This window comes from Enterobacter cloacae complex sp. IR5458 (assembly GCF_049238025.1).
Classification (GTDB): Bacteria; Pseudomonadota; Gammaproteobacteria; order Enterobacterales; family Enterobacteriaceae; genus Enterobacter; species Enterobacter kobei.
In genome coordinates, this window is sequence record NZ_JBMKIF010000021.1 from 1 (window position 1) to 57,671 (window position 57,671).

General features: G+C 53.1%; 49 protein-coding genes and 1 pseudogene (1 of these 50 running past the window's edge). 32 read left to right on the plus strand and 18 right to left on the minus strand.

Annotation, left to right across the window (positions count from 1 at the left end):
* From ACOTYN_RS16800 to hhe, 4 genes and pseudogenes are all read left to right on the plus strand, one after another.
* A pseudogene (locus tag ACOTYN_RS16800) lies at positions 1-122 on the plus strand (IS3 family transposase); the annotation flags it as partial.
* 24 nt (positions 123-146) lie between these two features.
* On the plus strand, positions 147-1,598 hold the full coding sequence (locus ACOTYN_RS16805; RefSeq protein ID WP_080473489.1) for a DUF262 domain-containing protein: 1,452 nt from the start codon (positions 147-149) through the stop codon (positions 1,596-1,598).
* Positions 1,591-3,633, plus strand: a complete 2,043-nt coding sequence (locus ACOTYN_RS16810) for a DUF262 domain-containing protein (RefSeq protein WP_113787984.1) — start codon at positions 1,591-1,593, stop codon at positions 3,631-3,633. The genes ACOTYN_RS16805 and ACOTYN_RS16810 overlap by 8 nt, the downstream gene beginning before the upstream one ends.
* 186 nt (positions 3,634-3,819) lie before the next feature.
* Positions 3,820-9,555: a DUF4011 domain-containing anti-phage protein Hhe gene (hhe, locus tag ACOTYN_RS16815; RefSeq protein WP_332956816.1), complete on the plus strand. Its 5,736-nt coding sequence runs from the start codon at positions 3,820-3,822 to the stop codon at positions 9,553-9,555.
* 938 nt (positions 9,556-10,493) lie between these two features.
* Here hhe and ACOTYN_RS16820 read toward each other — a convergent pair.
* The 7 genes from ACOTYN_RS16820 to ACOTYN_RS16850 all read right to left on the minus strand — a co-directional run bounded on the left by ACOTYN_RS16820 (position 10,494) and on the right by ACOTYN_RS16850 (position 16,304).
* Positions 10,494-10,721: a hypothetical protein gene (locus ACOTYN_RS16820; RefSeq protein ID WP_023337452.1), complete on the minus strand. Its 228-nt coding sequence runs from the start codon at positions 10,719-10,721 to the stop codon at positions 10,494-10,496.
* Positions 10,722-10,847: 126 nt separating this feature from the next.
* Positions 10,848-11,066: a cold shock domain-containing protein gene (locus ACOTYN_RS16825; protein ID WP_023337451.1), complete on the minus strand. Its 219-nt coding sequence runs from the start codon at positions 11,064-11,066 to the stop codon at positions 10,848-10,850.
* 231 nt (positions 11,067-11,297) lie between these two features.
* Positions 11,298-12,014: an ABC transporter ATP-binding protein gene (locus ACOTYN_RS16830; protein WP_332956820.1), complete on the minus strand. Its 717-nt coding sequence runs from the start codon at positions 12,012-12,014 to the stop codon at positions 11,298-11,300.
* Positions 12,011-12,886, minus strand: a complete 876-nt coding sequence (locus ACOTYN_RS16835; RefSeq protein WP_332956822.1) for an ATP-binding cassette domain-containing protein — start codon at positions 12,884-12,886, stop codon at positions 12,011-12,013. Before ACOTYN_RS16835 ends, ACOTYN_RS16830 begins: the two co-directional genes overlap by 4 nt.
* The gene (livM, locus tag ACOTYN_RS16840; protein WP_045135359.1) at positions 12,883-14,157 is read right to left on the minus strand and encodes a high-affinity branched-chain amino acid ABC transporter permease LivM; all 1,275 of its coding nucleotides are present in this window, start codon (positions 14,155-14,157) and stop codon (positions 12,883-12,885) included. Before livM ends, ACOTYN_RS16835 begins: the two co-directional genes overlap by 4 nt.
* Before the next feature lie 11 nt (positions 14,158-14,168).
* Positions 14,169-15,083, minus strand: a complete 915-nt coding sequence (locus ACOTYN_RS16845; RefSeq protein WP_014884371.1) for an ABC transporter permease subunit — start codon at positions 15,081-15,083, stop codon at positions 14,169-14,171.
* Positions 15,084-15,182: 99 nt separating this feature from the next.
* Positions 15,183-16,304 carry a branched-chain amino acid ABC transporter substrate-binding protein gene (locus ACOTYN_RS16850; RefSeq protein WP_332956823.1) on the minus strand — a complete coding sequence of 374 codons (1,122 nt, stop codon included), beginning with the start codon at positions 16,302-16,304 and terminating at the stop codon, positions 15,183-15,185.
* 413 nt (positions 16,305-16,717) lie between these two features.
* Between ACOTYN_RS16850 and ACOTYN_RS16855 the strand changes: the two genes are divergently transcribed.
* On the plus strand, positions 16,718-17,386 hold the full coding sequence (locus ACOTYN_RS16855; RefSeq protein ID WP_014884369.1) for a YecA family protein: 669 nt from the start codon (positions 16,718-16,720) through the stop codon (positions 17,384-17,386).
* Positions 17,387-17,419: 33 nt separating this feature from the next.
* On the opposite strand, the gene tyrP is transcribed toward ACOTYN_RS16855, so the two are convergent.
* Positions 17,420-18,631 carry a tyrosine transporter TyrP gene (gene tyrP, locus ACOTYN_RS16860; RefSeq protein WP_332956825.1) on the minus strand — a complete coding sequence of 404 codons (1,212 nt, stop codon included), beginning with the start codon at positions 18,629-18,631 and terminating at the stop codon, positions 17,420-17,422.
* Between the two features lie 231 nt (positions 18,632-18,862).
* Between tyrP and ACOTYN_RS16865 the strand changes: the two genes are divergently transcribed.
* Complete coding sequence (locus ACOTYN_RS16865) at positions 18,863-19,204, plus strand: hypothetical protein (RefSeq protein ID WP_032636168.1); 342 nt, start codon at positions 18,863-18,865, stop codon at positions 19,202-19,204.
* Between the two features lie 36 nt (positions 19,205-19,240).
* Here ACOTYN_RS16865 and ftnA read toward each other — a convergent pair whose 3' ends face one another.
* Positions 19,241-19,738, minus strand: coding sequence for a non-heme ferritin (gene ftnA, locus ACOTYN_RS16870; protein WP_014884366.1), 498 nt, complete (start codon positions 19,736-19,738; stop codon positions 19,241-19,243).
* Between the two features lie 197 nt (positions 19,739-19,935).
* Positions 19,936-20,274, minus strand: a complete 339-nt coding sequence (gene yecR / locus ACOTYN_RS16875; protein WP_014884365.1) for a YecR family lipoprotein — start codon at positions 20,272-20,274, stop codon at positions 19,936-19,938.
* A gap of 237 nt (positions 20,275-20,511) precedes the next feature.
* Here yecR and azuC point away from each other — a divergent pair, with 237 nt between their 5' ends.
* The gene (azuC, locus tag ACOTYN_RS16880; RefSeq protein ID WP_014884364.1) at positions 20,512-20,595 is read left to right on the plus strand and encodes a stress response protein AzuC; all 84 of its coding nucleotides are present in this window, start codon (positions 20,512-20,514) and stop codon (positions 20,593-20,595) included.
* 109 nt (positions 20,596-20,704) lie between these two features.
* Positions 20,705-20,956, plus strand: coding sequence for a DUF2766 family protein (locus ACOTYN_RS16885; protein WP_014884363.1), 252 nt, complete (start codon positions 20,705-20,707; stop codon positions 20,954-20,956).
* A gap of 42 nt (positions 20,957-20,998) precedes the next feature.
* On the opposite strand, the gene ACOTYN_RS16890 is transcribed toward ACOTYN_RS16885, so the two are convergent.
* Positions 20,999-22,342, minus strand: coding sequence for an anaerobic C4-dicarboxylate transporter (locus tag ACOTYN_RS16890; protein ID WP_014884362.1), 1,344 nt, complete (start codon positions 22,340-22,342; stop codon positions 20,999-21,001).
* 154 nt (positions 22,343-22,496) lie between these two features.
* Positions 22,497-23,000, minus strand: coding sequence for a non-heme ferritin-like protein (locus tag ACOTYN_RS16895; RefSeq protein ID WP_332956827.1), 504 nt, complete (start codon positions 22,998-23,000; stop codon positions 22,497-22,499).
* Positions 23,001-23,789: 789 nt separating this feature from the next.
* On the opposite strand from ACOTYN_RS16895, the gene araF reads away from it, so the two are divergent.
* The 5 genes from araF (at position 23,790) to otsA (ending at position 29,739) form a co-directional block, all read left to right on the plus strand.
* Positions 23,790-24,779 carry an arabinose ABC transporter substrate-binding protein AraF gene (gene araF, locus ACOTYN_RS16900; protein WP_008500409.1) on the plus strand — a complete coding sequence of 330 codons (990 nt, stop codon included), beginning with the start codon at positions 23,790-23,792 and terminating at the stop codon, positions 24,777-24,779.
* Between the two features lie 71 nt (positions 24,780-24,850).
* Positions 24,851-26,365, plus strand: coding sequence for an L-arabinose ABC transporter ATP-binding protein AraG (gene araG, locus ACOTYN_RS16905; RefSeq protein WP_014884359.1), 1,515 nt, complete (start codon positions 24,851-24,853; stop codon positions 26,363-26,365).
* A 14-nt stretch (positions 26,366-26,379) separates the two neighbouring features.
* Entirely contained in the window at positions 26,380-27,360 is a 981-nt protein-coding gene (gene araH, locus ACOTYN_RS16910; protein ID WP_014884358.1) for an arabinose ABC transporter permease AraH, read from the plus strand.
* 176 nt (positions 27,361-27,536) lie between these two features.
* On the plus strand, positions 27,537-28,340 hold the full coding sequence (gene otsB / locus ACOTYN_RS16915) for a trehalose-phosphatase (RefSeq protein WP_071922104.1): 804 nt from the start codon (positions 27,537-27,539) through the stop codon (positions 28,338-28,340).
* The gene (gene otsA / locus ACOTYN_RS16920; protein WP_014884356.1) at positions 28,315-29,739 is read left to right on the plus strand and encodes an alpha,alpha-trehalose-phosphate synthase; all 1,425 of its coding nucleotides are present in this window, start codon (positions 28,315-28,317) and stop codon (positions 29,737-29,739) included. The genes otsB and otsA overlap by 26 nt, the downstream gene beginning before the upstream one ends.
* A gap of 17 nt (positions 29,740-29,756) precedes the next feature.
* Here the strand turns inward: otsA and uspC are convergent, their stop codons facing one another.
* On the minus strand, positions 29,757-30,185 hold the full coding sequence (gene uspC, locus ACOTYN_RS16925; protein ID WP_071922105.1) for a universal stress protein UspC: 429 nt from the start codon (positions 30,183-30,185) through the stop codon (positions 29,757-29,759).
* Between the two features lie 794 nt (positions 30,186-30,979).
* Here uspC and flhD point away from each other — a divergent pair.
* From flhD to cheW, 6 genes are all read left to right on the plus strand, one after another.
* Positions 30,980-31,330: a flagellar transcriptional regulator FlhD gene (flhD, locus tag ACOTYN_RS16930; RefSeq protein WP_332956831.1), complete on the plus strand. Its 351-nt coding sequence runs from the start codon at positions 30,980-30,982 to the stop codon at positions 31,328-31,330.
* Positions 31,331-31,332: 2 nt separating this feature from the next.
* Positions 31,333-31,911 (plus strand): flagellar transcriptional regulator FlhC, encoded by a 579-nt coding sequence (flhC, locus tag ACOTYN_RS16935; protein ID WP_014884354.1) that lies wholly within the window; start codon positions 31,333-31,335, stop codon positions 31,909-31,911.
* A gap of 123 nt (positions 31,912-32,034) precedes the next feature.
* Entirely contained in the window at positions 32,035-32,922 is an 888-nt protein-coding gene (motA, locus tag ACOTYN_RS16940; protein ID WP_008500417.1) for a flagellar motor stator protein MotA, read from the plus strand.
* Positions 32,919-33,848, plus strand: coding sequence for a flagellar motor protein MotB (motB, locus tag ACOTYN_RS16945; protein ID WP_014884353.1), 930 nt, complete (start codon positions 32,919-32,921; stop codon positions 33,846-33,848). Before motA ends, motB begins: the two co-directional genes overlap by 4 nt.
* Positions 33,849-33,852: 4 nt before the next feature.
* The gene (gene cheA, locus ACOTYN_RS16950; RefSeq protein WP_071922106.1) at positions 33,853-35,889 is read left to right on the plus strand and encodes a chemotaxis protein CheA; all 2,037 of its coding nucleotides are present in this window, start codon (positions 33,853-33,855) and stop codon (positions 35,887-35,889) included.
* Between the two features lie 19 nt (positions 35,890-35,908).
* Positions 35,909-36,412: a chemotaxis protein CheW gene (cheW, locus tag ACOTYN_RS16955; protein ID WP_014884351.1), complete on the plus strand. Its 504-nt coding sequence runs from the start codon at positions 35,909-35,911 to the stop codon at positions 36,410-36,412.
* A gap of 103 nt (positions 36,413-36,515) precedes the next feature.
* Here the strand turns inward: cheW and ACOTYN_RS16960 are convergent, their stop codons facing one another.
* Complete coding sequence (locus ACOTYN_RS16960) at positions 36,516-37,775, minus strand: dicarboxylate/amino acid:cation symporter (RefSeq protein WP_014884350.1); 1,260 nt, start codon at positions 37,773-37,775, stop codon at positions 36,516-36,518.
* Positions 37,776-38,204: 429 nt separating this feature from the next.
* On the opposite strand from ACOTYN_RS16960, the gene ACOTYN_RS16965 reads away from it, so the two are divergent.
* From ACOTYN_RS16965 to cheZ, 11 genes are all read left to right on the plus strand, one after another.
* Positions 38,205-38,777 carry a Csu type fimbrial protein gene (locus ACOTYN_RS16965; protein ID WP_014884349.1) on the plus strand — a complete coding sequence of 191 codons (573 nt, stop codon included), beginning with the start codon at positions 38,205-38,207 and terminating at the stop codon, positions 38,775-38,777.
* Positions 38,778-38,789: 12 nt separating this feature from the next.
* On the plus strand, positions 38,790-39,338 hold the full coding sequence (locus ACOTYN_RS16970; protein ID WP_032629056.1) for a Csu type fimbrial protein: 549 nt from the start codon (positions 38,790-38,792) through the stop codon (positions 39,336-39,338).
* A 16-nt stretch (positions 39,339-39,354) separates the two neighbouring features.
* Positions 39,355-40,113: a fimbrial biogenesis chaperone gene (locus ACOTYN_RS16975; RefSeq protein WP_014884347.1), complete on the plus strand. Its 759-nt coding sequence runs from the start codon at positions 39,355-39,357 to the stop codon at positions 40,111-40,113.
* A complete protein-coding gene (locus ACOTYN_RS16980; RefSeq protein WP_332956835.1) occupies positions 40,089-42,473 on the plus strand; it encodes a fimbria/pilus outer membrane usher protein in 2,385 nt (794 codons plus the stop codon). Before ACOTYN_RS16975 ends, ACOTYN_RS16980 begins: the two co-directional genes overlap by 25 nt.
* Positions 42,470-43,432, plus strand: coding sequence for a Csu type fimbrial protein (locus ACOTYN_RS16985; RefSeq protein ID WP_071922108.1), 963 nt, complete (start codon positions 42,470-42,472; stop codon positions 43,430-43,432). The genes ACOTYN_RS16980 and ACOTYN_RS16985 overlap by 4 nt, the downstream gene beginning before the upstream one ends.
* 83 nt (positions 43,433-43,515) lie before the next feature.
* On the plus strand, positions 43,516-45,183 hold the full coding sequence (tar, locus tag ACOTYN_RS16990) for a methyl-accepting chemotaxis protein II (protein WP_063433500.1): 1,668 nt from the start codon (positions 43,516-43,518) through the stop codon (positions 45,181-45,183).
* A gap of 44 nt (positions 45,184-45,227) precedes the next feature.
* Positions 45,228-46,829, plus strand: a complete 1,602-nt coding sequence (tap, locus tag ACOTYN_RS16995; protein WP_014884343.1) for a methyl-accepting chemotaxis protein IV — start codon at positions 45,228-45,230, stop codon at positions 46,827-46,829.
* 19 nt (positions 46,830-46,848) lie between these two features.
* A complete protein-coding gene (gene cheR / locus ACOTYN_RS17000; protein WP_332956838.1) occupies positions 46,849-47,715 on the plus strand; it encodes a protein-glutamate O-methyltransferase CheR in 867 nt (288 codons plus the stop codon).
* Positions 47,712-48,761: a protein-glutamate methylesterase/protein-glutamine glutaminase gene (locus tag ACOTYN_RS17005; RefSeq protein WP_014884341.1), complete on the plus strand. Its 1,050-nt coding sequence runs from the start codon at positions 47,712-47,714 to the stop codon at positions 48,759-48,761. Before cheR ends, ACOTYN_RS17005 begins: the two co-directional genes overlap by 4 nt.
* Before the next feature lie 17 nt (positions 48,762-48,778).
* Positions 48,779-49,168, plus strand: a complete 390-nt coding sequence (cheY, locus tag ACOTYN_RS17010) for a chemotaxis response regulator CheY (RefSeq protein WP_000763862.1) — start codon at positions 48,779-48,781, stop codon at positions 49,166-49,168.
* A 10-nt stretch (positions 49,169-49,178) separates the two neighbouring features.
* On the plus strand, positions 49,179-49,823 hold the full coding sequence (gene cheZ / locus ACOTYN_RS17015) for a protein phosphatase CheZ (protein WP_014884340.1): 645 nt from the start codon (positions 49,179-49,181) through the stop codon (positions 49,821-49,823).
* Positions 49,824-49,869: 46 nt separating this feature from the next.
* Here cheZ and ACOTYN_RS17020 read toward each other — a convergent pair whose 3' ends face one another.
* The 4 genes from ACOTYN_RS17020 to ACOTYN_RS17035 form a co-directional block, all read right to left on the minus strand.
* Positions 49,870-51,033: a fimbrial protein gene (locus ACOTYN_RS17020; RefSeq protein ID WP_014884339.1), complete on the minus strand. Its 1,164-nt coding sequence runs from the start codon at positions 51,031-51,033 to the stop codon at positions 49,870-49,872.
* Positions 51,023-53,497: a fimbria/pilus outer membrane usher protein gene (locus ACOTYN_RS17025; protein ID WP_332956840.1), complete on the minus strand. Its 2,475-nt coding sequence runs from the start codon at positions 53,495-53,497 to the stop codon at positions 51,023-51,025. The genes ACOTYN_RS17020 and ACOTYN_RS17025 overlap by 11 nt, the downstream gene beginning before the upstream one ends.
* 89 nt (positions 53,498-53,586) lie before the next feature.
* The gene (locus ACOTYN_RS17030; protein WP_023330733.1) at positions 53,587-54,279 is read right to left on the minus strand and encodes a fimbrial biogenesis chaperone; all 693 of its coding nucleotides are present in this window, start codon (positions 54,277-54,279) and stop codon (positions 53,587-53,589) included.
* Positions 54,280-54,403: 124 nt separating this feature from the next.
* Positions 54,404-54,979 (minus strand): fimbrial protein, encoded by a 576-nt coding sequence (locus tag ACOTYN_RS17035; RefSeq protein ID WP_014884336.1) that lies wholly within the window; start codon positions 54,977-54,979, stop codon positions 54,404-54,406.
* A 502-nt stretch (positions 54,980-55,481) separates the two neighbouring features.
* On the opposite strand from ACOTYN_RS17035, the gene flhB reads away from it, so the two are divergent.
* Both flhB and flhA read left to right on the plus strand, forming a co-directional pair.
* Positions 55,482-56,630 carry a flagellar biosynthesis protein FlhB gene (flhB, locus tag ACOTYN_RS17040; RefSeq protein WP_023330732.1) on the plus strand — a complete coding sequence of 383 codons (1,149 nt, stop codon included), beginning with the start codon at positions 55,482-55,484 and terminating at the stop codon, positions 56,628-56,630.
* A protein-coding gene (gene flhA, locus ACOTYN_RS17045; RefSeq protein ID WP_014884334.1) for a flagellar biosynthesis protein FlhA crosses the window boundary here: on the plus strand, positions 56,623-57,671 show its 5' portion. 1,030 nt of this gene lie beyond the right edge of the window; only the first 1,049 of its 2,079 coding nucleotides appear in the window; it begins with the start codon at positions 56,623-56,625; the stop codon falls past the right edge of the window. The genes flhB and flhA overlap by 8 nt, the downstream gene beginning before the upstream one ends.

Below are 57,671 nucleotides of genomic sequence, written 5' to 3' on the forward strand. Positions count from 1 at the left end.
CGGACTATATCGTTGGATATTACAGCGCACTAAGACCGCACGAATATAATGGTGGGTTACCGCCAAACGAATCAGAAAACCGATACTGGAAAAACTCTAACGCGGTGGCCAGTTTTTGTTGACCACTTCATACCGCAGGAGGCATGATGGAGAGCATTAATAATCAAGTGCAGTCGGTACGCCAGTTGCTGGCCATTCCCCAACTGGCCATCCCAAGCTATCAGCGACCTTACCGCTGGGGCTCCAAGAATATCTCGAATCTCTTTACCGATTTGGCAACCCATCAGGACAAGAGCGCCTACCGGCTGGGCTCGGTGGTGTTTCATCAGCACACCGATAGTGAGCAGGGCGAGATGCTTGATATCGTCGATGGTCAGCAACGCACCCTGACCCTGATGTTGACCGTCAAGGCGCTGATCGAGGTGCTGGATAACGAAAATCGCAGTGGCAAAGAGAAGAGTATCCGGTTTCAACGTCAGGATCTGCGTGAGCAATTGCAGGTCTTGCGTGGACCTATCGATGCGTTTATGCAGCGCCAGCGCTTCCCCAGCCGGGATTCGGAGTTCAACCTCAGACGCAACTATCTGGAGTTGCGTCGGCTGGTGGCCCGCCCTGAGTTTGACGAGCAGCAAATTGACTTTCTGCTCAACCGCTGTCAGGTGGTCTGCTTTGTACTGCAGGATATCTCGGAGGCGTTCCAGTTCTTCGATTCGCAAAATGCCCGGGGGCGCGATCTGGCTCCTCACGATCTGCTCAAGGCATTTCACCTGCGCGAGTTTGCCGGTCATGAGGCCAATCTCAAGGCCGAGGCGGTCGCCCATTGGGAGCGCCTGCCAAGCGACGAGCTGGCCAATCTGTTCGCCCTCTATCTCTATCGGGTACGCCAGTGGGCTGAGGGCAAGTCGGCCCGCTACTTTGGCAAGGGGGAGGTGGATCTCTTCAAGGGGGTCAACCTAGATCGGGTAGGGCATTATCCTTACGTGGAGTCGCTGCGCATCGCCCACCACTTTGTCGATGAGTACAACAGCCAGTACCAGCGCAAGATTGACGGCCAGTACATGACGTTTCCCTTTCATCTCGACCAGATGATCATCAATGGTCGGCGCTTTTTCGAGATGGCCGAGTACTACCAGACGCGGGTGGCCGCCATCGTGGCCGAGGAGTCTGATTCCGGCAAGGCGCAATCTGCCACCCTGCTCGGCGAAACGCTGACACCGATGGCCAGCAAGGTGCTATCGACCCTGGGCAGCTACGAGCGTCGCCACCGCACCGGGGATCGTTATGTGCGGGCCATGTTCGACTGCGCCCTGATCTTCTATATCGACAAGTTCGGCAGCCAAGGGCTGTCACTGGCCATCGAGAAGTGCTTTATCTGGGCCTATCGCTGCCGCATCCGCCAGCAGGTAGTGCAGTTGGCAACCATGGATAACTATGTGCTGGAGCACAATCTGATCCGTGCCATTCGTGATGCTCGTCTGCCGGGAGATCTGCACGGCTTCCCTTTGCCTAGCATGAGCAGTCGAGAGAACAAGAACAATCGCAATGGTGCCGAAGATGAGCTGGTCGGGCTGTTTCGGGAGATGAAATATTATGAATGATGCAGGCGTTCGCCCCTTTTCCATTCGTGCACTGCTTGAAGATCGCGCCCGCTATCTGGTGCCCATGTACCAGCGCAACTATGCCTGGGGTGAGGGAGAGATCACCCAGCTGCTGCAGGATGTGCTGGATTATCAGCAAAAATTGGTCAGTGGTAAGGGGCCGCAAACCTACTATATCGGCACCCTGGTGGTGTTTGCCCGGGACGATGGCAGTTTCGAGGTAATCGATGGCCAGCAGCGCTTTACTACCCTCTCTCTGCTGGCCAATTGGCTCAAACATCACGCGATAGATTCGGTGGATATGAGCTGGTATCAGACCATCAACCTCGCTTTTGAGAGTCGCCCGATATCGAGCTATACCTTCGAGCGCTTATGGCAGGGTGTTGCCCCCTACGATTTGCGGGGGAGTACCTTCAATGAAGGTTTGGTGAACGGTTTTGAGCTGATTGGCAAGGCAATGGCGGATCTTGGTTTGGTAGGGGCTAAACTGACGGCCTTTTGCGACTACCTCTTCAAGCATGTGCAGATCTCTCGTATCGAAGTACCCAAGGATACCGATCTCAATCACTTCTTCGAGGCGATGAACAATCGCGGCGAGCAGTTGGAAAAGCATGAAGTGATCAAGGCGCGGTTGATGGAGACGCTGAACCAGATACCCGAGGAAGAGCATCGTCGCCAAAGTATTCATATCCTGACCCGGGTATGGGATGCCTGCGCCAATATGGAGCGCTATATCCAGTACGGCTTTACCCCGCAAGAGCGCCACCGTCTGTTTGGTGAGAGCGACTGGGGTCAGTTTGTGCCCCGTGATTTTGCCCATCTGCTTGATCTGCTAGGATCCCCAAACACGGCCGACGCTGCCGATAAAAGCCGTGCAGCTGCCGGTAGCCAAGGGCGCACCTTGTTGGCCATTTTGCAGGATGACAAGCTTGATGGTGAGCAGACGGTGGAGGAGGAGAGCGCAGGCTCCGAGCGCTTTAACAGCGTCATCAACTTCTCCAACTTCTTGCTCCATGTGCTGCGACTCGTGAGCCGCGACCCGGGTGATACGGAGGGGGTGCCGCTTGATGATAAACAACTGGTCGATCAGTTTGAGCTGCGAGTGATAAGGCAACCGGATCCAGTAGCGGCAGTTCAGCGTTTTATCTATGGCCTGTTAAAGAGCAAGTATCTGTTTGATCAGTTCATCATCAAGCGCGAGTTTGCCGATGGCAAGGATAGTTGGAGTCTGAAGCGGCTGCACTGGTATTCGGAAAAGAGCGTCAGTTACATCAATACCTTTGACAAGGATGAAAATGAGAATGGTTTCTCTGGTGTTAACCGGCGGGTCCTGATGTTGCTGTCGGCGTTTCATGTGTCGACCCCGACCCTGGTTTACAAACATTGGCTGAATGGTGCACTGAGATATCTGTTCGACAATTGTCACCCTGATCAACCGGTGGATGCCGGGGCTTATCTGTCCTATCTGGAGAGTCAGGCTCGCCGCTTTGTCTTCCAGCGCTTTTTGGCGCCTGGTGAAGGGGCTTCCTATTACCAGATGCTCTACCTTGATAACGCCCTGTTGCCCGCCATCAATGTGGATGAGAGTTGGCACAAGGTGATTACATCCAAACTTCGCTTCGGTCATATCGAGAACAACTTTGTCTTCAACTTCCTCGACTATCTGCTGTGGGTACGAGATCGGAATAGTGACAAAGTTGCTGGCCCCTTTGAGTTCACTTTCCGCAGCTCGGTGGAGCACTTCTCACCCCAGCATCCGATGGATGGCTATAAACCGGTTGAGCAGAGTGCACTCCATTCGTTTGGCAACCTTTGCCTTATCAGCCACAGCAAGAACTCGCGCTTGAGTAACTTCCAGCCGCAACAGAAGCAGGAGCACTTTGAAGCAAGCCTTGCCAATAACCAGACTGATAGTCTTAAATTGCTTGCTATGATTCGGCTGATGAAAGATAAAGGTCGTTGGCTGGAAGATGAGATAGCTGTGCATCAACAAGATATGTTGCAGGTCTTACTATCCAATCAAATTCAGCAATAACGGATTGAATCTGTTTATGAAATTTGGCTGCTATCAACTAATGGGCGTTAAGTTGATTGTATGATCTGATTGATAAAGAAGGGGAGACTAAAAATCTCCTCTTCTTTGCAGCAGTTTACTGCGGTCTTTTTGTGATGCATCAGCATAAAACGTTTTACTTGTGGACCCTAAGAAATGGAGAACATTATGTCGACTGTAAATACCTCTACAGCAGAGGAACTCAATCAAGGAGGCTCAGATTTTATTCTGACTTCCCTCGAGGCTATGCGTAAGAAGTTATTGGACCTTACGTCTCGAAATCGACTTTTGAATTTCCCTATCACTCAAAAAGGGTCTTCACTACGTATTGTTGATGAATTACCAGAACAGCTTTATGAAACCCTTTGCTCGGAAATCCCGATGGAATTTGCTCCTGTGCCCGATCCAACTAGAGCGCAGCTGTTAGAGCATGGCTATCTCAAAGTTGGGCCAGATGGTAAAGATATACAGTTAAGAGCTCATCCTAGCGCTAAGGATTGGGCGCACGTCTTAGGAATCCGTACAGATTTTGATTTACCAGATAGCCATAAAACGGTTGTTTCTGATTCAGATAGAGAGTTGCTGGAAAAAGCCCATCAGTTTATCTTGCAATATGCCCAAGGCCAGAATGGAAAATTAACGGGGATTCGTTCTGAATACGTTAATCAAGGTATAGCTTTGTCAGCGTTGAAGGAGGCGTGCTGCTTAGCAGGCTATGAAGGGCTTGAGGATTTTGAACGACAGGTAAAGGCTGGGAATGAGATTAGTATATCTTCTTCCAATCCCTCTCATGACGATAATCGGATACAGGCTCTGCTTTATCCAAATGAACTGGAAGCTTGTTTGCGCGCCATCTATGGTAAGGCTCAAACTGCTTTGGAGGAGAGTGGCGCCAACATCTTGTATTTGGCGTTAGGGTTCCTTGAGTGGTATGAAAGCGATTCCTCTGAAAAGGCACGTTATGCACCGTTATTTACAATTCCGGTGAGATGTGAACGAGGAAAATTAGATCCGAAGGATGGTCTTTACAAGTTTCAACTTTATTACACGGGTGAAGATATTTTGCCCAATCTCTCTTTGAAGGAAAAACTTCAGGCTGACTTTGGCCTCGCTCTTCCTTTGTTCAATGAAGAGGAAACTCCAGAGTCTTATTTTGCTTCGGTGAAGAAGGTTGTAGAGCAGCACAAACCTAAATGGTCTGTGAAACGTTATGGTGCACTTAGCTTGCTCAATTTTGGCAAGATGATGATGTATCTTGACCTCGATCCTGCCCGCTGGCCTTGTGACAAGCGCAATATATTGTCTCATGAAGTAATTCGTCGCTTTTTCACCAGTCAGAGCTGTGGTCAAGAGAATTCCGGCTTACCTGGTGGCTTCGGTCAGCATGAGTACTGCATCGATAGTTACCCTGATATTCATGACAAGGTTCCACTAATCGATGATGCGGATAGCTCGCAGCACAGTGCGTTGATCGATGCTATCCGTGGTCAAAACTTAGTCATTGAGGGCCCTCCTGGTAGTGGCAAATCACAAACGATCACCAACTTGATTGCAGCAGCTCTGCTCAACGGTAAGAAAGTCCTGTTTGTGGCAGAGAAGATGGCTGCACTGGAGGTCGTCAAACGTCGCTTGGATCGTGCGGGGCTAGGTCAATTTTGCTTAGAGTTGCACAGTCATAAAACTCATAAGCGCAAGGTGCTGGATGATATTAATGCTCGCTTGGTGAGTCAGGCGACCATGCCTACTATGGAAGAGATTGATGCTCAGATTTTGCGTTATGAAGATCTTAAGCAGCAGCTCAATGAATATGCCGCATTGATCAATAACCAATGGGCGCAAACAGGCAAAACGATCCATCAGATTTTGAGTGGTGCAACCCGTTATCGTCACAAATTAGATATTGATGCAACAGCACTTCATATCGAAAACCTTTCCGGGAAGCAGTTGGATAAAGTGACCCAATTACGGCTGCGTGACCAAATAGTAGAGTTTAGCCGCATCTACAAAGAGGTTCGTGAGCAGGTGGGGGCTAATGCAGAAATATATGAGCACCCTTGGAGCGGTGTGAATAACACACAAATTCAATTGTTTGACAGCGCTCGTATAGTCGATTTGCTACAAACTTGGCAGACATCAATTATCGACTTTCAACATAGCTATCAAGAATATGTAGATAAGTGGGCGTTAGAAGGCGAAAGCCTTAATACGCTTCAATATATTGAGCAATTGGTAGAAGATCAGTCGAATCTTCCAGTGTTGTGTGGTTCAGAGCATTTCCCAGCACTTAGTGAGCTAGATTCACCCGATGCCATTGCACGGGTGCGTCACTATTTAGATAGGTTCGAGTTGCTACAAGGTCATTATGTGGCCTTGAGCCAGGTTATCGAGCCTCAAAAGCTACGACTTTTAGAACAAGGACAATCGTGTGACTTTCCTCGTGAAGAGCTGGAAAAATATGGTGCAGCAGAGGATTTCACTTTACGTGATTTGGTCAGGTGGCTTGAATCCATCCAATCAATTCATGATGAGTTATCATCTATTTATGCGCAATTAAACGATTTCAAAAATGCTTTGCCAGATGGTATTGCTTCGTATATCGATGATTCGCAAGCTGGATTGCTATTCTGCTCTGAGTTGTTGTCGATTCTGGGTGCTTTACCGACTGAGCTTATTAGAGTTCGAGATCCTCTTTTTGATGATGATGATATCGATGCAGTATTGCGCGACTTAATGTGTCAAATCGAAACATTGCGTCCTTTAAGAGATGGTCTATCTACTTTGTATCAATTGGACCAGTTGCCTTCCCAAGAGATGCTCGCGCATGCCGTTGCTGTTATCCAGCAAGGGGGATTATTTGCATGGTTTAAGAGTGATTGGCGTAGTGCCAAGGCACTGCTCATGGCGCAATCTCGTAAGCCTGACACTAAGTTTGCTGAGTTAAAACGCTGCTCAGCTGATTTGCTCAAGTATTCGGAGCTGTTACAACGGTTTGAACAAAGTGACTTTGGTAATCAACTTGGTAATGCATTCCGAGGGTTGGACACCGACTGTGAACAACTCATGTTATTGCGTGATTGGTACAAGAAGGTCCGAGCTTGTTACGGGATAGGTTTTGGAAAGCGAGTTGCGATAGGCTCTGGATTATTTAACCTAGATGGTGAGATTATCAAAGGTGTGCATTTAATCGAGAAATCGCAGATTAGCTCAAGATTAATGACTTTGGTTAAACGGGTCGAGCACGAGGCTAAGTTATTACCGCGTATTTCTAGCTTGTTGGAAGAACATGCATCTTGGTTAGGTGAGCAAGGTGTATTGATGCAATCTTACCGACAGGTGCGGAATACTCTCATTGCCTTGCAGGGATGGTTTATCAATCCAGATATATCATTAGAGCAGATGACTCATTCCTCCGAGATTTTGCAAAACATAAACGATCTTCAGATATCCCTTGAAAATGACTCGTTACAGTTAGGGGCGTTTTTACAATTAACCCCATTGGCTTGCGGTGCGTATAAAAATAATCAACTGACGTTAGACACTATTAACGACACGCTGAATTTTGCCGAGCAACTGGTTGATAAGATAAATTGCGTATCCTTGGCTACCCAGATCAGACATTTGGCTAGTGGTAGTGATTACGATTTACTATGTCGTGATGGTGGGGAAATAGTTTCGAAATGGAATGAACAGATTAAAAATGCTGAGTTATATGCGCTAGAAACAAAGTTAGAGCGGAGTCAGTGGCTCAAGTCGACTGATGGTTCTCTTAATACATTAATCGAGCGCAACGAAAGAGCAATACAGCAACCCCGTTGGTTGAACGGGTGGGTTAACTTTATTCGTTGTTACGAGCAGATGCATGAAAATGGATTGCAGCGAATCTGGAGTGCTGTACTTGCGGGCTCGCTCCCGATTGAAAAAGTTGAATTGGGTTTAGCATTAGCAATTCATGACCAGCTGGCGCGGGAGGTTATTCACATCCACCCTGAATTGATGAGAGTTTCCGGCTCACAGCGCAATGCTTTGCAGAAGTCATTTAAAGATTACGACAAAAAACTGATTGAATTACAACGTCAGCGGATTGCAGCAAAAATTGCTTGCCGAAATATACCAGAAGGGAATTCTGGCGGTAAGAAAAGTGAATATACAGAACTAGCTTTGATCAAAAATGAGTTGGGTAAAAAAACCAGACATATTCCAATTAGGCAATTGGTTAACCGTGCATGTAATGCGCTGGTTGCAATTAAACCTTGTTTCATGATGGGGCCAATGTCAGCAGCTCATTACCTAGAACCTGGACGAATGGAATTTGATCTGGTGGTGATGGACGAAGCGTCTCAGGTGAAGCCAGAGGATGCATTGGGTGTCATCGCGAGGGGCAAGCAACTAGTGGTCGTTGGTGACCCGAAACAGCTACCACCAACCAGTTTCTTTGATCGAAGTGCCGACGGAGAAGATGACGATGATGCCGCGGCTTTAAGTGATACTGACAGCATTTTGGATGCTGCTTTGCCACTGTTTCCTATGAGACGTTTGCGTTGGCACTATCGTTCACGACATGAAAAGTTGATTGCATACTCTAACCGCCATTTTTATAACAGTGATTTGGTGATATTCCCTTCCCCAAATGCTGAGTCTCCAGAGTATGGGATTAAATTTACCTATGTGTCAAAAGGTCGGTTCTCCAATCAACACAATATTGAAGAAGCCCAAGCAGTTGCTGAGGCCGTACTTCATCATGCGCAACACCGGCCGGGTGAGTCACTCGGGGTAGTGGCCATGAGTTCCAAGCAACGCGATCAAATTGAGCGCGCTATCGATGAATTGCGCCGAAATCGCCCTGAATTTAACGATGCAATCGATGGCTTATATGCCATGGAAGAGCCACTTTTTGTGAAAAACCTTGAGAACGTTCAAGGGGATGAGCGTGATGTAATCTTTATTTCCTTTACCTATGGACCTTCTGAGCATGGTGGAAAGGTTTATCAACGCTTTGGACCTATCAATTCCGATGTTGGCTGGCGTCGCTTGAATGTGCTTTTCACTCGATCAAAAAAACGGATGCATGTGTTTAGTTCAATGCGTTCTGAAGATGTATTGACGAGTGAAACCAGTAAACTTGGTGTTATTTCGTTGAAAGGTTTTTTACAGTTTGCCGAAAGTGGCAAACTAGATTCCCTCACAACGCATACCGGCAGGGCTCCAGATAGTGACTTTGAGGTTGCTGTAATGGAAGCACTCAATCACGCTGGGTTTGAGTGTGAACCTCAGGTAGGGGTTGCAGGATTCTTTATTGATCTAGCTGTGAAAGATCCAGGTTGTCCTGGCCGTTACTTAATGGGCATAGAGTGTGATGGTGCGGCTTATCACTCAGCTAAATCTGCTCGTGATCGTGACCGTTTGCGTCAAGAGGTTCTGGAGCGTTTGGGTTGGAGAATTAGCCGCATTTGGTCCACTGATTGGTTCAGTAATCCTGATGAGGTTCTATCCCCGATTATCCGTAAACTCCATGAGCTTAAAACATTGGCTCCAGACGTTGTTGTACCTTCCTATGAATATGTCGAAACGATTGAGTCAAGCGCTGAAGTGGCGTCTGACTCAATTGATTCTCTTATGCCCAATTTGGGGCTTAAGGAGCAACTTAAGTATTTTGCCACACATGTCATTGAGGTTGAGCTTCCTAATGTTGATGCTGATCGTCGTTTGTTGCGGCCCGCAATGCTTGAGGCTTTGCTGGAACATCAGCCTTTATCACGTTCCGAGTTTGTTGAACGAATACCTCATTATCTGCGGCAAGCAACAGATGTATACGAAGCGCAACGCTTTCTTGACCGAGTCTTGGCATTAATTGATGGCGCAGAGGCTGAAGCGAATGATGCAGCGTTTGAGTCTGAATTGGCATAATTAGTTAAAGGTAATAAGAACAGTGACAACTGTCGGACAACGTGAACGCGCAACTCAACAGCGCGTAGTCAGGTTTTTTATTGAGGAATTGGGCTATCGTTATCTAGGCGATTGGCACACGCGTCCTAACAACCGTAATGTTGAGCCTGATTTGCTCAGTCATTGGTTGATTGACCGTGGTGTGCCCATATGCCCCCCCTATACTCAAACTATAGGGCAGGATCGTCTACCGGGGTGGGGTCAGTCCAACTATAGGGCAGGATCGTCTACCGGGGTGGGGTCAGTCCATTACTAACTGACAGTTGTACCGAATACTGGGGGCAGGTCAAGCGCTTTAGCTTGTGTGGCAACAACCTCCTTTACAGGACCAGGTAGACGATTACCCTGTGCTGTTTCTGTGCTCAACGCAATCTACGGCTATCCATTTTCTGCCAGTGGTTGCAAAGACGACCATTCAACGTCAGCAAAGTTTCGCAATGCACTGCTATGTAACTCATTGATCCTACGTAGAATTTAAAATCCCTCGGCGTTCGCGCTGTGTGGGTTCAAGTCCCACTCCGGCTACCATGGGAAACAAAGAATAATCAAAGCAATAAGCAGTGTCGTGAAACCACCGAAAGGTGGTTTTTTTGTGTTTGAAATCTATGTTACTTATTAGTAATTGTCATTTTTTCCCCGCCTGCCTACCGCACCATTTTTACTCTTCAATCATGAAGTGCTTTCTGGACTATGTCTTTTTACTTATGCCGTTACGTAAATGTGATTATGTTACTGCTGGTGAAATGATGAAAAACGGCAGGAGTCGAGGCAACACTGGTGTATCGGTAGGCTTCATAAAAAAAAGCCTACATAAAGCAGGCGATAAGAATGATGCATAGTTATTATAATGATGGTAAAGCGTAACAGTTTTCTGAAATTAGAACCGTAAAATCCCATAGTTACAAATATTTAGAGGCTGCATCAAAGATTTCCTGTGAGGCCAGTTCCCGATCAGATGCAACATAGATAACCTCATGGTCACCTGTTAAGGACGGGAAACCAGCCGACATGATCTGTAAGTTGACTTCTTCTCCGTTGGGATACGCTTCACGTATTGATGTAACCCCTTTAAGTACCGAGATAGCTTTGCAAGGTTTTCCATTAAAAAAAACGATCACTTTTTTCATATATCACCTTGTATTTTGTCGTTGTTTTTCAAGCCGCAAATTTCCAATGGGGTTCTATTTATATTTTTCCACAAAGGGCCGTTTGTTTGCTAAAGGTCTCATCGTCGTCGTAGCGCAATGATAATATTACTTATCGCAGAGCATTACGTTGGCTGCCGCTGGGCCTTTATTACCGGCAATAATAGCGAATTCGACCTTTTGGCCTTCGAAAAGCGTATTGACACTTTCTTCCTGTAAGGCAGAAAAGTGAACAAATACATCTTTACTTCCATCGAGAGGGGAGATAAATCCAAAGCGCTTATCTTCGTTATACCACTTGACCAGACCTAAGATCCTGGATGACATAAAATACTCCATTTGAAGACGTTCAGAATAACAACGTTATGATAGGGAACGTATAAACGTATACGTATGAACTCAAAAGGAGGGGATATCAGAGATAGCGCCTGGTTAAGAGGACTGACTGGAAAAATACCGCATATAAAATATTGTATCGAACCAACGCGATCATTAAGGCATGGGATGGGCTAATAAGCAAATTTTATTTTTGCCCTTTGGGACCCGCTTAAGCCGACGTCACACCCCACCCAAATATGCCTTCCTCACCTCCTGATTGCCCAGCAGCTCCTCGCCACTGCCGCTCAGGCGGATCTCCCCGTTAACCATCACATACCCTCGATCGGAAAGCTTCAGCGCGTGGTGCGCATTCTGCTCCACCAGGAAGATCGTCATCCCGTTGCGGGCCAGCTCGCGCAGCGTCTGGAAAATCTGTTTCACCACAATCGGGGCTAAGCCCAGGCTGGGCTCATCCAGCAACAGCAGCGTCGGACGGCTCATCAGCGCCCGGGCGATAGCCAGCATTTGCTGTTCTCCGCCGGACAGGGTCATCGCGCGCTGTTTACGCCGTTCTTTCAGGCGAGGGAACAGATCGAACATCGTTTGCATATCTTCGGCCGCAAACTGGTTGCCAATCGGGATGGTCCCCATCAGCAGGTTCTCTTCGACGGTCATATCCGGGAAGATACGTCTGCCTTCAGGGGCCTGCGCAATGCCGCCGGAGGCGACGTAGTGGGTGGATTTATGGCTGATGTCTTCGCCGCGATAAAGGATCTGTCCGTTGCGGATACGCGGCTGGCCAAAGATGGACATCAGTAATGTCGATTTACCCGCGCCGTTTGCGCCAATCAGCGCCACGGTTTCTCCTGTATTCACCTCAAGGGAGACCTGTTTCAGCGCCTGAATCACGCCGTAAAACACATCCACCTCGCGGAAGGCCAGCAGCGGTTCGCTCATAGGGTGACCTCGCTTTCATCCGTGCCCAGATAGGCGGCAATGACCTTTTCATCATGCTGGATCTGCGCGGGTTTCCCCCTGGCAATCACGTCACCGTGGTCGAGCACGATAATATCGTCCGAAATCTCCATCACCATCCCCATGTCATGCTCAATCAGTAATACCGTGATGTCATGATGATCCCGCAGAAAACGAATAATGCTGCTCAGCTTATGCGTTTCAACCGGGTTTAGCCCGGCGGCAGGTTCGTCGAGACAGATCATCTCCGGTCCGGTACACATTGCCCGGGCAATCTCCAGGCGCCGCTGCTGACCGTACGACATCTCCCCCGCCAGGCGATTGGCACACTCCACCAGATCGACCACTTCCAGCCAGTAGAAAGCTCTGTCGAGGGCGTCGCTTTCAGCCCGACGGTAGGCCGGGGAATTAACGATCCCGGCGAGCAGATTCCGGTTAACGCGCATATGCTGTGCGACCAGCAGATTTTCCACGACCGACATCTCGCGAAACAGACGGATGTTCTGGAAGGTGCGCGCCAGCCCGGCGCGGTTGACCAGGTGGGTTCCGCCAAACATTTTGTAGAACAGACGCTGCCCGAACTGCGCGGGGTTAATCCAGTCACCCGGCTGAAATTTTTGCCCGAGTACCTGAATGACGTTGGTCGTCTTATTGCGGCTGGTAAATAAAATATTGCCGCCGGAGGCTCTGTAGAAGCCGGTCAGGCAGTTAAATACGGTAGTTTTCCCCGCCCCGTTTGGCCCAATCAGGGCAGTAATGGAACCGCGCTGCACGTCCAGGTTGACGTCGTTTAGCGCCTTAATCCCGCCGAAGTGCATCATCAGATGTTCAACGCGCAATATCGTTTCGTTCATGGCGCGACGCCCTTACGCACGGCAAATCCGCTGCGGTTAATGCGGATCAAACCGCGTGGACGCCAGATCATCATCACCACCATCAGCATGCCAAACAGCAGGACCCGGTACTCGGCAAAACTGCGCAGCAGTTCCGGCGTGACCGTCAGCACAAAGGCGGCCAGCACCACGCCAAGCGTAGACCCCATGCCGCCCAGTACCACAATGGCGAGGATCAGCGCGGATTCAAAGAAGGTAAACGATGTCGGGTTCACGAACCCCTGATAGGTGGCGAAGAATACCCCGGCGATGCCCGCAGTCGATGCGCCCAGCGTAAAGGCCGAAAGCTTGACCAGCACATGATTGAGCCCCATGGAGCGACAGGCAATTTCGTCTTCCCGCAGGGCTTCCCACGCCCGGCCGATCGGCATCCGCGTCAGGCGGTGCTTGATATAGAGCACCAGCATTACCACCAGAAACAGCACCGTATAGATGAAGATAAACTTCATGTTCGGGTTATAGGTGAGGTGGAAAAACTCGTGAAAAGGCACGCCGCCTTCTTTTGCGCGTCGTCCAAACTCAAGGCCGAAAAAGGTAGGAGGAGGGGCCGACACGCCATTAGGCCCGCCGGTGAACGTCAGCCAGTTGTTCAGGATCAGGCGAATGATCTCCCCGAACCCGAGGGTGACAATGGCCAGATAGTCACCGTGCATGCGCAGTACCGGAAAACCGAGCAGGGCGCCCGCGGCAGCGGCCATAATGGCCGCCAGCGGCAGCATGCTCCAGAAGCCTAAGCCGAGATACTGATACCCCAGCGCCAGTCCGTACGCACCAATCGCATAGAAAGCGACATACCCCAGATCCAGCAAACCCGCCAGACCCACGACGATGTTCAGCCCCAGCCCGAGAAGCACGTAGATCAGCCCGAGAATGGCGACGGTCAGCACATATTTGGTGGCGACAAACGGGAAGCAAATGGCAACGGCAATCACCAGAGGAATAATCCAGCGCATGCGGCTTTTGTATTCCGGTGGCCGGACATAAACACCTGCGCTGTCGGCTTCAAAACGTGCCTGGAAACGTGCGCCTGGGGCGGTACCTAAAAAAGCGCTCAGCAGAAAACGACCCAGCATAACGATGCCGACTATCCATGCGAGTCGCTGTCCGGCGAAGTTAAAGCTGTATCCGTCCAGCACCACGCCGGCAATCGGGCCAAAAATGATTAACGCAATCAGGCCGGAAAAAATGGCGTCCAGAATACAGCGCTTAAGCGAAAAGCCGTGAGAGGTCATCGTATTCTCCTTCACACTTTGGCGACAATCGGGCGGCCAAGCAGACCCTGAGGGCGAAAAATCAGGATCAAGACCAGTAAGCCAAACGAGAACACATCTTTATAATCGGAGTTCACCATGCCGGAAAATTGCGCCTCGGCGACGCCCAGAATCAACCCACCGAGCATCGCGCCCGGCAGGGAGCCAATCCCGCCGAGCACCGCTGCGGTAAACGCCTTAATGCCAATCACAAACCCGACGTAGAAATCAAAGGTGCCGTAATTCATGGTGATGAGCACACCTGCCAGGCCCGCCATGGCCGCACCAATGACAAAGACCAGGGAGATAATCCGGTCGGTGTTGATCCCCAGAATGGAGGCCATTTTACGGTCCTGCTGTACCGCGCGGCACATCCGCCCCAGCCGGGTATGGTTGATTATCCAGGTCAGCACCAGCATGCCGGCAAACGAGGCGACCAGGATAAATACTTTGGTATAAGTTATTTGCACAAAACCTTCGCCCAGATGCAGACGAAGTACGCCGTCGAGCATGGTTGGCACCCCTTGCTGGCGCGGACCCTGGCTCAGCTGCGCGTAGTTTTGCAGGATAAGCGACATCCCGATGGCAGAGATAAGCGGTGCCAGGCGCGTAGAGTTCCGCAACGGCTTATAAGCAATACGCTCGATGGTCCAGCCGTACACCCCCGTAACGACAATGGTGAATACCAGCGTTCCCAGTATCAGCAGGGGGAATGACTGCAGGCCGAAGAAAGAGAGTAGCGCCAGGCCAATGGCGCAGAGGTAAGCGGAAATCATATACACTTCGCCGTGGGCGAAATTGATCATCCCGATAATGCCATACACCATGGTGTAGCCGATGGCGATGAGGCCGTAGACGGAGCCCAGCGTTAAGCCATTGATTAACTGCTGCAGGAAGAATGTACTCATCTTAGCGCGCTCGTTTTATAGGCTGCACGTGGTGTGCAGCCTGATGTTTATTACGCGCCGGCAGGCAGGCCCGCCGACGTTGAGCGTGATTCCGTCCCGTTACTGCACTTCCTTATATTTTCCTTTGTCGTCCCACTGGTAAACCACGTAGTCGGAGACTTTCAGATCGCCCTTGCTGTCCCAGGCTTTTTTACCCATCACCGTGTCGACCGTATTCGCTTTCAGCCACTCGCTGGCTTTGGCGGAGTCCTTGCCGCCCGTGGCTTTAAACGCAGCAGCAATGGCCTGCACGGAAGCATAGGAGTAGAGGGTGTAACCTTCCGGTTCGAATTTAGCGGAGCGGAATTTCTCAATCACTGCTTTACCGTCCGGGATCAGGCGCGGATCTTTACCGAAAGTCATATAAATGCCGTTGGTATACTGTGGGCCGCCCGCCGCCGTCACCATCTCTTCATTGACAATGCAGTCGCCGGAGAAGAATTTCGCCTGCACGCCCTGTTCACGCATCTGGCGAACCAGCGGACCGGCTTCCGGGTGACAGCCACCGAAGAACACCACGTCCGGTTTTTGCGCGCCAATCTTCGTCACCAGCGCGTTAAAGTCTTTTTCACCGCGCGATAACCCCTCGTACATCACATCCTTGACCCCGCGTTTCGCCAGTGCCGCTTTGGTTGCGTCTGCCAGCCCTTGCCCATAGGTGTCTTTATCGTGAATGATCGCCACGCGTTTGGCTTTCAGCTTATCGATGATGAAGTCGCTGGCAACCTGGCCCTGCTGGTCATCGCGGCCGCACATGCGGAACATATCGCTCATACCGCGTTCGGTGATCAGCGGGTTCGTCGAGCCGGGGGTAATGGAAATGATCCCCGCATCGCTATACACCTCAGAGGCGGGCATGGTCGATGAGGAGCAGAAATGGCCGACAACGGCGTTGACTTTATCCTGGTCGACTAAGCGGTTGGCGACTGCCACGGCCTGTTTAGGCTCGCACGCATCGTCACCCTGAACCAGCTTGATTTTCTCACCGTTAATCCCGCCGGCAGCGTTAATATCTTCAGCGGCCTGCGTTGCGCCGTGCCAGTACTGATCGCCATAGGTGGCATTGGGTCCCGTAAACGGCCCGGCGACACCAATCACGATATCTGCCCGGGCGGAAAACGCCGTCACCAGACAACCAGCTAACACAAGAGACAGGGGAGTTCTGATTAATTTCAGCGACATTATTATGTTCCTTAGCAAAGAGGTTTTTGCACCACGGCGTAAACCTGAACGCCCAGGGCGCAGCCAATCCAAAACACGGGCAAGAACAAAATGCACTAAACGAACGGCATCCTGCATGATACGGCGAGGTTTCCATGCGCAGCGTCGCGCGAAGAACAGCAAGCAAAAACGTTGCCAGAATGGTTAACCCCTTGACGGGGTTATGACATCTTTGAGTATAGAGCGCCGCGTTCTGCCGCCCTGCGGCAGGAGAAGAAATTACAGCGGAGATCACATATCGTTAACATTAAAGCCCATAAGTTGTGCAAGGGTCACGATTTGCACACTTTTGCAGCAATAAAGACCTAAACTTCAGCCGGGAACGGCGTGAGAACTGTGTTAGGATCTTTTCCTTTTTATCAGGAGTGTCCGCGATGACGGAAGGTCCATTAAATGAAAGCGAAATGGCATGGCTGGAAGAGACTCTCATGTCTTACGGCCATGACGATGCGTCCGTGATTGATGTATCCGAACTGGACGGCATGCTTACCGCAGTGCTTTCCGGCCCTGTTGTCGTTGAGCCAGATACCTGGCTGGTGGCCGTGTGGGGCGGGGAGAAATACATTCCGCGCTGGAAAAACGATCGTGAAATGAACCGTTTTATCGATCTCTGCTTTAAGCATATGAACGACATTGCTGAGCGGCTGAGCGAATACCCGGACCAGTTTGAGCCGATGTTTGGATATAACGACGTCGACGGTGAGAGCTACACCGTGGTGGAAGAGTGGTGCTATGGCTATATGCGCGGCGTGGCGTTGACGGACTGGTCAGCCTTGCCGGAGTCTCTGAAGGCCGATCTCGAGGTGATTGCCCTGCACGGTACGGAAGAGAACAGCGAGAAGCTTGATGAACTGAGCGAAGAAGACTATATCGCCAGCATTGAGCGCATCCAGCCAGCGGCACTGCGTTTATATCAATACTGGGTAGATAACCCGCAGCAGCCGGAAGCAAAGAAGCCGATTGTGAACGGCACGAAGGTCGGGCGTAACGATCCGTGTCCTTGCGGCAGCGGGAAGAAGTTTAAGAGTTGCTGTTTGCATTGATAAAAAAGGGGCTAAAGATAGCCCCTTTTTTATTTAACCCACTTCCGGCAACATGCCGGCGGCAATCAATACCTGCACCAGAATAATCACCACCCCACAGCTAAACACAATGCCTAGCAGCGGTTTTCCTCCCGCCACGCGGTACCCCTGCTGAGGATGCTGCTGGCGGCTCTTCCATGCCAGCAGGGAAGGGAGTAACAGTGCCAGGATCGACAGCGCCACGCCGGCGTAACCCAGCGCCATCACAAACCCGCGTGGGTAAAACAGCGCAAACGCGAGCGGCGGCAGGAAAGTAATTACCCCCGTCTGTAACCGCCCGCTAACCGTATTGCGACGCTGGAACAGGTCGGCCAGGTAATCAAACAGGCCGAGCGCCACGCCCAGGAACGAGGTCGCCAGCGCCAGGTCGGCAAACAGGTGGACCGCCAGCTCCACGTGAGGAGACGTGACGACCTCGCGCAGTGCCAGCAGAAAACCATTCAGGCCAGCGTGCTGCGCCATGAGTCCAATAAAGGTTGAAGAGTCAATGCTGCCCAGCGTCACCAGTTGCCAGAAAATATAGGCGATGAGCGGGATCGCGCTGCCGATAACAAACACGCGGCGCAGCTTGCGAATATCGCCGTTCATATAGCTGACAATACTCGGTACGCTGCCGTGGAAGCCAAACGAGGTGAAAATCACCGGGATAGCGGAAAGTGCGAGACCTTTTTCCAGCGGCAGCGTCAGCAGATTAACCTTGTGCACATGCGGTGTCAGCAGGACCAGCATGACAATCAGAAACAGAATTTTGGCGCTGAAGAGAAAACGGTTGAACAGATCGACCAGCGAGGTCCCCACGCAGACCACGCCGCCGCCGATGAGCGCAAAGAAGATTGCCCCCGTCGCCGGGGTAATGTCAGAGCCAAACCAGTCATTAACGCTGGAGGCAATGAGCTCCCCGGCCCCGCTAATATACGCGGCAGTCAGGGCGTACATCAGGAACATCATGCTAAAGCCGGTTATCCACTGACCGTAGCGTCCCAGGTAGCGCGCCGCCAGTGAACCCAGACCGGTGTCGGCGGGCACGTGCTGGTAAACCTCAAGCAATAGCAGCGCGGTGTAACACATCAGCGCCCAGAGTGTGCCAAGAAGCAGCAGCGTCATCCCGAATCCCACACCTGCAGCAGCCAGGGGCATTGCCAGCATTCCTGCGCCAATCGTCGTTCCGGCGACGATAAAAATACTTCCCAGGGTTCTGTTTTTCACGCTTTCCTCTACAACGATGGTGAATCGCGACAATTTCTGCGGCGCAGAGTAAGGGAAAAGCCGTAATTCGTCAAATCACCGTTACAAGGTGTGTAATTAAATATTTACAGGTTAGGCGTACTGTGATCCTTAATGGGGCGATACCTACTTCATAAGAGCAATGTCACGGCGCAAATTTCAGGCGTAACGTAAACAACTCGTGCAAATAATAAAATAATGTGAGGGTTTTTTATGGCGGGGGAGAATCCATTTACGGCGGCATGGAGCCGGGGAGGCAATCTGTTGTGCCATGGACACTGGATAATGAGCTGGCAGAACCAGCCTCTGACGCTGCCTGAGTCCCGCCGCGAAAAGGATATGGGCACCTGGGCAATCTATTCGGTTATTGATCCTGAAGATGAAACCTTTGCACAAGGCTTACAGGAAGATGAGTGGATTATCGAAAACGTTGACTGGCTGACAGACCTGTTTTTCGAGGTGGGTATTCCGCTTGAGACGGCCAGCTACCGCTATTTTTATCAGGCCGTCAATCCCCATGACTGGCGCTGTACCAGCTGCGCAGGATGTATGTAAATTAACGCGGTGCAGGAAACCCGCACCGCGTTGAAATTAATTCTGTGTATCGAGAGTGGAAAGTTCTTTATCAATAAAGTAAAGACCTTCACCTGATTTACCCACCAGGGATAATTTATCCAGCACGGATTTAAACAGCTTCTCTTCTTCATGCTGTTCTGCCACATACCATTGCAGGAAATTAAAGGTTGGATAATCCTGGCTGGTCATTGCCGCATGAACCAGTTCGTTAATTTTCTGCGTGATCAGCTGTTCGTGCTCGTAGGTGGCGCGGAACAGTTCATCGAGAGAATTATACTCGGCAAAAGGCGAGGCCACGGTCTCAATGCGCGGCAGGCTGCCGGTGTCGGTCAGATAATCAAACAGGCGCTGCATGTGGGTCATCTCTTCCTGCGCATGGCGACGCAGAAACGCGGCCGCACCTTCAAAGCTGTGGTAGCTGCACCAGGCGCTCATCTGCTGGTAGAGAAGGGATGAAAAGAGCTCAAGGTTCATTTGCGCATTGAGCTTGTCGATCATTTCAGTTTTCAGCATGGTGACGCTCCGGGTTATTATTACTGGTTCACAATGAGCGACACTATAATTTGTTATTTAATTATTTGCAAAACGTAAAATAAATATTCATTACTTCAAAATACGAATGGGAATAAAACGCATTGTCGGTTTTATATTAATGCGAATTGTTTTTGTTCTTAGTTAAATAAAGTGCCAGCAAACGCTGGCAGCTTGGATTAATACCAGGGATTATTTGACTTAGGGTTAACGGCATAACCCATGCATTTATACTGAATGGTCACGCTTTCGTTAAGACACAAAGAGCCGCTTATCAGCGTACAGGTTTTGACGGGTTGCCCGTAGGCAGAGGCGGTGGCATACCCCATACCCTGGCAGGCTTTCACTGCGGTGCCGTTATTTACATATTCGTCAGACCAGGCATTTTGCAGCACGGCCTGACCGTAATCGAGGCGGACAATGCCGTTTGGTGCGTCGAGGCTACTGATTTCCGCCTGACGGTTAACGCTGCATCCCGCGAGCAGCAGGATCGTACCGGCTACGATGACTCTTTTCATGGTTCGCTCTGAGTGGATGGAGATACGTTATCGTACCCGCAGAGACGTAGCCCAATGCCAGGAATAGCCGGACGATCTGCCTTCTCTCTTTGATTTTGTTCGCGGTTTTGCTGGCTAACAGGCGTTGCAGTAAATTGAATTGTGATGCACATCACAAAAACATTGATTTTTGTGATGGTGGTCATATTATAGGCGCATTGACGATAAAGCTGTATGACAAGTTAATGGAGCATCACAATGAAACTGCGCAAAATCCTCAAAAGTATGTGGGCCAATTACTGCCGCACCTTTAAAGACGTGCCGCCGGGCGCCATGTTCTGATAAAAAAAAACCTGCTTCGGCGGGTTTTTTTGTCCCTGCTGGTGACGAAGGGGAGATGTCAGGGGCTGCGTTTTGATACTATGGCGGCCTTTAAATAAGGAGAAGCCCCATGTCACAAAACCTGAGCGCCGATCAGGAACTGGTCTCTGACGTTGTTGCCTGTCAGCTGGTTATTAAGCAAATCCTTGATGTTCTGGATGTTATTGCCCCGGTTGAAGTCCGCGAGAAGATGTCCACGCAGCTGAGAAACATTGATTTCACCAGCCATCCTGCCGCCGCTGACCCGGTGACGCTTCGTGCGATCCAGAAAGCCATCGCGCTGATTGAGCTGCGCTTCACCCCGCAGGGCGAGTCGCATTAATATCTGCAAACGGGCGACCGCGTAAGTCGCCCGTTGATGCCTTTAAAAGAAAGTCTGTACCAGCAGGTAGCTCGCCGCACACGCGCAGCTCACACCGATTAACCCGGGCAGAATGAAGCTGTGGTTAATGATGAATTTGCCGATGCGGGTGGTTCCTGAGCGATCGAAGCCGATGCAGGCTAAATCACTGGGATAGGTCGGCAGAACAAAATAGCCGTATGACGCCGGGAAAAAGGCGATCAGCATTTTTGGATCGATCCCCAGCATCAGCCCCATTGGCGCCACGGCCGTCAGGGCAGCCGCCTGGCTGTTCACCAGCTTCGACACCAGGAAAAGCACGATGGCATACGTCCACGGATGGCTTTTCACCACGCCTTCCAGCGCCAGTTTTAACTCGTCGAGATGCGCCTGGAAAAAGGTATCGCTCATCCACGCCACCCCGAACACCGAGAAAATCGCCACCATACCGGCCTTAAATACCGCGCCGTTAGAAATGGCTGAGGCATTGACCTTGCAGGCCATCAGCATCACGGCACCGGCAATGAGCATCATCATCTGAATGACCAGGTTCATCGACAGCGCCGTCATTTTGCCTTTCAGCTCGAAGGCGGGGCGCAGTTCGGGGAAGGCCCCTAGCAGGACAACCACGGCAATACCGGCAAAGAAAATCCAGGTCGACCAGTAAGCCTGCTTCGGAAAACGTTGATTCATTAACGTCTCCGTACCGCCATAGATAAACTCACGCTGCTTTGGGTCTTTTAGTTTTTCCTGAAACTCCCTGTCGTCAGACAAATCTTTCCCGCGGCGTAAACTCCACAGGGCAGCAATGGCGACACCAAAAAGTGAAGCGGGAACCGACACGGCGAGTATTTCCAGGATCCCCCATGCGTGACCGATCCCATGCTGGGCGGCCAGGATGGAGACCAGCGACACGACGGCGACGGAAACCGGTGATGCCGTGATTGCCATCTGCGATGCTACCGATGCCACGGCCATTGGGCGCTCGGGTCGGATCCCTTTTTTCAGGGCGATATCCGCAATGATGGGGAACATAGTGTAGACCACATGGCCGGTACCGCAGAGAAAGGTCAGCATCCAGGTGGTAAACGGGGCGAGAAGCGTGATGTGCTGCGGATGTTTGCGCAGGAGGCGTTCGGCAAATTGCATCATGACATTGAGCCCGCCGGCAGTTTGCAGGGTGGCTGCACAACCAATCACGGCGAGAATGGTCAACATCACGTCAACCGGCGGCTTGCCGGGCTGGAGACCAAAGACAAAACACAAAATAAAAAGGCCAATCCCGCTGATTAACCCAAGCCCCATGCCGCCGAAACGTGTACCCGTCAGCAGGCAGAGGAGAATGACAATAAACTCAATGGTGATCATGCTGCTCCCTCGTCAATGATTATGTAATTAAATAAATCATTACATGTTGTGTGGTTAATCATTGGGAGCGAGATCTGATTTGTTAAATCTCAGCAAAAGCAGAAGGTTGGCGCAGGGAAGGTAACCTGCTCCGAACGGGAGCAGGTCAAAAGCGTCAGTGATGCTGCATTGTGACAATGTCGAGCAGGTGGCGATCGGTTTGTTCCGGGCACAAACCTGCCTGTTGCGCATTATGGATCTCGTCCGCAAGGGTTTTCAGCAGCATTCCGTCCTGCTGCTGCTCTTTATCCATATCGCGCAGGAATTTCAGCGTGGTCATGTCATGCTGCGCTCTGGCTTCATCGGCCAGTTTGTTGAGCGTCGTGCAACGCTGTTCATACTCTTCCAGCGTCTTTTCAAACAATTCTTCCAGAGAAGAGTAATTATCGTTGATCCCCTCCAGGGCTTTAACAACCGGGTTTGCCCCCGCCGCTTTCAGGAAATTAAAGACGCGCATCATGTGGGTGACGTTGCTTTGGGCCTGTGAACGAAAGAACGTGGCAGAGCCCGTAAGGCTTTTCTCGGAACACCACGCACTGAGGTAAAGGTGCAGATTTGAGGCGTAAAACTCAAGGTTCATCTGCGCGTTAAGTTTTTGCATCATCGTTTGGGTAGCCATACTCATATCCTTATAGACTGTGGGACGTGATGTCCGTTGCTTAACCTGAGCGCCAGGCAAATACGAAGAAATAGAGCAGAAAAAGAGATTCTGCAGTGCCAAAGCTGACCGAAATTCACTTCCTGTGTTCGATATAAATAAGCATACCGTTGTCTTTAATTTAAGAAAAGTCTTAATCCCGCTGTTTTTACCATACATTACAAAATTTAATATAGTACAAATATGCAAATAGATTCCCATGAAATGAAATCTCACTATCTTACTGATAATAAAGAGATAGTCTGTTTTTAGTGCTACGGTTTGTGTTTCGGGAGTATTGCGCCGGAATAATTATCTGGGAAAACAATAAATACAGATAATTCATTTCGCATATATGATGTTTCATTAAAATTGCGCTAAATCAATTTTTGCCGGGAAATATATTTTCAGCGCGAGTGTGTTTTTTTGATGGAAAGCAGGATGTTCCTTTCAACCCTTAGCCCCGGCGTGACCGGTCTAATGGCATCAGGGACTTCTTAGCTAATCTTATGGATAATTCTGCTCACCCCTCTTTTATTTGTCTGACAAATCCTGCCTTTTTTATGTCATTTTTCGCTGAATTTATGTACGCAATTACTGTAATTCTGCGGTGTGATGGGGCTCTCTTATGGATGATTAATTTCCCGCTAAAACTATCACCAGCAATAACGCTTATGACGAGGTAAGCGCTAATGCCTTGTTTTAAGTCCGATTAAATAAGAAGCACGCAAATATTCCCTACAGAAAAGAATGCTAAAGCTGGAGTTTACCATGCACAAATTTACTAAAGCGCTGGCGGCCATCGGTCTGGCTGCCGTTATGTCACAATCCGCTATCGCTGAGAATTTAAAACTCGGTTTTCTGGTAAAACAGCCCGAAGAACCCTGGTTCCAGACCGAGTGGAAATTCGCAGATAAAGCCGGGAAAGATTTAGGTTTTGAAGTGATTAAAATCGCCGTGCCCGACGGTGAGAAAACGCTGAACGCCATCGACAGCCTGGCGGCCAGCGGTGCAAAAGGTTTTGTTATCTGTACACCGGATCCGAAACTGGGGTCCGCCATTGCGGCGAAAGCCCGCGGTTATGACATGAAAGTCATTGCCGTTGACGATCAGTTCGTGAATGCCAAAGGCAAACCGATGGACAGCGTGCCCCTGGTCATGATGGCGGCGACCAAAATCGGCGAACGTCAGGGTCAGGAACTCTATAAAGAAATGCAGAAACGCGGCTGGGATGTGAAAGAGACCGCCGTCATGGCCATTACCGCTGATGAGCTGGACACAGCACGTCGTCGCACGACGGGCTCAATGGACGCGCTGAAAGCGGCCGGTTTCCCGGAGAAACAGATCTATAAAGTCCCGACCAAATCCAACGATATCCCGGGGGCATTTGACGCCGCGAACTCCATGCTGGTTCAGCACCCGGAAGTGAAGCACTGGCTGGTGGTCGGTATGAACGATAACACCGTGCTGGGTGGGGTCCGTGCGACAGAAGGCCAGGGCTTTAAAGCGCCCGATGTGATTGGAATTGGCATCAACGGCGTTGACGCCGTCAGTGAGCTTTCCAAAGCGCAGGCCACCGGCTTCTACGGTTCTCTGCTGCCAAGCCCGGATGTCCACGGCTACAAATCCAGCGAAATGCTCTACAACTGGGTAACCAAAGGCGCTGAACCGCCGAAATTTACCGAAGTGACCGACGTGGTGCTGATCACCCGCGACAACTTCAAAGAGGAACTGGCGAAAAAAGGACTGGGCGGTAAGTAATACGCTGTGATTGTGCCCCTTACTCGCCGTAAGGGGCCAGACGTACAGACTACAGGAATCACGGAGTCGTTATGCAACAGTCTCATCCCTATCTCTCTTTTCGCGGCATCGGGAAAACGTTCCCCGGTGTTAATGCGCTGACCGATATCAGCTTTGACTGCTATGCCGGACAGGTTCACGCCCTGATGGGGGAAAACGGAGCGGGGAAATCCACGCTGTTAAAAATCCTCAGCGGCAACTACGCGCCAACAACCGGCACGCTGGCTATTCGCGGCGAAGAGATGGCCTTCGCCGATACCACGGCGGCGCTTAATGCCGGGGTGGCCATTATCTATCAGGAATTGCACCTTATTCCCGAGATGACCGTGGCGGAAAATATCTATTTAGGCCAGCTTCCGCACAAAGGCGGCGTGGTGAACCGTTCGCTACTTAATTATGAAGCGGGGCTGCAGCTTAAACATCTTGGTCTGGATGTCGATCCCCAGACGCCACTGAAATATCTCTCCATCGGCCAGTGGCAGATGGTTGAAATTGCCAAGGCGCTGGCGCGCAACGCCAAAATTATTGCTTTCGATGAACCCACCAGCTCGCTCTCCAAGCGTGAAATCGAAAACCTGTTCCGCGTGATCCGCGAGTTGCGACAGGAAGGACGCACCATTTTGTATGTCTCGCACCGCATGGAAGAGATATTTGCTCTGAGCGATGCCATTACCGTCTTTAAAGATGGGCGCTATGTGCGCACCTTTAGCGATATGCAGCAGGTTAACCATGACCAGCTTGTTCAGGCGATGGTCGGGCGCGATCTGGGCGATATCTATCACTGGAAGCCGCGCGAGTATGGCCCTGAACGCCTGCGGCTGGAAAACGTGAAAGCGCCAGGCGTGAGAACACCGGTTTCATTATCCGTCCGCAGCGGCGAGATCGTCGGGCTGTTTGGCCTGGTCGGGGCGGGGCGCAGCGAATTAATGAAAGGCTTGTTCGGAGGTACCCGCATTTCCGCAGGGCGGGTCTCCATCGACGGTGAGCAGGTTGATATCCAGAAACCCGCCCACGCAATCAGGGCAGGAATGATGCTCTGTCCGGAAGACCGCAAAGCGGAAGGGATCATTCCGGTGCATTCGGTGCGTGACAACATCAATATTTCCGCCCGCCGTAAGTTTATTCGCGCGGGTTGCCTGATAAACGACAGCTGGGAGTCGAGCAATGCCGATCACCATATTCGCTCGCTGAATATTAAAACGCCCGGCCCGGAACAGTTGATTATGAATCTGTCAGGGGGGAACCAGCAGAAGGCCATTTTAGGCCGCTGGTTGTCGGAAGACATGAAGGTCATTTTGCTGGATGAGCCGACGCGCGGTATCGATGTGGGCGCAAAACACGAGATTTATAACGTGATCTATGAACTGGCAAAACGCGGCGTGGCGGTACTTTTCGCCTCCAGCGATCTGCCGGAGGTGCTTGGCGTTGCCGACCGCATTGTGGTGATGCGTGAAGGCGAAATCGCCGGTGAATTACTTCATGAACAGGCGAATGAACAACAGGCGTTGAACCTCGCCATGCCTAAAGTCAGCCAGGCAGTCGCCTGAGTAAGGAGTTAATGATGTCCTCTGTTACTACATCCGGAGCGCCGAAGTCGGCTTTTAGTTTTGGTCGTATCTGGGATCAGTACGGCATGCTGGTGGTCTTTGCCGCACTTTTCGTCGCCTGTGCGATCTTCGTCCCTAACTTTGCCACTTTCATTAATATGAAAGGATTGGGCCTGGCCATTTCCATGTCCGGCATGGTGGCCTGCGGTATGCTGTTCTGTCTGGCCTCCGGTGATTTCGACCTGTCGGTGGCCTCTGTTATCGCCTGTGCGGGCGTGACCACCGCCGTGGTGATCAACATGACAGAAAGCCTGTGGATTGGCGTGCTGGCGGGTCTGTTACTCGGCGTGCTTAGCGGCCTGGTGAACGGTTTTGTCATTGCTCGTCTGAAGATTAACGCCCTGATCACCACGCTTGCGACGATGCAAATTGTGCGAGGTCTGGCCTATATCATCTCCGACGGTAAAGCGGTCGGGATTGAAGACGAGCGCTTCTTTACGCTGGGTTACGCCAACTGGCTGGGCCTGCCTGCGCCAATCTGGCTCACCGTGGCCTGCCTGATCCTGTTCGGCTTCCTGCTCAACCGGACCACGTTTGGCCGCAATACTCTGGCGATCGGGGGCAATGAAGAAGCCGCACGTCTGGCCGGTGTGCCGGTGGTGCGCACCAAGATTATTATCTTTGTCCTCTCGGGACTGGTCTCTGCCGCCGCCGGGATTATTCTGGCCTCGCGTATGACCAGCGGCCAGCCAATGACCTCGATTGGTTATGAGCTGATCGTCATTTCTGCCTGCGTTTTAGGGGGTGTTTCCCTCAAGGGTGGCATCGGAAAAATCTCATATGTGGTGGCTGGTATCCTGATTTTAGGGACGGTAGAGAACGCCATGAACCTGCTGAATATTTCGCCGTTCTCTCAGTACGTGGTACGTGGTCTGATCCTGCTGGCGGCGGTGATATTCGACCGTTACAAGCAAAAAGCAAAGCGTACCGTGTAACCCCGACGCTGACTTTTTATTGCTCAACTTATAACCATAGTTGACCCCTGAACCGCCTCGCCAGTTTTGCTGGCGGGGCGGTTGTCAAATGGCGAGCCCCATCACACTGTCTATACTTACATGGCTATGAAAGAGGTAAAGGCGTTTACCTCTCATCAACTGTAAGGAGGAAAAGGGTGGCTGACTCGTTAACCGCACCGCCTGTACTGCCCGGAAAATATGCTTTCTTTTTTGACCTCGACGGGACGCTCGCCGGGATCCAGCCGCATCCTGACGACGTGGTCGTACCGGATACGGTGCTAGAGAATTTGCAGCAGCTCTCTCGACTGAACGAGGGCGCATTGGCATTGATTTCAGGGCGCTCAATGGCCGAGCTGGATGTGCTCGCCAGTCCTTACCACTTTCCGCTAGCCGGTGTACACGGAGCGGAGCGCCGCGATATCCATGATCAACTGCATGTTGTATCACTCCCCGATACCTTAATTCAGGCGTTACACACTGAACTCTCCTCGGCGCTGGCGTCACTCCCGGGTACGGAACTGGAAGCGAAAGGCATGGCATTCGCCTTGCACTATCGGCAGGCACCGCATCACGAAGCAGCGATATTTGCGATTGCCCGTAGCGTGGTCGATGCACACCCGCAGCTCGCGCTGCAGCCGGGGAAGTGTGTCGTTGAGATAAAACCTGAGGGGATTAATAAAGGTGCTGCTATTGCGGCGTTTATGGCGGAACCGCCATTTAAGGGACGTATACCGGTATTTTTAGGCGATGATCTGACCGACGAGGCCGGATTTCGCGTGGTGAATCAGGCCGGAGGGATCGCCGTTAAGGTGGGGCCTGGTAACACTGTCGCAGAATGGCATCTGGCAAATGTCGACGCCGTCTGGCAGTGGATATCTGATATCGCTAACCAGCAACAACAACAAATAGCGCAAAACAAAGGGGGAAACCATTATGGGTCGCTTAGTCGTCGTCTCTAACCGAATTGCACCGCCTGATGATAAAAAATCCAGTGCAGGTGGCCTGGCGGTAGGGGTGTTAGGTGCCTTGAAAGCTGCTGGTGGGCTGTGGTTTGGCTGGAGTGGTGAAATCAGTGAAGAAGAGAAACCGCTTAACAAAGTGACGCGTGGGAATATCACGTGGGCATCCTTTGCGCTGAAAGAGAAAGACTATGACGAGTATTACTCGCAATTCTCCAACGCCGTGCTGTGGCCTGCGTTTCATTATCGTCTTGACCTGGTCAAATTCCAGCGTGAATCCTTCGAAGGCTACTCGCGCGTCAACGCGCTGCTGGCGGATAAACTGCTGCCTCTTATAGAGGAAGACGATATTTTATGGATCCACGATTACCACCTGCTGCCCTTCGCCCGAGAGCTGCGTAAAAGGGGGGTAAACAACCGGATTGGCTTCTTCTTGCACATACCGTTCCCGACGCCGGAGATCTTTACCGCACTGCCGCCGCATGAAGCGCTGCTGGAGGGGCTGTGTGATTACGATTTATTGGGCTTCCAGACCGAAAATGACCGCCTCGCGTTCCTGGATTCGGTGTCAGGTAAAACGCGACTGATGACAAAAGGCGGCAAGACCCATACGGCGTGGGGGAAAACCTTCCACACCGAAGTGTATCCGATTGGGATTGAACCCGACGAGATTGCGGATCAGGCTTCCGGCCCGCTGCCGCCGAAGCTGGCGCAGCTGAAGAATGAACTCAAGCATGTGAAGAATATCTTCTCGGTAGAGCGTCTGGATTATTCCAAAGGGCTACCGGAACGCTTCCTGGCCTATGAAACGCTGCTGGATAAATACCCTCAGCACCACGGTAAAATTCGTTATACCCAGATAGCGCCAACGTCGCGCGGTGAAGTTCAGGCCTACCAGGATATTCGTCACCAGCTGGAAACGGAAGCGGGGCGCATCAATGGTCGTTATGGTCAGCTTGGCTGGACGCCGCTCTTTTACCTGAATCAGCATTTTGACCGCAAAATCCTGATGAAAGTCTTCCGCTATGCAGACGTGGGGCTGGTCACCCCGTTACGTGACGGGATGAACCTGGTGGCAAAAGAGTATGTGGCGGCTCAGGACCCGGCGGACCCGGGGGTACTGGTGCTTTCCCAGTTTGCCGGGGCGGCGAATGAGCTCACATCAGCGCTTATCGTGAACCCTTACGATCGGGATGACGTGGCTAATGCCCTCAACCGTGCGTTGACCATGCCGCTGACGGAGCGCATTTCACGCCATGCTGAGATGATGGAGACGATCCGTAAGAACGATATTAATCACTGGCAGGCGCGTTTTATTCAGGATCTCCGCGAAATAACGCCGCAAAGCCATGAAGGCGATCTGCAAAAAAAGATCGCAACATTCCCTAAACTCGCCTGATATTCCTCCGGGGGGGGTTACGACCCCCCAAGCGGCACTAACAGCACATCAACCTGGCTTGACGCGACAATCGATTTTGCCGCGCAAGCTGCGCGAGATAAAAAGCTGTGGTTATGGTTCCCGCAAATTACTAAATCAATATTCTGTTTGCGACACATGTCGAGAATATGAGCATTAAGTTCACCTGTCGCAATTACGGTTTCGTAAACAGGATATTGTGCCTTTTCTACCAACTCTCGCAGAAATTGCTGTGTTTCTTCCTGCAATACCTCACGAATATCTTCCAGCATGGGGGCTGCCAGCTGGTTGTACATTTCGGGTTCGGCGGCAAGCGTGATGAGGCTAATGCGCGCATTGCAGGGCCTGGCGATGGACACGGCCCGGGAAACAAGCAGATGGCTTTCGGGGGAAACAGCAACAGATACAAGCAGATGGGAGTAACTCATGTCGCACTCCTTAGATGTCTGAAAGACAGCGTGTGATCACCATTACCGCGAATGACCAGGATCTGCAAGAGGGGATTACGACATTAGTGTGAAGCTTATCATAATTATTCATTAATTATTCTTATAAGAAGAATAACTGAAAAACGCGTCTAAATGAAAAAAATTAACAACTTAACGTAAATCACACAATTTCCCTCTTTTGCCGTTAAATCGTTTTAACCCGTTATAAACATATTTCGAATGATCACGCTCTGAAACAATTTTTGTGGGCGGCTTGCATAACTCTATGTTTTTTCACGGTAAGAAAAATGTTTCCTTAAGATGAGCATCTTGTGAAGGTTTCCGGGGCGCGCTCACGGCAGGAAAAGCACGATACATGCCAGTTCGCTTCACCCTTCTGCATGACTATTCGTCGATTAAGAATACAAAACTGTGCCAATTGGGCAAAAAATGAACAAACTACAAGTCATACTGATGGATTTATGGAGGATATTCACTTAAATTGTGTGACGTGGATCACATTTTTTTTAAATTTGAGGGTGGCTGCATTGTATGTGGCAAATCTGACGAGTAGAGTTTGCGTCGAATTAGGAAAAATCTTAGTTATTTGTAAGAAATGATAAACCACGTAAGAGACGTTACTGCGTTTCGACTCTTGCGCGTTTCGATGAATACAAACCTAGATTCAACTATGCATTTAGCCTTTTCTTTTTATACCGGGTGATTTCCCGGCGACATCACGGGGTGCGGTCTTTCCGCATAAAAATAATAGTTGGTTATTCGGGATGGGAACAATGCATACATCCGAGTTGCTAAAACATATCTATGACATCAATTTGTCATATTTACTGCTCGCGCAGCGTTTAATTAGTCAGGACAAAGCGTCCGCGATGTTTCGTCTGGGTATTAACGAAGAAATGGCAACCATGCTGGGTGGTTTAATCCTCCCGCAGATGGTAAAACTGGCCGAAACGAATCAACTGGTTTGCCAGTTCCGTTTTGACAATCCGCAGACGATCACGCGTCTGACGCAGGAATCCCGTGTTGACGATCTGCAACAGATCCATACCGGTATTCTTCTCTCCACTCGCTTGCTTAACGAAATCAGCCAGCCTGATGACGCAGCCCGTAAGAAAAGGGCCTAGCAATGAGCGAGAAAAGCATTGTTCAGGAAGCGCGTGACATACAGCTTGCCATGGAGCTGATTACGCTGGGTGCTCGTTTACAAATGCTGGAAAGCGAGACTCAGCTGAGCCGTGGTCGCCTCATTAAACTGTATAAAGAGTTACGTGGTAGTCCCCCGCCGAAAGGCATGTTGCCGTTTTCGACAGACTGGTTTATGACGTGGGAGCAAAATATCCACGCATCGATGTTCTGTAACGCCTGGCAATACCTTCTGAAAACCGGTTTGTGTAGCGGCGTCGACGCCGTGATCAAAGCGTATAAACTTTACCTTGAACAATGCCCGCAGCAGGACGAAGGCCCCCTGCTGGCACTGACCCGAGCATGGACGCTGGTACGTTTTGTTGAGAGCGGAATGCTTGAATTGTCGCGCTGTAATTGCTGCGATGGCAATTTTATTACCCATGCTCATCAGCCTGTTGGCAGCTTCGCCTGTAGTTTATGCCAGCCTCCATCCCGCGCAGTAAAAAGACGTAAACTTTCCCGGGATGCTGCCGATATTATTCCACAACTGCTGGATGAACAGATCGAACAAGCTGTTTAACCCGAACGTGTGGGCAAGATTCCAGCAGCGGTAAGTCATTACCGCTGCTTTTTTTTACCCCTCAAACGGTAAACGCTGCGAACTGAACGTCCTTGCCATAGTCACTAGCGGAAGGATGATGTCGTGCTTATCTTATTAGGTTACCTGGTAGTTCTCGGTACAGTTTTCGGCGGTTACATGATGACCGGCGGGCACCTTGGAGCACTCTATCAACCGGCTGAACTTATTATCATCGGCGGCGCAGGGGTAGGGGCTTTTATCGTTGGTAACAACGGCAAATCCATCAAGGGCACGTTGAAAGCCATTCCATTGCTGTTCCGTCGCTCGAAATATACCAAAAGCATGTATATGGATCTGCTGGCGCTGCTCTATCGCCTGATGGCGAAGTCACGTCAGCAGGGGATGTTCTCTCTTGAGCGGGATATTGAAAACCCGAAAGAGAGCGAAATTTTTGCCAGCTATCCGCGCATTCTGGCTGATGCCATGATGCTGGATTTCATCGTCGATTATCTGCGACTCATCATTAGCGGCAATATGAATACCTTCGAAATCGAAGCGCTGATGGATGAAGAGATCGAAACCCACGAAAGCGAATCTGAAGTGCCGGCCAACAGCCTGGCGCTGGTGGGTGACTCGCTTCCGGCTTTCGGTATCGTTGCGGCGGTGATGGGGGTGGTACATGCCCTGGCGTCGGCGGATCGTCCGGCGGCCGAACTGGGCGCGCTGATTGCCCATGCGATGGTAGGGACCTTCCTCGGTATTTTGCTGGCTTATGGTTTTATCTCTCCGCTGGCCAGCGTCCTGCGCCAGAAGAGCGCGGAAACCACCAAAATGATGCAGTGCGTGAAGATCACGCTGCTCTCAAACCTCAACGGTTATGCGCCGCCGATCGCGGTTGAATTTGGCCGTAAAACGCTTTACTCCAGCGAGCGTCCGTCGTTTATCGAACTTGAAGAACACGTGCGCGCGGTGAAAAACCCAAACCAACAGACGACAACTGAGGACGCATGAAAAACCAGTCCCATCCGATCGTCATCGTAAAAAAACGCAAGCACAAGGGCGGTGGGCATGGCGCGCACGGCTCGTGGAAAATCGCGTACGCCGACTTTATGACTGCAATGATGGCGTTCTTTCTGGTGATGTGGCTGATCTCCATCTCCAGCCCGAAAGAACTGATCCAGATTGCCGAATATTTCCGTACGCCGCTGGCGACGGCAGTGACCGGTGGGCCGCGTATCTCTAACAGCGACAGCCCCATTCCTGGCGGCGGTGATGATTACACCCAGCAGAAGGGTGAGGTGAAAAAAGAGCCGAACATCGACGAGCTGAAGAGGAAGATGGAACAGGCGCGTCTGAAAAAACTGCGTGGCGATCTCGATCAGCTGATTGAGGCTGACCCCAAACTGCGTGCGCTGCGACCGCACCTGAAAATCGATCTGGTGCAGGAAGGGTTGCGTATTCAGATCATTGATAGCCAGAACCGTCCGATGTTTAAAACCGGTAGCGCCGAGGTTGAGCCGTACATGCGCGATATTCTGCGCGCTATTGCACCGGTGCTGAACGGCATTCCTAACCGAATCAGCCTGTCAGGCCACACGGATGATTTCCCGTACGCCAGTGGGGAGAAGGGATACAGCAACTGGGAGCTTTCTGCCGATCGTGCCAACGCCTCGCGTCGCGAGCTGGTGGCCGGTGGGCTTGATGATGGCAAGGTACTGCGCGTGGTCGGCATGGCAGCAACCATGCGCGTCTCCGACCGCGGGCCGGATGACGCCATCAACCGTCGTATCAGTCTTTTAGTGCTGAACCAGCAGGCGGAGCAGGCCATCCTGCATGAAAACGCCGAAAGTCAGAATGAGTCACTGGACGATTTAAAACAGCCTGGGGCCGTTCCTTCGGCTGCCGTTCCAACATCGCCACCAGCCAATCCGAGGTGATAGCGTGAGCATGGATATTAGCGATTTTTACCAGACATTCTTTGATGAAGCCGACGAATTGTTGGCCGATATGGAGCAACATTTGCTCGACCTGGTGCCCGAAGCACCGGACTCCGAGCAGCTCAATGCCATCTTCCGTGCGGCGCATTCCATTAAGGGCGGAGCCGGAACGTTTGGATTTACCATCCTGCAGGAAACAACCCATTTAATGGAAAACCTGCTGGATGAAGCACGACGCGGTGAGATGCAGCTCAATACCGACATTATCAACCTGTTTTTGGAAACCAAAGATATTATGCAGGAACAGCTCGACGCCTATAAAAGTTCGGCAGAGCCTGATGCCGCCAGCTTTGAATATATCTGCAATGCGCTTCGCCAGCTCGCTCTGGAAGCAAAAGGTGAGGTCGCAGCAGCCGTTGTCCCTGCTGCAAAACTGAGCGTTGTCGATGCGGTTGGTGCCGGTGAAACCGCGCCAGCCGCTGCGCAAGCGGGCAAATTGCGTGTTGTGCTTTCACGCCTGAAAGAGAATGAGGTTAACCTGCTGGAAGAAGAGCTGGGTAACCTGGCGACGTTAAGCAATGTCATGAAAGGCAAAGACAGCCTCGCCGCTACGCTTGATGACGGGATTGGTCAGGACGATATCGTGGCGGTGCTGTGCTTTGTGATTGAAGCCGACCAGATTGCCTTCGAAACCGAAACCGCCGAAGCGGAAGCTCCAGTAGCGCAGGAAGAGGTGGCCGTCATCGCTCAGGCTCCGACCCCGGCTGTCGCGCCTGCGGCCCCGGCGCTGAAAGCGGTGCCAAAAGACGCTGCTGCACCTGCACGTGGTGAAAAACCGGCCGCGCGCTCCAGCGAATCCACCAGTATTCGCGTTGCCGTTGAGAAGGTTGACCAGCTGATCAACCTGGTGGGCGAACTGGTGATCACCCAGTCGATGCTGGCACAACGTTCTAATGAACTGGACCCGGTTACCCATGGCGATCTGATCACCAGCATGGGTCAGTTACAACGTAACGCCCGCGATCTGCAGGAATCGGTCATGTCCATCCGTATGATGCCGATGGAATATGTCTTCAGCCGCTTCCCGCGCCTGGTACGCGATCTCGCGAGCAAACTGAATAAACAGATTGAACTGACGCTGATGGGTAGCTCCACCGAGCTGGATAAGAGCCTGATCGAGCGCATTATCGACCCGTTAACGCACCTCGTGCGTAACAGCCTCGACCACGGTATTGAACTGCCGGAAAACCGCATTGCTGCCGGAAAATCGCCGGTGGGCAATTTGATTCTCTCTGCGGAACATCAGGGCGGGAATATTTGCATCGAAGTGACCGATGACGGCGCGGGTCTTAACCGCGAGCGTATTCTGGCGAAGGCGATTTCGCAGGGCATGGCGGTCAACGAAAACATGACCGATGAAGAAGTGGGGATGCTGATCTTCGCGCCCGGCTTCTCTACCGCAGAGCAGGTGACTGACGTTTCCGGGCGCGGCGTCGGCATGGACGTGGTGAAACGTAACATCCAGGAGATGGGCGGCCACGTTGAGATCCAGTCTAAGCAGGGTTCCGGCACCACCATTCGCATCCTGCTTCCGCTGACGCTGGCGATCCTCGACGGGATGTCCGTGAAAGTGGCAGACGAAGTGTTCATTCTTCCGCTGAACGCGGTGATGGAATCCCTGCAGCCACGTGAAGAAGATCTGCATCCGCTGGCGGGCGGTGAGCGCGTGCTCGAAGTGCGCGGGGAATATCTGCCGCTGGTGGAACTGTGGAAAGTGTTCGAAGTGGACGGCGCGAAGACAGAGGCCACGCAGGGCATCGTTGTGATCCTGCAAAGTGCGGGCCGTCGCTATGCGCTGCTGGTTGATCAGCTGATTGGTCAGCATCAGGTGGTGGTGAAGAACCTCGAAAGCAACTACCGCAAAGTGCCTGGTATTTCTGCCGCGACCATTCTGGGTGATGGTAGCGTGGCGCTGATCGTCGATGTGTCGGCGCTTCAGGGATTAAATCGTGAACAACGTGTGGCGTACACAGCCGCCTGATTAAGTAGAAGGTAAAAACATGACCGGTATGAGTAATGTAACGAAACTGGCGGGCGAGCCATCAGGGCAGGAATTCCTGGTATTCACTTTAGGCGATGAGGAGTACGGCATCGATATCCTCAAAGTGCAGGAAATTCGTGGTTACGATCAGGTTACCCGCATCGCTAACACACCTGCTTTTATTAAAGGTGTCACCAACCTGCGCGGCGTCATTGTGCCCATCGTCGATCTGCGCGTGAAGTTCAGCCAGGGCGACGTTGACTACAATGACAACACCGTGGTGATCGTCCTGAACCTGGGGCAGCGCGTGGTGGGTATCGTGGTGGATGGCGTATCTGACGTGCTCTCTCTGACCTCTGACCAGATTCGCCCTGCGCCGGAGTTTGCGGTCACCCTGTCGACCGAATACCTGACCGGTCTGGGTGCGCTCGGCGAGCGTATGCTGATTCTGGTGAACATTGAGAAGCTGCTGAACAGCGAAGAGATGGCGCTGCTGGATATCGCGGCGAATCACGTAGCGTAGGTAAAAGCAAAACGGCAACCCGGTTGCCGTTTTTTATGTTTGCTCCCTCTCCCTGTGGGAGAGGGTCGGGGTGAGGGCATCAGGCCTCACCCCTTTCATATCCTTACGCTTCCTGCTTTACCAGCTCAGCTTCCGCTTCCCGCGCCCCTTCATTCTGCGACAGCATCGCGGTCGCAATCCCGTTCCCCAGCACGTTAATGGCTGAACGCCCCATATCCAGGAAGTGGTCAATCCCCATCAGCAGCAGAATGCCCGCTACCGGGATATTAAAACTTGGAATGGTCGCAGCCAGCACCACCAGGGACGAACGCGGTACGCCCGCAATCCCCTTTGACGCCAGCATCAGGGTTAACATCAGTACCGTTACCTCTGAGAAACTCAGGTGAATGTTATACGCCTGGGCGATAAACATCGACGCGAACGAGCAGTACACCATCGACCCCACCAGGTTGAAGGAGTAGCCAATTGGCAGAACAAAAGAGGCGATATTGCGTGAGCAGCCAAAACGCTCCAGTTGCTCCAGCGTTTTAGGGTAGGCGGCTTCAGAACTGCTGGTGGTGAACGCCACCAGTACCGGGTCTTTCAACATGCTGACCAGGCGAAACACCTCTTTTTTCAAAACCATATAGCCCACGGCGAGCAATACCAGGCAGGTGAGAAGGATGGCAACATAGTAACCGCCAATAAAGGAGGCATAGTTCAACAGAATGCCTAAGCCCTGAGTGGCAATGACGGAGGAGATCGCCGCAAAGATGGCCAGCGGCGCAACGTACATCACGTAACCGGTTACCTTCAGCATGATATGGGAAACCACATCCAGCGCGGCAACCAGCGGCGCGTTGAATTTCTGCCCCAGCGACGCACCGCCGATACCGAAGAACATTGAGAACACTACAATCTGCAGGATCTCATTGTTCGACATCGCGCCTGCGATACTGGTTGGAATAGTGTGAGACAGAAACGCTTTCAGCGTCATGCCTCCAACGGCCAGACCGGTATCTACCGCCTCGGTTGGGATCGTCAGGTTCAGACCACTTCCCGGATGCTCCAGCGTGACGATAAACAGTCCGACCAGAATGGAGAGCACCGATGAGCTGATAAACCACACCATCGCTTTACCGCCAACGCGGCCAATGGTGGAGGTTTCGCCCAGTTTCATAATGCCGACGGTCAGCGTACTGAAGACCAAGGGTGCAATAACCATTTTGATCAGACGAAGGAAGATGTCGGTCAGCAGGGTAATATTATCCGACCAGGCTTTAATGGCATCCGCAGATGCGTATTCATGAATTGCTGCCCCTGAAAGAATACCCGCCAGCATGAATATCACGATGAAGAGTGTGAGTTTGTTTGCACTTGCCACGAAAAAAGACCCTCTATGCGCTTTAGATGTCGCCCGCGCCGATACATATAGATTTTTTATTACTGCGCGGGAAATTATTCGGCACATAAATTGACGCAAAGCGTAGGGGGATACAACAAGTTTTTAAGTTTTATTAATTTTGTTGTTAATGTGCAGACGATATATTGTGACGCTTATCACACTTTTGCGGATATATCCTCAGGCTTCGCGCCCGAATATTCTTTTATTTCGGTTTAACTTTCTGTTTTTAAAAAATAAATGCTGTCAATAAGACATAGGTTGTGACTACCCTGCGTCGGGTGGTCGAAGCGATATCCGTAAACTAAATTCTCAATAACCCCCTCAGAGGAACGTTAAGCGGGGCTAACATCTTGAACGTTAAAAATAAAATGTTGCAAGGGAACGGAGACGTCTTCTGGAGGGTGGTAAATGAAAAGAAAACTCCTTTTGATCTGTGCAGGCACATTACTGACTACGACCGTAGTCCATCAGGCACTGGCCGTTACCAGCAGCGGCACCATCGGGGCGACGCTGACGCTGACAAACGGCTGCCTGATAAACGGATCGCCCACGCAAAGTGGTATTAACTTCGGGACGCTCGATTTTGGTACCCATCCCGCAACGTTTTCCACCCTTACGACGCAGTTGAGCGGCGCCAGCGGCGGAAACACCTTTACCGTCCAGTGTACGACCGCCAGCTATACGGTCGCGATAACCGGCAATACCCATTCCACCGCCCCTGGCTCCGTGGTGGGGTCGCCAGGGACGCCTGAGCGCTACCTGGTCAATACGGCCAACGCGGCACAGGGCGTGGCTTATAGCCTGTACAGCGACAGCGGGTTCAACTCTGTGATTGCCAATAACACCGCGTTGCCGATCGCGTCTACGGCAGGTGGGGTCGACAGTTATACCCTGTACGGCCGCATTACCGGAGGCGGGAACAGCGTAACGGTGGTACCCGGCACCTATACCGACACGATTAACGTCAGCGTGACCTATTAGATCTGCACTGCCATGAAGGCCCCTTTTACAGGTCTGCGCAAACGCGCAGAGGGAAGCGTGCAGCCTTTTTTCGCGCTGATCGTCGGGCTGTTGCTGATACCTGCTGCGGGGGCGGTGACATCGCAGTCCTTTAAGGTCAGCGCGACCATTGTACCGGGGTGCGCGGTGGCCACCGGTAGCGGGGGGCTTCTCGGTACGCTGGATTTTGGCACCCATAACGGGGTGGAAAGCGCGCCAGTCAGTACCAGCTTTGTGCCAAACGGGGCGTTGTCTATCGCCTGTACGCCGGGCGTGGCGCTGAGCATGAGCATTAATGGCGGTCAAAATTATTCATCCGTCCGTCGGATGAAGCGGTCCGGAGGAACAGAACTGGTGCCGTACCGGCTCTACAGCAGCAGCTCGCTGGCCGCCAACAGCGAAATTGGCGTTAACCAGGCAATACCGGTGACCTATACCAACAGCAATAACATCGCGCTGCCGCTGTTTGGCGTGGCGCTACTGACCGGCTTTAGCCCGGCAGGAACCTATTCCGATCAGCTCACCGTGACCTTGTCATGGTAATAAAGGGAGAGAGTCGATGAAGCCATTGTTCCGGCAGTTGTGTCTGGCGGGTGTTTTATCAGGCGTCGCGGCCACAGGCGAGGCGCAGGCGGCGGCCACCATTCTGCTCTGGCCCATCGATCCCTGGCTTGCCGCAGATGCCAACGCCACGGAGCTGTGGATCCAGAACCAGGGAAACAGCGCAACGACGATGCAGGTGCGTATTGTGCGCTGGAAGCAGGAGGGGGGATACGAACGCTACAGCGCGCAGCAGGACGTGGTCGCCAGCCCGCCCATTGTCACCATTCAGAAAGGCAATAAACAGCTGATTCGCCTTATCAAACAGAGCGCAGTCCCTGTCGGGGTCGAACAAGCTTACCGCATTATTGTTGATGAAATTCCCCAGCCCGACGCGAAAGCCGAACCCTCCATCGGCCTTAAATTACAGATGCGCTATTCCATTCCGCTGTTTGTCTACGGACAGGGTATCCCGACCCTTAAAGAGGGGGCGCATCATGCCCTGGCCGAGACCCGAAACCTGAGCTGGCGCGTGACCCACGAGGGAGGACAGCCTGCATTACAGGTACGTAATCAGGGGGATGTGCATGTCAGATTAAGCCAGGTGTCACTGGAGCAGGGCGGACAGAAACGCACCGTAGCGGAGGGATTACTGGGTTACGTCCTCCCGGGCAGCACCCGCAGCTGGCCAATACCCGCTGGCGTTCGTCAGCCGGACCGGATGAGCGCGCAGATTAATGCCAGGGATGAACAATGGCAGTCGACGCCCGTCAACTGAAGCCGGCAATGATGCTACTGCTTTGCGTCAGCACCACAACCTGGGCCGATCCCGGTGACGACAGTTTACCGCCGCCTCCTCAGGCGCAGGCGGTAAATGATGAGGCGGTTTTCCAGCTTGCCCTCGTGCTCAACCACTACGACACCGGTCTGGTGGTACCCGTGACGCAACGTAACGGCGCTTTCTTTATCTCCAGCGCCGATTTGCTGCGCGCGGGGCTCCCCCCGGAACATGTGCCCGCCGGCGAGGTGAATCTCGCCTCACTAAGTCAGGTTCGTGTGGCGTATGACAGTGCCGCACAGCGCCTGTTGCTGACCGTTCCCCGCGACTGGATCAGTGCCCGGGTGACGCCTTTCTGCGCCCAAACGGCGCAGACCAAACCGCACTATGGGCGTGGGGCGCTGCTGAATTACGATCTGTATACCAACCACACGGAACATATTGGCGGTCAGGCGTCGCTCTGGCATGAATTCCGCTACTTCAACGAGAACGGCTCGTTCTCCTCCACCGGCTACGCCCGGAAAAATTTCACCGGAAACGACGGTCAACAGGAAGGGTATGTTCGCTATGACACGACGCTGCTGATAACCCGTGAGGATGACGCGACCACCTTGAGCGCGGGGGACGTGATCAGCGATGCCCTGAGCTGGACCTCCAGCGTGCGGATGGGCGGTATTAGCTACGGACGTGATTTCTCCCTGCGCCCGGACCTGGTGACATGGCCGCTGCCGGAGTTTTCGGGTGAAGCCGCGGTGCCCACCTCGGTGGATCTGTTTATCAACGGCTATCGCTCTGGCTCAACCCAGCTTCAGCCTGGCCCCTTTACCCTGACCAATCTGCCCTATATCAACGGTGCCGGGGATGCGGTGCTGGTCACCACCGATGCGCTGGGCCGTCAGGTGAGTACCACGCTACCATTTTATGTCACCAGCGATTTGCTCAAACAAGGGCTGAGTGACGGCGCCGTGACGCTCGGCAGCCTGCGCCGTAACTATGGCATCAGGAACTTTGACTACGGTCCTGCTGCCGGTAGCGGCTCGTATCGCTACGGGGTGACCGACTGGCTGACGCTGGAGGGCCATGCGGAAGGGGCGCAGGAGCTGGCGCTGGGCGGGGCGGGGACGGTGATCAAACTCGGCCAGTTTGGCGTAGTGAACACCTCTTACTCACAAAGCCGCATGCGCGGAGACAACGGCGGGCAAATCAACTGGGGTTACCAGTACAATACCAGCGAGTTCAGCGTGGCCACCCAGCACACGCGTCGCGATCGCGGTTTTGGCAATCTTGCCCTTTATGACCAGCCGACGGTGTATGACGAAAACGACAAACCCATCGCCAGCTTTAGCCGCAATACGGACCAGTATTCCCTGACGTTTAACATGGGGCAGTACGGCAATATTGGCGCGGCCTGGATCGGCGTAGAGAGCTTTGACGGCCAAAAAACGGAGCTGCTGAATCTCTCATGGAGCCGAAATCTGTGGGGCGCAAGCAGTATTTACCTGGCCGGCAGCCGGGACCAGCAGCGGGGGGACTGGACGGTTGCGCTCTCGCTGCAGGTGCCGCTGGGCGCACGCGACAGCGCTGCCGTCACCGTTGAGAACACCCCGGATGCGGGCAGCACGCAGCGGATTAACTATAACCACTACATGCCTTCTGACGGTGGTTTTAGCTGGAACATGGCCTGGGCAAATCAGTCAAAATCCAGTGATTATCAGCAGGGTACGCTGGGCTGGCGCAATAACAACATCGAACTGCAGGGCGGTGGCTACGGCGAAAGAGACACCATGACCTGGTGGGGCGAGGCAATGGGCGCGATTGTCCTGATGGACGGAGAGCTGTTTGCGGCGAACAAAATCAACGATGCGTTTGTGGTGATCAGCACCGACGGTCATCCGGACGTGCCCGTCAGCTATGAGAACCAGCCCGTGGGTAAAACGAATAACAACGGTTACCTGCTGGTCAGCGGGGTGTCGGCGTATTACCCGGCAAGCTACCGGATTGATACGCTGAATCTGCCTGCGGATACCCGGCTGAAAGAGACAGAGCGGCGGATTGCCATCCGTCGTCACAGCGGTTATCTGGTGGATTTCCCGATGGAGCAGGAGAGAGTGGCAAGCGTCATTCTGCATGATGCGCGCGGGCAAGCGATTCCGGTTGGCAGCCAGGTGCGGCGTACCTCACGCAGTAATGCGGTGGTGGGCTATGACGGGATCGCCTGGCTGGAGAATCTCAGCGACGTCAATCCGCTTGAGGTGATCACGCCTGCGGGGAAACACTGCACGGCGACCCTGAACGTGGGGCCCAATCCGCAGCATAAGCTGCAAACCTACGGTCCGCTGGTCTGTCGGGAGGGCCCGTGAAACGCTGGCTGCTGTTGATGCTGCTGCTGTTCTCCGGCGAGGGCTGGGCGGCGTGTACCGTCAGTACGGTCAATGCCTCGTTTGGCAGCGTCACGTCGTTTGCGCTTAGCGGCACCGGGGAGGTGGAAACCACCGGCACGCTGGTGGTGGCGTGCGATGCGGTACTGAATGTTCTGACCAACGACTCGGTGACGTTGAATTACACCGCGGCGTCGGTTTCGGGCAACAGCCGCGCCACCCTGAAACGCACCGACGACACAACTATCGCGGATGTGATCCCCACCCGGCTGTGTGGATTATCGGGTTGTGCGAGCAGTAGTGAAGTGCAGATAAGTAAATCGTATACCTGGGGCAGTAGCACCCTGCTGGGGTTGCTTGGCTCAAAGCGGTACAACATACCGCTCTATTTTCGCACCGTCGCCGGACAAAACGTGACGGCGGGGCCTTACCAGGTGCTGTTGACCTTCAGCATCAATTACAACGTCTGTGCCGTCGGTCTTGGAAGCCTTTGTACGTCTCCCCAGTCGGGAACAGCAACAACCACTATTCTGCTGAACATGACCGTCACCAACGACTGCAGTGCCATGACCACGCCGGACGTAAACTTCAACAGCGCGCCGCTGGTACAAAGTTTCCCTACCGTTTCGCAGGCCATTGCCGTGACCTGTACTAAAGGCAGCACCTACACCATTGGCATTAATAATGGTGCCAACGCCCTGAACAACGTGCGGCGGATGGTGAGCGGCAGTAACTATATGAGCTACGACATCTATAAAGAAGCCACCACCAACCGCTGGGGCGGCAGCGGCGCCGAACGCTGGACCAGCGCGACCTCGTCCCAGGTCAGCACCGACGGTTTACTGCGCACCTACAACTACACCGCGAAGGTCCTGACCAGCCAGACTACGCCTCCCGCTGGCACCTACACCGATACGCTGATTGTTGACGTCGCGTTTTAGTCCACGCTTTTCCCTTTCGCAAATGTAAAGTTCCTGTGGCCTGTGCCGATAACACCGTTAATAAATCTATGAGAAGGTGTTGTATGTTGAACCGTATCCGCGTTGTCACAATGCTTATGATGGTGCTGGTCATTTTCGCACTACTTCAGCTTATCTCCGGCGGGCTTTTTTTCTCGTCATTAAAACAGAACCAGGACAGTTTCGCCGCCTCGAACGATCTTCGCCTGCAGCAGAGTGAACTCACCTCGACGTGGGATCTGATGCTGCAAACGCGTATCAACCTGAGCCGCTCGTCCGCGCGCATGATGATGGACCCTAACAATCAGCAGAGCAGCGCGAAGACCGATCTGTTGAAAAATGCCCGCGCCACCCTGGCTGACGCCGCAAAACACTACGCCGCCTTCAAACAGATCGCGCCGCAGCCTGCTATGGCGCAGGTTAGCCAGAATATTGATGAAAAATACACTGCCTACTTTGCTGGCCTGACGGAGCTGATCCAGTTCCTGGAGAGCGGCAACATGGACGCCTATTTCGCACAGCCCACGCAGGGGATGCAAAACGCACTCGGCGCCGCGCTCGGGGAATATGCGAAGGCCAGTGGCGATCTGTATCACTCGGCCTTTACGGAAAGCCAGAATGACTACCGCTTTGCGAAATGGCAGATGGCGGCGATGGCGCTGGCGCTGGTTATTGTCCTGGTCGCGGTGTGGTACGGCATTCGCCACATCCTGCTGAATCCTCTTGGTCGCGTCATTGCCCACATTCGTGAAATTGCCAGTGGCGATCTAACCAAAACGCTGGCCGTTTCCGGGCGCAATGAGATTACCGAACTGGCTAACAGCGTTGACCATATGCAGCGTTCGCTCATCGATACCGTCGCCAACGTGCGTAGCGGCACGGATGCCATCTATACCGGCACCAGCGAAATTGCGATGGGGAATAACGATCTCTCATCCCGTACCGAGCAGCAGGCGTCCGCGCTGGAAGAGACCGCTGCCAGCATGGAGCAGCTCACCGCAACCGTGAAGCAGAACGCCGATAACGCCCGTCAGGCCTCTCAGCTGGCAGAAAGCGCCTCCGAGACGGCGCAGCGCGGCGGCCGCGTGGTGGATGGCGTGGTGAAAACCATGCACGAAATTGCCGACAGCTCGAAGAAAATCGCCGACATCATCAGCGTCATCGACGGCATCGCCTTCCAGACCAATATTCTGGCGCTGAACGCCGCCGTGGAAGCGGCGAGGGCGGGTGAGCAGGGTCGTGGGTTTGCGGTGGTTGCCGGGGAAGTGCGCAACCTGGCCAGCCGCAGCGCCAACGCGGCGAAAGAGATTAAGGCCCTGATTGAAGACTCCGTCTCCCGCGTGGATACCGGCTCGGTACTGGTGGAAAGCGCCGGGGAGACCATGAATGACATCGTGAATGCTGTTACCCGCGTAACGGACATCATGGGTGAAATCGCCTCTGCATCTGATGAGCAGAGTCGTGGTATCGACCAGGTTGCCCTGGCGGTATCGGAAATGGATCGCGTGACACAACAAAACGCCGCGCTGGTGCAGGAGTCCGCGGCCGCGGCCGCTGCCCTTGAAGACCAGGCGAGCCGTCTGAAGATGGCCGTCTCGGCGTTTCGTCTCGCTTCACTCGCTGGAAATACGGTCACTGCGCAAGCCACGTATAAAGCGCCTGCCGCCGAATCGACGGCAACTCGCCTGCGTGCTGCAACGGCCGGACAAGATGAAAACTGGGAAACATTTTGACTGACAATTAAACCGCGGCTGCTTGCCGCTTGATGGGAGCGTGGATGTTAAATCGTATTCGTATCTCGACCACACTGTTTTTGATTCTGATCCTTTGCGGTGTGTTGCAGGTTGGCAGTAACGGGTTGTCTTTTTGGGCGTTTCGCGATGGCTATCAGAATTTGCAGGATGTTGAGGCGAGTAATCAGCAGCGCTCCGCACTGGCACAAACGCGTGCCGTGCTGTTGCAGGCAAGCACTGCGCTGAACAAGGCGGGCACCTTAACCGCGCTGAGCTATCCGCCGGATGACATTAAAGCGCTGATGGCCACCGCGCGAAGCAGCCTGAAACAGGCTGGCGCACAGTTTAACGCTTTCACGGCGCAGGCGGCGGGCAGCGAGAAAGAGCACGCGCTGAAAGCCGCCATGAAGAAGAACTTTGAACAGTGGTACAGCGATCTGGACCACCAGGCGACCTGGCTTGAGAACAACCAGCTCTCGGACTTTATGACCGCGCCGGTGCAGGCCTCACAGGATGCGTTCGACGGCAGCTTTAACGCGTGGCAGCAGGATATTAACCAGTCTGTTCAACGTGCAGAGGAAGACAGCCGTATCAGCTATCACATGTCGGGTGTGATCTTTGGCGTCGTCGTGATTCTGGCGGGGCTACTGACCGGTGGGGCACTGCTCTGGTCACGCAAAATGATTGTGCAGCCGCTGGCGATTATCAGCAGCCACTTCGACAGTATTGCGAAGGGCGATCTGGCGCGTCCGGTGGCGGTGTTCGGTAAGAACGAAATTTCGGCGATCTTTGCCAGCCTGAAGGCGATGCAGGGTGCCCTGCGGGAAACCGTCTCCGATGTGCGTCAGGGCAGTTATGCCATGCACACCGGGATCTCAGAGATTGCGGCAGGCAACAACGATCTCTCTTCCCGCACCGAGCAGCAGGCGGCCTCGCTGGCGCAGACGGCGGCCAGCATGGAGCAGCTGACCGCGACGGTCAGCCAGAACGCCGATAACGCGCGTCAGGCGTCTGACCTGTCAAAACAGGCGGCAATGACGGCGAAAAAAGGGGGCGATCAGGCCTCTCACGTTGCCAGCACCATGCAGGAGATTGCCACCAGCTCGCAAAAGATTGGTGACATCATCAGCGTGATCGACGGTATCGCGTTCCAGACCAACATTCTGGCGCTGAATGCCGCGGTAGAAGCGGCGCGCGCCGGTGAGCAGGGGCGTGGGTTTGCGGTCGTGGCGGGGGAAGTGCGTAACCTGGCCAGCCGCAGCGCCAACGCGGCGAAAGAGATTAAGGTCCTGATTGAAGAGTCGGTATCACGCGTCCAGCAAGGCTCAGCCCTGGTGGATACGGCGGCGCATACCATGCATGAGATCGTCACCTCCGTCACGCGGGTTAACGACATCATGGGCGAGATTGCGTCTGCGTCGGACGAACAGCGTCGCGGCATTGAGCAGGTTGCTCAGGCCGTCAGCCAGATGGATCAGGTGACGCAACAGAATGCCTCGTTAGTTGAGGAAGCGGCAGCGGCAACCGATCAGCTGGCCAGCCAGGCGGATCGTCTCACCGGGCTGGTCGCGGTATTTAATGTGAAAGAGCACGTTGAAGCAGTAACAGAAGTCGGGCGGTCGCAGGCCGTGCCAGTTGTATCCTGAATGTAATTAAGAAGGCGCTATGACATCACCAATGCCCCCTGGGCAAACGTCATTATTGTTGCAGATGACACAGCGCCTCGCGCTGTCCGACGCGCATTTTCGTCGGATATGTCAGTTAATCTACCAGCGTGCAGGGATCGTGCTTGCGGATCATAAGCGGGACATGGTCTACAACCGTCTGGTGCGGCGCTTGCGTACGCTGGGGCTGGATGATTTTGGTCGCTATCTGAGCATGCTCGAAGCCAACCAGAACAGCGCAGAGTGGCAGGCTTTTATCAACTCGTTAACCACTAACCTGACGGCCTTTTTCCGCGAAGCCCACCACTTCCCGGTACTGGCCGAGCACGCGCGGCGTCGTACCGGGGAGTATCGCGTCTGGAGTGCGGCCGCCTCGACCGGTGAAGAGCCGTACTCGCTGGCAATCACACTTGCCGACACGCTTGGGATGGCGCCCGGGCGCTGGAAGGTTTACGCCAGCGATATCGACACCGAGGTGCTGGAGAAGGCGCGCAACGGCGTGTATCGCCAGGACGAACTGAAAACGCTGTCGCCGCAGCAGTTGCAACGATATTTCATGCGTGGGACAGGCGCGCATGAAGGCCTGGTACGCGTACGCCAGGAGCTGGCGAATTGCGTCGAATTCGCGCCCGTTAACCTGCTGGACAAGCAGTACAACGTGCCGGGGCCATTCGACGCCATTTTTTGCCGTAACGTCATGATTTATTTTGATAAAACGACGCAACAGGACATTCTGCGTCGGTTTGTTCCGTTGCTCAAGCCTGACGGTTTACTGTTTGCCGGGCACTCGGAAAACTTCAGCAACCTCGCGCGAGAGTTTAGCCTGCGTGGGCAAACGGTATATGCGCTGAGTAAGGAAAAAGCATGAGTAAAATCAGGGTATTGTCTGTCGACGATTCAGCGCTGATGCGTCAGATCATGACTGAAATCATCAATAGCCACAGCGACATGGAGATGGTAGCAACGGCGCCCGATCCGCTGGTCGCGCGGGATTTAATTAAAAAATATAACCCCGACGTGCTCACGCTGGATGTCGAGATGCCGCGCATGGATGGCATCGATTTCCTGGAGAAATTGATGCGGCTGCGGCCGATGCCGGTGGTGATGGTCTCCTCCCTGACCGGGAAAGGATCGGAAATCACCCTGCGCGCGCTGGAGCTGGGGGCGGTAGATTTTGTCACCAAACCGCAGCTCGGTATTCGCGAGGGGATGCTGGCGTATAGCGAGATGATCGCGGAGAAAATTCGTACCGCATCGCGGGCAAAACTGGCGGCTCATAAGCCAATGGCCGCCCCGGCAACCCTGAAGGCCGGCCCGTTACTCAGCTCGGAAAAACTGCTGGTGATTGGGGCGTCAACCGGAGGAACAGAGGCAATTCGTCATGTACTCCAGCCATTGCCGCTTTCAAGTCCGGGTATTCTGATTACCCAGCATATGCCGCCAGGCTTTACCCGCTCGTTCGCCGAACGCCTGAATAAGCTGTGTCAGATCAGCGTGAAAGAGGCGGAAGACGGCGAGCGAGTGCTCCCGGGACATGCCTATATCGCCCCGGGTGATAAGCATATGGAGCTGGCGCGCAGCGGTGCAAACTATCAAATCAAAATTCATGACGGACCGCCGGTCAACCGGCACCGTCCGTCGGTGGATGTGCTGTTTCATTCGGTGGCGAAACATGCGGGGCGCAACGCCGTTGGGGTGATCCTGACGGGGATGGGCAACGATGGTGCCGCCGGAATGCTTGCAATGCACCAGGCTGGCGCCTGGACGATTGCGCAGAATGAAGCAAGTTGTGTGGTGTTCGGCATGCCGCGCGAGGCCATCAATATGGGTGGCGTGAGCGAAGTGGTCGATCTTAGCCAGGTAAGCCAGCAGATGCTGGCGAAAATCAGTGCCGGACAGGCAATACGTATTTGACTCAGGAGTATTATTTTATGGCTGATAAAGAGCTTAAGTTTTTGGTTGTGGATGACTTTTCCACCATGCGTCGCATTGTGCGCAACCTGCTGAAAGAGCTGGGCTTCAACAACGTTGAAGAAGCAGAAGACGGCGTTGATGCGCTGAACAAACTGCAGGCGGGTGGGTTTGGTTTTGTTATCTCCGACTGGAACATGCCAAACATGGACGGTCTGGAGCTGCTGAAAACCATTCGTGCCGATGCGGGAATGGCGTCCTTGCCGGTTCTGATGGTCACCGCAGAAGCGAAAAAAGAGAACATCATTGCTGCTGCACAGGCGGGCGCAAGCGGCTATGTGGTGAAGCCATTCACCGCGGCAACCCTGGAAGAGAAGCTCGGTAAGATCTTCGAGAAACTCGGCATGTGAGGTGATGGAAATGTTGCAACCTGCTATGAAACCCGTTGAAGAACACTCGCCGAGCGATATCATCGTCCGTATTGGCAGTCTGACGCGCATGCTGCGTGACAGCCTGCGTGAGCTGGGTCTGGATCAGGCGATTGCGGAAGCGGCGGAAGCGATTCCTGACGCGCGAGATCGTCTGGACTACGTTGTGCAGATGACCGCCCAGGCGGCAGAACGTGCGCTGAACAGCGTTGAAGCGTCGCAGCCCCATCAGGATGCGATGGAAAAAGGCGCGAAAGCGCTGACCCAACGCTGGGATGAGTGGTTCGAGAACCCGATCGAGCTGGCGAATGCCCGCGAGCTGGTGACCGATACCCGTCAGTTCCTGGGGGATGTGCCGGGCCACACCAGCTTCACCAACGCCCAGCTGCTGGATATCATGATGGCGCAGGATTTCCAGGACCTGACGGGTCAGGTGATCAAGCGCATGATGGATGTGATTCAGGAGATTGAACGCCAGCTGCTGATGGTTCTGCTGGAGAACATCCCGGAACCGGCAGCCCGTCCAAAACGCGAGAACGAAAGCCTGCTCAATGGCCCACAGCTCGACGCCAGCAAAGCGGGCGTGGTGGCAAGCCAGGATCAGGTTGACGATCTGCTGGACAGCCTCGGCTTCTGATTGGTGCCGTTACCCTCAGGTTGCCTGCGTAACCTGAGGGTCTGTTCTAGCGCAGATCCATCTTCACCGTGACGTTTCCTTCGAAGCTCCCCGGTGCGGGCGTGGCATCCGTGGTGCTGACGGGAACCGCCTGTATTTTAACGCTGCCGTTTCCCTGCTCGTCCAGGTTTACTGGAAATGCATAAGTCCCATCCAGCGCCACGTTCTGGCTATTTTCGTCGTACACCCGCACGCCCAGATCGTCCCTTTCAAGCAGCTTAGCAATGTAGGGCGTACTGCTATCCACTATGCCCTGGTCGGCCGTTAGGGTGAGCTTTATCCGGTCATTATTACCAACGGCGTTATCGTCACAGTGGTAGTTAATATCGACGCTTTTTAGGGCATAGCCCTGAGGCGGCTGCCCTTTACGGGTAAACTGTTTACTGACGATGCTGCCAAACTGGACTTCAATCGTGCTGCCTGCGTTGATGGTGCAGCTCAGCGGTGCAGAAAGGGTGCCGCCAAACCAGATATCAGAGACGTGTTCTGCCTGAGTGGCGTCGCAGCTTCCACCGGTGCCAATATAAAGGCAGGCGTAGTTTTGGGCGATGAGCGTCGCCGGGATCACCTCTTCACCCAGTATCGGTTTTTTTATGTGCAGCAGCACGGCCACGACGTTCCAGCGAAACTTGCGTTTCGATGCGGCACCACCGTCAGGCCGGGAGTCATTGCTGCATACGTCGCTTTCTTCTTCTGTTTTAGACAGGCTCGATTCGAGCACGGTAAGCATATTTCCCCGCGGGGTCGGGTACTCATTGATCGGGATTGGGGTGAGCGAGCTGCCGTCCGGGGAGTTAATCGCATCCGCGTAGCCAGTAATGTGGGCGTCAATTTTATCCGTAAGATAGCCAGTACCGCTGGTGCCGGGGTTAAGGGGACTGCCAGCCAGAGTTTTTTCGTAGACGGTGCTTGACGAAAACATGTTTCCCGGGCACGTGCAGTTTGCTTCCAGGTCGGCACCTGCGCCGACCAGGTGACCCGGAATATCATAATCGTTGTTTGCAACGTTTTCCGTCGATGTAAATTCATGATGGTAATCAATGGAATACGTCTGTGGGGCTCCGAAACAATTTTTGAGTACCGTGACGGCGCCGAAAGACCCCGTCGATACCAGCATCAGCGTGCTGGTCAGAGAAACCGTAAGGGTTCGTCTTTTCATTTTAGTGAGCATAAGCTGTTTCCTGCTGACAAAGCGCGCGGGTTGAACGGATACCGTTAGGGCTCTCCGTGTATCCCTCTGCCTGCTGTAAAATATGGGCGACGCACTGTTGGTCTGGCGCTTTTCCCCATTTCACCGTGAGCTGTGTGGGCTCGCCGACGCCGGCCAGGTATACCGTGCTGGTATCGTCCACGATGCCGCTCAGGTCCGCGTTCGCGCTGGTGACGATTGCGCCAAAGAGGACGCGTTGATTGTCGGGGCGGGTTAACGCGATCAGCATCCGATAACCCACGTGCGCATCGAACCGGCTTTCAACGGCGGCATTACGTGAAGGGATCACCCGGATTGACGTATCGCTGCTCTCCACGTTTTCGGGCAGGCTTGCGGTGTCGATACGAATCGCATTTTCCTGATACGGCGTCAGGGACGGGATAACGGCGTTACCCAGCCAGTCTGTCTGAATACCCTGCTGGTTCTGGAAGCGTACACCGGAGGCGCCGTTGGCATTGACAATGGCAAACTGGCTCCCTAACGGCTGCGCCAGCGTAACGCCGCGCGGGTGCGCAACAATGGCCCCGCTGATCCCGTAGTTCATCTGCTCCGCGCTGCCGGAAGAGGCGTAATAACCGGCATTCAGGTTGGCGTATTGAGAACGATAGGTACCATATACGCTGCTGGTATCCTCCCCATCGTGATTAGAATGGCTTTGCTGCAGCGAATAGCTTAAACGTTCGTCGTCCAGCAGCGTTCCGTTGACGCCGATATTGTGTCGGGTGTAGCCATTTTTGGTGTTGCTGATGTTATAGCTACTCCACGCGCGGGGGAGCCAGCGAGTTAGCGGCACGCTAAAGCCGAAGGAGACCATCCGGTCGGCCTCCTCGTCGTTCGTTTTACTGTAGGTATATGCCAGGTGATAACTCACCCCAGACAGAACGGTGTTAAAGCCTAACGACAGGCTGCGTTCTTTTTTCGACGTCCCCCAGTAGTCCTGCTGGTAGCCGTTAATATAGAGACTGACGCCAGCGAGGTTCTGGCTGATACTGGCCTGAACGCGGTTGCGTTTGTTATAGCGGAAGAGCAAATCGTTATCGTGTCCGTCCTGCTTCTGATTAGCGTCAGCAAAGCTGTAATACCCGCGACTCGAGTAGCGATAACTGCCAAGCGTGAAATTGGTATCGGTGGCGTCAATTTTCCCCGAATAGAGTACGCGCCAGGACTGGCCGACATGCTTGCTGCCGTCGTCAAGCGTGGTATCGGCGGCGGTGACGTCTGTAGAGAGCGAACCCAGCGGCCCCAGCGCGATGCCAGCGCCCGTATTGAGGGCACTATAGTCTTGCGAAAGGGTTAGCCCGCCAAACCAGGTCAGCAGATTGTTGACGCCGTAGATGATGCTCCCCTGAAGGAAGTCGGGCTCCTTTTGGTCACTCCCGCTGTCTGCGCGATAACGGCCCGCCGTCAATTCATACTTCATGTGTCCCGGGCGCTGCATAATAGCGATGCTTGAGTAGGGTTGAGTAAAGTGATGTTCGGTGCCGTCGGCCTCTTTCACCGTCACTTCCAGGTCGCCGCTGTTGGTGGTGGAGTAAAGGTCGTTGATCTCAAACGCTCCGGGGGCTACGTTCTGCTGGTAGATGAGATATCCGTTCTGGCGCACCGAGACGACCGCATTCGAGCTGGCGACGCCGCGAATGACCGGTGCATAGCCGCGTTGGCTATAGGGCAACATTTCTTCGTCCGTGGCGAGATTGACGCCCCGATACTGCAGGCTGTCGAACACTTCGCCGCGCGTGCTGCTCTCGCCCGCGGTGAACTGCGCTCTCAGCGCGTCGATGTCGTGCTGCAGGAACGTGTTGATGTTATCCCACTGTGAATCGCCGTCCGATTTGCTCCACGTTGAGTAGTTTCGAAGACGCCAGCCGCCCAGGTTCGCCCCGGTACGCAAATTCAGATAGCGGCTTTCTGTGCTGTCCTCGCGATCTTCTTTGCTTTGCGAGCCCGACAGCGAATAATCGCTGAACAGGACGGGAACACCATCGTCCCAGCGCGAGGGATCGATAAAATCGCGACCGTTATCAGCCAGCGCGGCCTGGGGGATGCTCAACCTAAGCGTCATTGTTGAGAAATCAAGCTCTGCAGACGCCTGTGGAATATAGTTATCCAGCGACTCTGGGAGCGTTTCCTCCGCCGGACACTTCAGCAACGGAGGATAACGGTCGATATTAATGCCCCAGGCGCGCAGCATCGCGGGGCTCAATTGGGGGATCAGGCGCCCGTCAGATCTGCTGACGTAGCGAATGTTGGCATCCTTCAGCCTGCGATCGTTGATTGTGATGACGGAAGAGTAGGTGCCGGGCAACTGGGCATTCGATTTTGTAAAAAGCGAGAGGTCGATATCCTGCTGCGTCAGCATGTCCCCTTCGAGTGAGGAAGGGGAAAAGAGATACTCCCGGGCATCTGCGGAAAAAATCATTAACATCAGGGTACTCGCCAGACAGCGGGTAACCGAATTCAGCCGAAAGGTTCCCCCAACAGGCAAGAAATTACGTCCTGCAATCATTCTGTCGTTTATCCCCTGGTCAGATGGAACGTGTATTTTTCGGAGGCATTGCCGTAATCGGTAATGCACCGCCAACTGACGTCATTCGCCGGTGCAGCGTCGGGAAGAGGGATATCAACGCGTGATGCTGGCCCCACCATATCGGCGCTTTCGAGCTTCTGCGAGCCTAGCGAGAGAGAGTCAAAAACGGTGTAAAACGCACTGTCGTTTATCACCGTCAGCTGCTGGCCCTGGCGAACGAAGCGCAGATTCTTGCAGGACTCGCCTGGCGTCCCGTTGAGCCCCACGGGACGCCAGAACAGCTTCAGTCGCGTTTTGTAGATGAGTCGTAGCACGTTTTTATCGGCATCCTCTGCGGCGGTTGCGGGCACCGTGCGGACATTCAAATAAAACAGCGTCTCTTTGTCTTTCGGTAACGGGCTGCCGTTCCAGGTGATTCGCAGGCTTTGCTCTTTTTGAGGATCGAGTCGAAAGAGGGGGGGCGTGACAATAAAGGGCCCACGCGTTTTGCCATCGCCAGTGTCTGTCCAGGTCTGGATCAGCCAGGGCAATTCTTTTTCACTGTTCGTAAGCGGCAGGGCAACTTCCTTTTTTGCAGCATCGTAAATTATGCGGGTGCGGCCGATTTGTATTCCCGCGGCGTGACAAAACGAACTTGTTATAACGGGAAGGCATAATAAAAACAGCAGGGATGTGCGCACGGGAAACCCTTATTGGAGCAGGTTGAAATAATGATAATAGTCCGCTTTCGGACTATTATCGGAGCATGACGCATTACGTGTCATTATCTAATCAGTGGCATGCTGAATATTAGATAAACAGGTATTAACGGTATAAAATATTCACCGTCATATCCGCATCGGCAGGGCCAGCGGTCACCGTTGCGGCAAATGACTTATAGCGGGCGTTAAAGTCGGCTTTAATGGTATCGGTAGTACGGGTGGCCAGTTGAATATAAACCTGTCCTTCTGCCCCATCCATGGTGATAAGTTGAGTGTCTTTGCCCGCCGGGCTAACGGCGACGCCGATACCGGTAGCGGCGGTCTCACCGGTGGTGGTGATTTTGCTGACATCCAGCAGCGTAGAGGTATTGGTCAGGGTCGTCGTGCCGTTAAAGGTGAGCTGTACTGCCGGCAGCCCATCGCTCTTTACCGGGCAGTTTGCGAGCGTAATCGAGAACGGGGTCAGGGAAGATTCAGTTCCGACCGCCTTAAAAAGAGATTTAGGGTACGTCCCCAGAGGGACCGTACTGTCCGTGCCGCTATCACCCTGAATGGTGCAGCTCGGTTCAATAATTTCTCCCGTAAAGTGGACCGTCCCCGCATTCATTTCGGCAGCAAAACTGCCCATCGAAATGGCCGCAAGTACTGCGCCAGCCATAAAGTTATTTTTGAAATCCATCTGCAAAAACTCCTGAGTTTAAAAACACGTTAGGTATTCAATTTAATATTTTGGCTCAATTGACACCGTGCAGAAGTATAGCGGGTAATTTCCTTCAAGTAATTGCGGGTCAAGATTAATATTAATTATTATAACCGTTATGAAAAATATTTTAATACTGGAGAAAAACCATCATTGATATAAATCAATTATAATTTTTTCGATTTAATATTATCCATAAGTATATTTTGATCAAAAAATAGACGTATTTTGATGATGAAACCGGCCAACTCAGTTTTTAAAAATTTTATATTTATTTTTATTAAAAACACTTTTAAAAAATAATCAGTATTAAAAAGTGATTGCCAAACCTGAGTTGTGCGTTTTTTGAACGGCAAACAGCCTCGCTACAGCGTTTAATCGTTAAAGTGGTTAACAGGGCATGATTATAGGGGTTTATCTACCCATTGGCGATAACCTCCCGTGGCAAGATAACCGTGACGTAATGGGCTGAGCATGCACTGTGGCAGAAGAGAACGACGACAAAACGGAAGCCCCCACACCCCACCGACTTGAAAAAGCGCGTGAGGAAGGGCAGATCCCCCGATCCCGAGAATTGACCTCCCTGCTGATCCTTGTCGTAGGGGTGTGCATTATCTGGTGGGGTGGGGAGTCGCTCGCCCGCAAGCTGGCGGGAATGCTCTCAACTGGCTTACGTTTTGACCACAGTATGGTCAATGACCCGAATCTGATCCTCAGCCAGATTATTCAGTTAATAAAAGGGGCCATGGTTGCGCTGCTGCCCTTAATTACCGGCGTGGTGCTGGTGGCGCTGGTCTCTCCAGTCATGCTGGGCGGTCTGGTGTTTAGCGGAAAATCACTGCAGCCCAAATTTTCGAAGCTGAACCCACTGCCGGGCATTGCGAAAATGTTTTCGGCGCAGACCGGCGCCGAGCTGCTCAAGGCTATTCTCAAATCGGTGCTGATGGGCAGTTCTGCCGGGTTCTTCCTCTGGTATCACTGGCCCGAAATGATGCGCCTCATCAGCGAGTCGCCCCTTACTGCCATGAGTAATGCCCTGAATCTGGTTGGACTCTGCGCGCTGCTGGTGGTGCTCAGCATTATCCCGATGGTCGGTTTTGACGTTATCTTCCAGCTTTATAGCCATTTCAAGAAACTGCGGATGTCACGTCAGGATATCCGTGACGAATATAAGCAGATGGAAGGTGACCCGCACGTTAAAGGGCGTATCCGTCAGATGCAGCGTGCTGCCGCTCGTCGGCGCATGATGGAGGATGTGCCGAAGGCGGATGTCATCGTCACCAACCCGACACACTATTCCGTTGCCTTGCGCTACGACGAAAACAAGATGAGCGCGCCGAAAGTGGTGGCGAAAGGGGCGGGGCTGATCGCACTTCGTATCCGGGAAATTGGCACCGAAAACCGCGTGCCGATCCTGGAAGCTCCACCGCTGGCGCGTGCCTTATACCGCCATGCGGAAATCGGACAACAGATCCCGGGACAACTCTACGCCGCGGTGGCGGAAGTGCTGGCCTGGGTATGGCAGTTGAAACGCTGGCGTCTGGCCGGGGGTCAACGGCCTGTGAAACCTGAGAACCTTCCGGTGCCTGCCGCGCTGGATTTTATGAACGAGAAGGACACTGATGGCTAATCTGGTGGCAATGTTGCGCCTGCCCGGCAACCTGAAATCGACCCAATGGCAGATCCTCGCCGGGCCGATTCTCATACTGTTAATTTTGTCGATGATGGTTCTGCCGCTCCCGGCATTCATCCTCGATCTGCTGTTCACGTTTAATATTGCGCTCTCCATTATGGTGCTGCTGGTGGCGATGTTCACTCAGCGGACCCTGGAGTTTGCCGCGTTCCCGACCATTCTGCTGTTTACCACTCTGCTGCGACTGGCGCTGAACGTGGCGTCCACGCGTATCATTCTGATGGAAGGACACACCGGCGCGGCAGCAGCAGGTAAAGTGGTGGAGGCCTTCGGCCACTTCCTGGTCGGCGGTAATTTCGCTATCGGTATCGTGGTATTCGTTATCCTCGTGATCATCAACTTTATGGTTATCACCAAAGGTGCCGGACGTATTGCGGAAGTGGGCGCCCGTTTTGTGCTGGACGGGATGCCGGGCAAGCAGATGGCGATCGACGCCGATCTGAATGCCGGGTTAATCGCGGAAGATGAAGCCAAAAAACGCCGTGCGGAAGTCACTCAGGAAGCGGACTTCTACGGATCCATGGACGGTGCGAGTAAGTTTGTGCGCGGTGATGCCATCGCGGGCATTCTGATCATGGTGATTAACGTGGTGGGCGGCCTGCTGGTGGGGGTATTGCAGCACGGCATGGACATGGGCCACGCGGCGGAAAGCTACACGCTGCTGACTATCGGTGATGGTCTGGTCGCGCAGATCCCGGCGCTGGTCATCTCCACGGCGGCGGGCGTGATTGTCACCCGCGTGAGCACCGATCAGGACGTTGGCGAGCAGATGGTTGGCCAGCTCTTCAGTAACCCGCGCGTAATGCTGCTGGCCGCTGCCGTTCTGGGTTTGCTTGGTCTGGTACCGGGCATGCCAAACCTCGTCTTCCTGCTGTTTACGGCGGGTCTGCTGGGGCTGGCCTGGTGGATGCGTGGCCGTGAAACCCAACCGGCGGCGGATCCGGTTCCGGTGAAAATGCCGGAGAATACTCAGGCCGT

Coding starts and splice junctions, on each gene's coding strand:
- ACOTYN_RS16805 (WP_080473489.1), top strand. CDS start 147: ATGGAGAGCATTAATAATCAAGTGCAGTCGGTACGCCAGTTGCTGGCC.
- ACOTYN_RS16810 (WP_113787984.1), top strand. CDS start 1,591: ATGAATGATGCAGGCGTTCGCCCCTTTTCCATTCGTGCACTGCTTGAA.
- hhe (WP_332956816.1), top strand. CDS start 3,820: ATGTCGACTGTAAATACCTCTACAGCAGAGGAACTCAATCAAGGAGGC.
- ACOTYN_RS16820 (WP_023337452.1), bottom strand. CDS start 10,721: ATGAAAAAAGTGATCGTTTTTTTTAATGGAAAACCTTGCAAAGCTATC.
- ACOTYN_RS16825 (WP_023337451.1), bottom strand. CDS start 11,066: ATGTCATCCAGGATCTTAGGTCTGGTCAAGTGGTATAACGAAGATAAG.
- ACOTYN_RS16830 (WP_332956820.1), bottom strand. CDS start 12,014: ATGAGCGAACCGCTGCTGGCCTTCCGCGAGGTGGATGTGTTTTACGGC.
- ACOTYN_RS16835 (WP_332956822.1), bottom strand. CDS start 12,886: ATGAACGAAACGATATTGCGCGTTGAACATCTGATGATGCACTTCGGC.
- livM (WP_045135359.1), bottom strand. CDS start 14,157: ATGACCTCTCACGGCTTTTCGCTTAAGCGCTGTATTCTGGACGCCATT.
- ACOTYN_RS16845 (WP_014884371.1), bottom strand. CDS start 15,083: ATGAGTACATTCTTCCTGCAGCAGTTAATCAATGGCTTAACGCTGGGC.
- ACOTYN_RS16850 (WP_332956823.1), bottom strand. CDS start 16,304: ATGTCGCTGAAATTAATCAGAACTCCCCTGTCTCTTGTGTTAGCTGGT.
- ACOTYN_RS16855 (WP_014884369.1), top strand. CDS start 16,718: ATGACGGAAGGTCCATTAAATGAAAGCGAAATGGCATGGCTGGAAGAG.
- ACOTYN_RS16865 (WP_032636168.1), top strand. CDS start 18,863: ATGGCGGGGGAGAATCCATTTACGGCGGCATGGAGCCGGGGAGGCAAT.
- ftnA (WP_014884366.1), bottom strand. CDS start 19,738: ATGCTGAAAACTGAAATGATCGACAAGCTCAATGCGCAAATGAACCTT.
- yecR (WP_014884365.1), bottom strand. CDS start 20,274: ATGAAAAGAGTCATCGTAGCCGGTACGATCCTGCTGCTCGCGGGATGC.
- azuC (WP_014884364.1), top strand. CDS start 20,512: ATGAAACTGCGCAAAATCCTCAAAAGTATGTGGGCCAATTACTGCCGC.
- ACOTYN_RS16885 (WP_014884363.1), top strand. CDS start 20,705: ATGTCACAAAACCTGAGCGCCGATCAGGAACTGGTCTCTGACGTTGTT.
- ACOTYN_RS16890 (WP_014884362.1), bottom strand. CDS start 22,342: ATGATCACCATTGAGTTTATTGTCATTCTCCTCTGCCTGCTGACGGGT.
- ACOTYN_RS16895 (WP_332956827.1), bottom strand. CDS start 23,000: ATGGCTACCCAAACGATGATGCAAAAACTTAACGCGCAGATGAACCTT.
- araF (WP_008500409.1), top strand. CDS start 23,790: ATGCACAAATTTACTAAAGCGCTGGCGGCCATCGGTCTGGCTGCCGTT.
- araG (WP_014884359.1), top strand. CDS start 24,851: ATGCAACAGTCTCATCCCTATCTCTCTTTTCGCGGCATCGGGAAAACG.
- araH (WP_014884358.1), top strand. CDS start 26,380: ATGTCCTCTGTTACTACATCCGGAGCGCCGAAGTCGGCTTTTAGTTTT.
- otsA (WP_014884356.1), top strand. CDS start 28,315: ATGGGTCGCTTAGTCGTCGTCTCTAACCGAATTGCACCGCCTGATGAT.
- uspC (WP_071922105.1), bottom strand. CDS start 30,185: ATGAGTTACTCCCATCTGCTTGTATCTGTTGCTGTTTCCCCCGAAAGC.
- flhD (WP_332956831.1), top strand. CDS start 30,980: ATGCATACATCCGAGTTGCTAAAACATATCTATGACATCAATTTGTCA.
- flhC (WP_014884354.1), top strand. CDS start 31,333: ATGAGCGAGAAAAGCATTGTTCAGGAAGCGCGTGACATACAGCTTGCC.
- motB (WP_014884353.1), top strand. CDS start 32,919: ATGAAAAACCAGTCCCATCCGATCGTCATCGTAAAAAAACGCAAGCAC.
- cheW (WP_014884351.1), top strand. CDS start 35,909: ATGACCGGTATGAGTAATGTAACGAAACTGGCGGGCGAGCCATCAGGG.
- ACOTYN_RS16965 (WP_014884349.1), top strand. CDS start 38,205: ATGAAAAGAAAACTCCTTTTGATCTGTGCAGGCACATTACTGACTACG.
- ACOTYN_RS16970 (WP_032629056.1), top strand. CDS start 38,790: ATGAAGGCCCCTTTTACAGGTCTGCGCAAACGCGCAGAGGGAAGCGTG.
- ACOTYN_RS16975 (WP_014884347.1), top strand. CDS start 39,355: ATGAAGCCATTGTTCCGGCAGTTGTGTCTGGCGGGTGTTTTATCAGGC.
- ACOTYN_RS16980 (WP_332956835.1), top strand. CDS start 40,089: ATGGCAGTCGACGCCCGTCAACTGAAGCCGGCAATGATGCTACTGCTT.
- tar (WP_063433500.1), top strand. CDS start 43,516: ATGTTGAACCGTATCCGCGTTGTCACAATGCTTATGATGGTGCTGGTC.
- tap (WP_014884343.1), top strand. CDS start 45,228: ATGTTAAATCGTATTCGTATCTCGACCACACTGTTTTTGATTCTGATC.
- cheR (WP_332956838.1), top strand. CDS start 46,849: ATGACATCACCAATGCCCCCTGGGCAAACGTCATTATTGTTGCAGATG.
- ACOTYN_RS17005 (WP_014884341.1), top strand. CDS start 47,712: ATGAGTAAAATCAGGGTATTGTCTGTCGACGATTCAGCGCTGATGCGT.
- cheY (WP_000763862.1), top strand. CDS start 48,779: ATGGCTGATAAAGAGCTTAAGTTTTTGGTTGTGGATGACTTTTCCACC.
- cheZ (WP_014884340.1), top strand. CDS start 49,179: ATGTTGCAACCTGCTATGAAACCCGTTGAAGAACACTCGCCGAGCGAT.
- ACOTYN_RS17020 (WP_014884339.1), bottom strand. CDS start 51,033: ATGCTCACTAAAATGAAAAGACGAACCCTTACGGTTTCTCTGACCAGC.
- ACOTYN_RS17025 (WP_332956840.1), bottom strand. CDS start 53,497: ATGTTAATGATTTTTTCCGCAGATGCCCGGGAGTATCTCTTTTCCCCT.
- ACOTYN_RS17035 (WP_014884336.1), bottom strand. CDS start 54,979: ATGGATTTCAAAAATAACTTTATGGCTGGCGCAGTACTTGCGGCCATT.